Raw genomic sequence first — 57671 nt, 5'->3', positions numbered from 1 at the left:
TAAACTGGTAGGTATATCTCGAGCGCTCACCGATTTTTGTTACAGCTGCTATCTTTCAGACCTGGCGGTTACTAAAGCTTATCAAAAAGAAGGAATAGGCAAAAAGCTGATTGAACTAACTAAGGAAGCCATTGGCGATGAAACTATGCTTTTATTGCTTTCGGCCGCAACAGCTATGGAGTATTACCCTAAAGTGGGCATGGAAACTGTTCATAACGGCTTTATCATTCACAGGGTAAAATAAAATAAGGGCAGCAGGGATATAAATGTTGCCTCCTGCCCTCATTTATTTTTAGTTCCCCTCCAAATTATTACGGTATTGCTTTAGCGCTGTTAGGATTGATCGTACAATTTCGTTTTGTCCGCTGGCCGAGTTCAGATATGCTTCATCAGATGGATTATTGATAAACCCGGTTTCAACCAGTACGGCAGGCATACCACTTTGTGCTAACACCAAAACACCCTGTTCCTTTACACCCAAACTATGCCTTCCATTGGTTTTGCGGAACTGGTTATCAACCAAATCGCCAAACTGGATGCTTTGCTTGCGGTATTTTTGCTGAAACGCGTTAAGTACAATAGTATTTACCGCAGCGTCATCGCCATAGCCATTATATTTTTCTTTGTAATCCTTCTCTATAAATATCGAAGCATTTTCGCGCAAGGCTTCACGCTGCTCCTGGCTGCGGTGAAAGCCATAAACAAGCAGCAAGGTCCCCCTCGATGATCCTTTTCGCTGGGGCGATGAATTACAATGAATGGAAATGAACAGGTTGCCGTGATTGTCGTTAGCGATATCGGTACGTTTGTGCAACTCAATAAAAACATCGGTACTGCGGGTCATTACTACTTTAATGCCGCTCATTTCATCATTTATGGCATCCCTTAACTTTTTGGCGATACTTAATGAAACGTTTTTTTCCTTTGAATAAGCCCCGTGCGATCCTGGGTCTTTTCCTCCGTGCCCGGCATCGATAATAACCGTTTTAAACTTAAAATGATTAGGGACTGCTACGGACTGTTGCCCGAAACACCTGGCGGCGAAAAGCACGCATAGCAAAGAAAAAAGCGAAGTAATTATTTTATACTTTTTAGGAAAGGTAGCAGGCATGAACATATATGTATACAGCTTTATAAACATTCATTCTATAACAAATAATTATAGGTATGATATTGTTTTAACCGTATGGTTTAAAAAGCGCTTTGTTAAAGTGTGCAAATATAATACATGTTTGATTTACAGCACTATCTAAAAAATAATAGCTGTGCCAGGCAACGGAAGTTTAAACTATGTATTATGTATGTATATTTAATGAACTTAAATCGGGACGATCATGATGTTAAAAAAACTGTTGTTAGCTGTACTGGTATGCCAGGCATTTATGGCCTGCAGTCAGCAAAAAGGTATTATTTATGGCGATAATGCCGCTGCCGGTAAGTATTATGATGTTAGGGGGATAAAACTTTATACCGAAGTTTATGGTAAAGGCAAACCCCTGTTAATGATCCACGGTAATGGGGGCAGCATAAGCGCTTTTGAAAAGAACATACCCTATTTTGCTAAAAAGTACAAAGTTATAGCTGTTGACAGCCGGGCGCACGGTAAATCTGCCGATCCGCGCGATTCACTTACTTTTGAAATGATGGCCGACGATTTTGCCGCCCTGCTCGATGTAATGCATATCGATTCGGCTTATGTGATAGGATGGAGCGACGGCGGCATTAACGCGCTGGTGATGGCTATGCGCCATCCCAACAAAGTAATAAAACTGGCCTCTACAGGTGCCAACCTCTGGCCAGATTCTACAGCGCTGATCCCTTCGCTATGGAAGAACATGGAAAAGGAATATGCCAGCAAAAAGGATTATCATTTTATCACCGGCAAAGAAAAGAACGACAGGAAGGTGTTTATGCTTGATTATAAAGAACCCCATATTAAACTATCGGCATTGAAAACTATTAAATGCCCATCGCTTATTATTGCCGGCGACCATGACCTTATTGTAACAACACACACCGTTCAGATAGCCGAGAATATTCCGAACGCTTATTTATGGATCCTGCCCAATTCGGGCCATGGCACACTGGTTGAACATGCCGGTGATTTTAATAAAAAGGTTGACGATTTTTTTGAGCAGCCATTTCACCGGCGTTAAAGGGATATAAAAAGGGGGATAGTTGGTTATAAGATCTTAAAAAAAGATGGCCCGGTTATTACGCCGGGCTATCTCACATAATTACTTTAATTTAGTAAAATCTCAATTATTGTTAGGTAACAATTTTATTTGCCTTAGGTTTTATAAAATTTGCGTTACATAGGCTTTTGGTGCAAAAATACTATAATAATTACGGCCTGCTGCCGTTTTCACAATAACTCAACCGTAAGCTAACCTGCAGCTTTTACTGTTTAAGTAAAGTAATATGGAATCAAAAAACCAAAGGCTGCTTATCGACACGCTCTTAGCTATCTCATTTCTTTTAATAGTTTTACTTGCCGTAATTATGGTTTTTCAGCCCGGTGTTTATGCCAATTAATATTATCTTTATCGGCAAGTAAACGCAGATGAAAAACCATGCTTAAAACCGGCGAACATATTGAAGGTACACCTGCAGAACTGCAGGCCCTGCTTGACAACGATGCTGAAGCCCATGCGTTTTTTGCAAGCCTGTCCAAATCATACAAACAAGGTTATTGTGATTGGGTAGGTTCGGCTAAACAGGAGGCTACCCGTAAAGTAAGGGCCGATAAGGCATTGAGCATGCTCCGTAACAAACAAAAAACCTTAAAAACCTAAGTGTAAATCTCCCCGGAAATAGTTTGTTTTTCTTGTAAGTTCTACTAAAATGGTAGTATATTGTCATCCGATTTCAATAAAAACATGTTTAAACATTTATTTTATTTGAAGTCCGGATCATTTACATACTTTTGAGCCATAAATCAAAAACAAAAAAAAGAAATTAAAACAATGAAAAAGATTTTTATCCTGTTAGCAGCAGCATTCACCTACACGGCGGCATCAGCACAAACTACCTGGACTGTAGACAAAGCTCACTCAAACGTTAAATTTACAGTAACCCACTTAATGGTATCTGATGTTGATGGCATTTTTAAAAACTATGATGCAACCATCACTGCCGCTAAACCTGATTTCAGCGACGCTAAATTTCAGATCAGCATACAAACAGCCTCAGTAACTACAGATAATGATCAGCGCGATAAACACATCACAAGCCCTGATTTTTTTGATGTTGCTACTTACCCAACTATTACTTTTACCAGCACCGGTATCACCAAAACATCTGATAAGCACTACAAACTTACCGGTAACTTAACTTTACACGGTGTAACCAAACCGGCTTCATTTGATTTATGGTACCGTGGTACTATCCAAAACCCAATGAGCAAAGCTGATGATGCAGGTTTCCAGTTAACCGGCACCATCAAACGTTCTGATTTTAACTTCGGTTCAAAATTTGGCAACGCTATGGTAAGCGACGAAGTTGCTATTAAAGCAAATGGTGAGTTTGGCAAAGCCAAATAATTGCAAAAATATATTAACAGGAACGGCGCGGATAACCCGCGCCGTTTTCTTGTTTTATGATACAGGCAGTGGAAGATCTATGCTTGGGAATGCAGATACTGCATTTTTAATCCTTGTTTTTTTTGATAGCGGATTATTAAGGAGCAAATGCTAATTATTGAAATAAGGGCCGCGCTTGCTACAACATGTGTAAAGGGTACTTTAAACTCCGGATTGATAAGCGTTTCGGTTATGTCAGGAATGATGATTGCGATGAGGGGCAGGCAGGAGAATAGCCTCAGGAAACCAAGTTTTTTCATAAAAAGTGATAATGGTATTTAGCGCAACTAATGCGCTGCAAATATGCCACAATGATTCTTTTTATAAAATACCCGTTACACGGTATTTTTACAACCTGAATTGATAATTTGCTGATTAGCTGCTTAGCTTTGAAAGAAGCGCCGGTAAAAAGAGGGAGAAAAGAAAGTCCAATTAGGCTTTGCGGGAAAGCAGTTGCTTTAGGGTATTAAACCACAATTGATTTTTAGCTCCAAAAAGGGTATGGTCAACAATAAGATATAATGTAATAAGCTCTTCTTTTAGCCTGTAGCGTAATCTTAACGGTTGCCAGAATAAACCATTGTTCCGTACCATCGAACGTTTGTATAGCTCGTCAAAACCTAAATATAATTGCTCAAGGCTATCAAGGGGGATATGTTCATAACTATCACCGTCAAGTACAAGGCTTTTAGGGGTAAGTATAATTTCGCCGTTATAATGGTGTGGTGGCGGGGTAAATGCAAATAATGCTCCTCCGTCATTTGCCAACCCTAATGTGGCCAGGTCATAATCGTGACTCCACATTACCTTTCCAATTCTCAATATCTGCATGTTATAAACTTCGGTATTTTAAACGGCATTTACAACAGATTGTTATCATTGTAGTTTCATTTTGTTACAATAATGTTAATACCCCTCATGAGTTACATATCATCTGCTAAACAGTAAAATCCCTATCTTTGATTTACAGGAAATATTTTCCTTTTATTAAGTGATTGAATAATATCAATAATCAAGTTATTAGCTTAAAGCTTTGTGCATTCAGCTCTCAGCTTTTATATAAATAATATGGCTACAGAAGTTAAGTGCCCAAGTTGTGGTTTCGGTTTTCCGATAGAGGAGGTAATGGCCGAGGAGTATAAAAAAGAGCTCAGGGTTAAAATGATGGATTATACCCGTCAAAAAGAAGAAGAATACCGCAAAAAGGATGAGGAGTTTTTAAATAAGGAGCGCCAGCAGCAGGCAGCCTTTGAACAAAGGCTTAACAACGAAAAAAAGCAATTGCAGCAAACGCTTGAAGACAACCTGCGTAAAACCATAAGCCAGGATTTTGAGAACCAGCTTGTACTGCTCAAAAATTCAGCAGCTGAAACTGAGGAAAAACTAAAAATATCACGCCAGAAAGAGCTGGAATTTTTGCAGCGCGAGAAACAACTGCATCAAAAGGAAGAGGAAATGGAGCTTGCCGTACAGCGCAAGCTGCAGGAGCAGCGGAACGAACTTACCGATCAGATCCGCAAGCAGGAAGCTGAGCGTCACAGCATAAAAGATACCGAATACCAGCTAAAGGTAAAGGAGCTTGAAAAACAGCTTGACGACCAGAAGAAACTGGCTGATGAAATGAAGCGCAAAGCCGAGCAGGGTTCTATGCAGTTGCAGGGCGAAGCCCAGGAACTGATACTGGAAGAGTTATTACGCAATTATTTCCCGTTCGATATCATAAGCGAAGTAGGGAAGGGCGTACGCGGTGCCGACTGCGTACAAACTGTGCGTAACCAGTTTGGCCAGGAGTGCGGCCGCATTATTTATGAAAGCAAGCGTACCAATGCTTTTTCGGCAGACTGGATCGAGAAGCTTAAAAAAGACATGCGCAGCATGGGGGTTGATGTAGCCGTTATTGTAACCCAATGCTACCCAAAAGGCATGGATTGTTTTGGCGAGCGTGACGGGGTTTGGATTTGTAGTTTTGATGAGGTGAAGGCAGTATCCTACATTTTAAGGGATGGGGTGATGAAATTATCAAACCTGGCCAAATCACAGGATAATAAAGGTGATAAAATGCACCTGTTGTATGATTACCTTACCAGCAGCGAGTTTTCGGAGCAATGGAAGGCTATTCGTGAAGGATATATGAGCATGCGCCAATCCATTCAGCGCGAACGCGATGCTATGGAAAAGTTATGGAAAGCCCGCGAAAAGCAATTGGATAAAGTGCTGCTAAGTGCCGCTCACATCCGCGGCAGTATTGAAGGGATTGCGGGGAGTGATACTATTCAGCTTAACCTTACCGATGATGAGGATGCGTTGCTGTTGGAGTAATTAATGTAGTTTCAGCCGGTCCATATGCTATCGCGAACGTCGCCGCTTGTGGTTATCATGCTGTGTCATGCGGATTCCTTGCAAATTGATAACCTGAACCTCGGCTATAAGTGAAGGCCCTGGAATCAAATATTCTTAATTACCGAAGGATGATATTTTGTAAGTTTTTGCTGGCTTATTTTGGATAGTGTACTTGCATGGCAATTATTTTGATCGCCTCGTTAATATATCAATTTTGCGTTAATACAAAGGCATGAAGCAGGGCGATATTAACTAAATTGATTAATCATTCTTGTTGAAATGATTAATCAATTTAGTTTTATAGTAATCATATTATAAACAAAGAAATAGACAGCATCCATAACAAACCTGCCAATAAAAATAGCTTTTACTTAAATTAGCTGTTTACATACTGAACCTTGCCTGTACATCCAGATGAAAGTTAATTTTATTAACGGTTTAATTTTACGCTCGGCTGCTTTGTCGTACAGGCAAAAGCTTGATAAAAAAAGCTTGCTTACATTATGGAATAACAGGTTAATCAAGGAAAGTATTTACCTGGCAAGTAAATCGCTTTATAATGAACTGGATGCTTTTTTTGCAAACGGGCAGCAAACGAAAGCTAAAGAAGCTCAATTACTATCAAGTTTTTATAAATATATGGCCCGTATGGCAAACCGGGCTACGCCGTTTGGGCTGTTTGCGGGTTGTTCATCGGTTTACTGGGGGGCGGCAAATAAAGTAAAACTTACGACAAAGTTCAGGAGACATGCAGTGCCCGATGCTGTGGTGAGCTTTTCGCTTGCCAAACAAATTGAAAATGCCAACCAATTATCTGCAGGATATAAGCTAAATAATACCCTTTATAAAGTGGGGGACGATTTACGATTTATTACTTATCAAATTATTGATAACCAAAGGGTTTACCAGGTGAGCGCCATTGCCTGCAATGAGGTGCTTGATGACATAATTACCGTTGTTGGTGATAAAATATGGAATAAACAACAACTGCTCGAAAAATTCCCGGATTTTGAGCCTGATGATTTCATTGTGTTTATTAATGACCTTATTGAAGGGCAACTGCTAAAACCGGCATTTGAGCCGGCAATAGGGTGCGATTTTCCGGTCTTTTTGCAAAAGACTGATGATCCGGAATTAAGGGATACCATTAATGAATTGGTGGGTTTGCTTAATAAAATTAATAATGGAGATGTTGAAGGCTCAAACTGGTTTTCGTTATATACTGCTATTGAACAAATTACTAATCACATAACCGGCAGGGAGCTCAAAGACAAGGTACATGTAACCATGTTTAACGAACTGGAAAGCCGTGAGCTTGATCAATCATTGCAATGGAAAATAACTAAGGCGATTGTATTGCTTAATAATGTGAGTGCCGTGGCTCCCAATAAAAGGATTGAGCAGTTTAAAGGCAGGTTCAGGAAAAGGTATGAGGAGCAGAGCGTACCGCTGCTGGAGGCATTTGACACCGATACAGGAATCGAATACGGACAATGGTATGAGCATGAAACCCTTTTTACAGAAGGGCTGTATACCGGAAGCGAAGGGGGGCCTTCATGGGTGGATTATACAGAGATAGATTTTAAAATGCTCAACCTGTTAAACCGCGCCAAAATTGAAAAACAGTATAAAGTTGTTATGCCCGATAATTTTGCCAGGGAACGCAGCCCGGATCATTTGCCATTTTCCATGTCGGCGGTTTTTCAGCTTTTTGAAAACGATATGGTATACCTGGAGAGGGTTACCGGGCCCGGCGCTTTAAGCATGATAGCGCGGTTTGCAGTTGGGGATGCCGAAATTTATAAAACAGGTTTAGAGATAGCGGCAAAGGAGATCGCCAACTGTCCGGATGCCATGTTTGCCGAAGTGATCCATATGCCCGAAGAGCGGATCTTAAACGTCATGATGCACCCGCCTTTCTGGCCCCATGAACTGGCTTATATCGATGATGCCAAGGGAAGTTCAGTTTTGAGGCTTGACGATATCTACATAAAGCTTGAGCAGGGCGTTTTTAAATTGTTTTCAAAAAAACATCAGCGGGAAGTAGTTCCGCGCTTAAGCAGTGCTTATAATTATAACAGGTCGCAGCACCCCATTTACACCTTTTTGTGCGATATTCAGCATCAGCGGGGCAATGGCAGCTTAAGTTTTAACTGGGGTGCACTCTCTACAGATTTTGTGTTTTTTCCACGCGTTGAAACCAGCTTTGGCGTTATCCTGCACCGCGCCACCTGGAAGTTTACGCCCGCTATTTTGGGTGAACTTTGCAAGGCCGAAAAATTCATGGATAAATTCGGCGATTTGTTTAACAGCTTTAGGAATGAGTGGTTACTGCCCGATAAATTTTATATAATAAAGGGCGATAATGAATTACTGATTGATACTGAAAATGAGATTAGTATACAGGTACTTGCAAAGGAAATAGCAAGGCAGGACCCGGTTTTGATTTTATCTGAGTGTATTCACCTTCAGCATGAGGCTATTGTACGAGATGTGGATGGCGATCCTTACATGCACCAGTTTGTTGCACCCTTCCATTTCGACAGGCCTTTAAAGCCTCCATATTTTCAATATATCGAAAATACATTTCAGCGTAATTTTTTTCCCGGCAGCGAGTGGTTGTTTATCAAGCTATATCTCAGCAGTAACATCGCCAACGAGGTGCTGTTAAAATTGGATGAACTGTTAAATTATTCAGGTACTGTTAAAATAAAACAATGGTTTTTTATCCGGTACCATGACCCGGATAATCACATTCGGGTTAGGATTAATTTGCTTGATGAAGGTGATTTTCAGGATGTTTACCTGGCCGTGCGCAAGGTATTGTCGCCATTTTTGACAAGCGGGCAGCTTCATGTTGTACAGCTTGATACCTACGTGCGCGAACTGGAACGTTACGGGCAGCAAATTGAACAGGCTGAGGGCCTTTTTTGCATTGAAACTTCATTTTGCTGCAGCGTATTCGGGCTGCTTGAAAGCAACCGCTATGATACGGAAGACTGGCTCCTGATTTTTTGGCTGATCAAAGATTACCTAAACCTGATGAGCAATGACCTAAACGATCAACTGCAATTTGTTGAAAGGCAGCAGGCTTATTTTTTTGCCGAATTTGACGATAAGGCGGTTAAAATACAGATTGATCAATTATATAGAAAATATCATGGCAGCCTTAATAACCTGCTTTTAGCATATGATGACCTGCTTCGGCAAAAAAGAATGCAGGTAGAATTACTGCTGCAAAACTACTCTATTGATTGGAATGCGAAGTTTTTGAGCAGCGTGATCCACATGGCAGTTAACCGCTATTTTAGCAGCCGGCAGCGCCTGCATGAGTGCATCCTGTACGGGATGCTCTTAAAGTTCCTTAAATCGGAAAAAGCCCGTAAAGGGAAAGTATAGCTTACTTGAACATCTTATTATTGAGCAGTGCGAAAAAGCTGTCGCGGTAAGTAACCCCTATGGGGATCTTTTCTTTAATCTTATCAAAGATCACCATGTTGCCATCAATAGCTTTAATGCGTTTTAAAGCAATAATGTACGATTTATGGGTCCGCGCGAAATTTTCCTGGGGCAGGGTATCAACCAGGGTTTTCATGCTCACCAACGAGATATGCCGTTCATTTTCCGTAAAAACCGAACAGTAATTTTTAAGTCCTTCTATATAAATGATATCCTCAAAGTTGATGCGCACAATTTTACCGTGGTCGGTTTTCAGGTAAAATGAGTCGGGCTTTGGCTGCGTGTCAATTAACGGCGCTGGCTTATTAGATGAAAGCAGTATTAGCTTATCAAGGGCTTTTTGTGAAGCCTGTAAAAACCTGTCGAAAGCGAAGGGCTTAAGCAGGTAATCGAGCACATTGTTTTCAAATCCCGCCAGCGCAAATTCACTAAAGGCTGATGTTATGATGATCTCCGTGCTTTTAGGCAGCATTTTAATAAGGTCGATACCCGAAAGCTCAGGCATGTTTATATCAAGAAAAATGAGGTCGGTGGCTGATCCTTTTAAATATAATAGTGCTTCAATAGGATTGGTAAACGTTTCGGTAAGGTTAATGAAAGGCACTTTTGATATAAAATCGCTTAAAATATCAATGGCATAAGGCTCGTCCTCAACTATAATACAGTTAATTACTTTCATGATATTTTAAAGGCATGGTAAGTTTGCATTCATAGCTATTGTGCGTTTCATCCACCAATAGTTCATATCCGTCCCGGCCATATTCGTCCGTTAATCTTTCGCGAATATAATTTAATCCTATCCCGTTCGATTGTATTTTATTAACGCTGTTATTATTTTTATAATTAAGCGAATAAAAATGCAGCTTCCCATCTACAACGGTAATGCTCAACACAGCCTCCTTTGTGCTTTGATTGAAAATGCCGTGCTTAAACATGTTTTCGATGAGGGTAATTAAAACCAATGATACTACCTTATACGGAATAACACCGCTTTCGATACTTATCTTCATAAAAAAAGCTTTGCTGCGGTCTTCATGAATTTTTATGAAGTCTTTGATATAGGCAAGCTCACTTTCAAGGCTGCTAAACCCGTCCTCATTTTTGGTTAATGCATACCGCATAATGTTTGAAAGTGTGATGATTGATTGTCCTACTTCCGGGAGTTTCTTATAAGTTTCAGCATATAAAAAGCCGAGTGTATTAAATACAAAGTGCGGATTGATCTGTGATTTTATTACATTTAGTTCGGCCTGAAGGGCTTTCTTTTCAAGCTTTTGCTGTTGTTCAAGTATCTGAGCCTTTTCTATACTGTGTTGAGCCACTTCGCGTTCCCGTTGTATCAGTTCTCTTGCAAAGCCAAATGCAGCCCCCATTCCGCCAAAATATATTGTGCGCATAATAAGGCTGGAGATTTTATCAGGATCGGCCGAAACCTGAAACGACGTATGGTATATCAATGCATCAACCTCAAGCTTAAACAATACCGTTATAGCAATGATAGCCGTGGATACTACAAATAAAACAGGTGTCAGAAAAAAAACATTAGTGATCTTCTTGCTTATGGCCCTTAAAATTTTCCAGGTGTTATAAAATATAATAGCATTTACAATAAAAGCAAAAACAGTGCTTATGTCAATTTTTGAAAAATAGACAACGGCCTCTTCATATAATATATAAATAAGCCATCCAATCAGGTGTTGAAAGAATACCCTTATCCTGGATTTTGGCCGCTCTGCATTCGTTGTCATAAATTTTTTGTCCTGCTTTTAATGGGTTTGGTCGTCCCCAACGGCGCATTGGTACTAATTTTTTCCTCTCCTGCATCCGCTTAGCCACATTTATCCTATAACAACAGATAAATCATCATTCACACCCTTTAAAAAGCTTAAAAGTATGAAAAATTATAGCAAAGCATCTTTACCAAAGATCCAAATTAAACAAGTGCAAATTTTAAACCGGGCACTTACAAATAACATTGGAAAAAATGGTGGCACTGTAGATTTCTATATAACTATGACGGGTACTACAACAGAAAAAACCTCAAGTTCAACAGGGTTCTAAGGACGGACTCAGATCATATTAGGTACGTCTGTTTTATAATAAGAACCATCAGAGGTAACTACAATGAAAACAGCCAAATTATCCGAACAATATAAATTCTCATCGGGCCTGATGTTCAGGTTTCCTGCATTTGATTGCGTGGAAACAATTGATAAAGAAACCATCAGGGCATTCACAAAAGATGAATTGTTTATGCAGGCGCTTTGGCTTACCTCTAAAGATCTGTATGAAGCGATTTTGCATATAGATGATATTACAGATGCGAAAAAAATGGAGAAGCTTGAAATAACCTTGGCCAAATTTATTAACAGGAGCGCTACCGGCACCAATCCATCAGGATTATTTGCATGCTACGCTCCTGTTACCTGGGGGAATACGACCGATTTACAGCTTGGTAATGCTTACCAGCATGTAAGGCTTAATGTTGCCGCAGCGGTTAATTTGAACGGCCAGATTTTAAATAATCGCCTCATACGGACATCGTTAAGTTACAAGGTAAATAAAACAATGTATACCTTAAACGGGGCCTATCGTAAAATTGACCGTCAAACTGCAAACTGTGGTAAATACAAAGCATCGCCGGTAAAGATATCTGATGATCTGCAGGCGGTTATCAGGTTTTGTGAAAACGCCAGGACATACAATTCGATATGCTTATTTATAACGCAAACACTTGGCAAAACTCCGGAAAGTGCCGCAGCTTTTTTGGACCAATTGATTAAAAACCAGGTTTTGTGGAGTGAGCTTGAACCGTGTATTGAGAGCGGGGAATATCTTGACCAGGCTATTGGCATTTTTACCCGGCTGGCACACCAAAGTGCACAGGCACAAAACTATTTATCAAAACTGAAAACCGTTAAACAGGTGCTGACCGGCACCGATAATGTAATTACAAAAAATAATAAGGTTGCTATGATTTTGAAAGATTTGCCAGGTGATGCCTCACAGGGGACATTGCTGCAGGTTGATTATTTTAGGCAGGCAGATTCAGCTACGCTTAATAAAGCTTATGCTGATAAATTGCTCGATGCCATTGATCTGCTTAACCGGATCACACCCAGGCATCAAAGTAAAAACCTGGAAACGTTTATAAAACGCTTCCGCGACCGGTATCATGAGCGGGAGATTTTGCTAACAGAAGTGCTTGATCCTGAAAAAGGTATCGGCTATGCCATAAACTGTTATACAGAATCCTCCGGCTCTGCAACTGATGGTGAAAATCTGCAATATACCAGTGCCGTGAAGTGGCTTATCGGGCAAATTGTTAACAATCCCGGGCAGGAAATTATCCATTTGCAAAAGTCACAGTTTGAAAACGTTAAAGCTTACGACGGCGAGTTGCCCCCAAGTTTTTCGGTAATGTTCCGAATTTCGGGCCATGATGAGCCCTTGCTGTACCTTGAACATTGTGGATGGCCAGCCGGCACTGCTATGTTTGGCCGTTTGGCCAATGCCGAGCGAAATTTTGGCCAGGTCCTTGATGAAATAGCCGAAACGGAAGCCCGTATTTATGAGCCGGCTATAGTTGCCGAAATCGTACACACGCCTGATGACTACCTAGGGAGCTTTACCTCCGCACCATATCGGGATTACCAGTTTCAAACGCCGGTAAGCACTGGTGACCAGGAAGTTAATATAACAGATCTGCTTGTATCTGTTAAAGGAAATAATGTTGTGCTGCGTTCGGCCAAATTAGGCAAACGGATTATCCCCCGCTTAAATACAGCATATAATTACGGAATGACAGCGTTACCCGTGTACCGGTTCCTGGCCGATCTGCAATGCCAGGATTCAAAATACGAGCTTGGGTTTAATCTTGATATATTACCTAAACTTGGGGTAACCAAAACGCCAAGGGTAGTTTATGAGGGCGTAATATTAGCCTTAAAAACCTGGTACATCACCAATGCTGATTTACAGCAGCTGTTAAAAGAACTGGCTGTTGATTACAACGAAGCGTGGGCGAAGTTTGTTAGATACTGGGATCTGCCTGAGGCTTTCGTTTTTACAGATATTGATAGTGAATTGGTTGTACATATCAACAGCAGGCTTGAGGTTGCTGCATGGCTTTCGTCATGCAAGAAAAAGAATGAAATTATTTTAAAGGAATACATTGGCGAACGCGATAATATCATGCTTAAAAAGAAGGATGAAAAGCTTATCGGTAACCAGTTTGTGGCTGTTTTAAAACGGGGCGAAAAGATAGCCGGCAAGTATACCGGTATGGGGCCGCTTAGTACAAATGCAGCTAAACGCCAGTTTTTCCCGGGGGATGAATGGTTGTATGTAAAACTGTATTGCGGTATTGAAACTGCCGAACATGTGATAGGCAATGAGCTGATACAGCTAAGCAAAAAGCTTTACCATGAAGACTTGATTGATCAGTGGTTTTATGTACGTTATGCTGATCCTGAACCTCATATTCGTTTCAGGGTCCATCTGGCTTCTGTATTTGCATTGGGCAGGGTCATTCAAAATATTAACAATTGCTTTTCGGCCTTAATTAAATCAAAGCAGATCTGGAAGGTGCAGTTTGATACCTACGAGCGCGAACTGGAACGCTATGGGGAGGCGTCGATTGAACTTGTTGAACAGTTGTTTTTTAACGATAGCCTTGCCATAGCCAGCCTCATATCAAGAGCGGATGTGACCGAAAACTTTGAAGAGCTGAGGTGGCTCTGGGGACTGTTATCAATTGACAGGCTGTTGAATGATTTTGATTTTCAGATCGAACAAAAAAACGAGCTTATGGAGCTGCTTGTAGCCTCATCATATCCGGACGTTAATTATGATAACCTGCTTTCAAAGCAACTGACTTTTAAATACAGGCATTACCGCAACAAGATTGAGGGCCTTTTTGCCGAAGGTGCCGCGGTTGCAGGCAACGACCTGCTCAGGTACCGGAGTTTAAACAACAGACCGGCAGCTTTATTGCTCGCCGAGCTTATTTCATCCGGAACGGTACCGCAGGATTTGAACCTGCTTGTGATCAGCCTTATTCAAATGAGTATGAACCGCTTGTTTAAAACCAGACAGCAGGTTCGCGAACTGGGTGTGTACGATTTTCTGCTGCTTTATTATAAATCCGTTTTACAAAACAAAGAAACGGGTTACGATAATAAATACATTGCCGGGGCTGTAAATGAGTATATCGCAGGCAGGCCATATCTTCAATAATTAATAGCTAAGCGGCTCGAAATAATATTTTAACCTTCCCTACACAAATCTATTAAGTCTTCTGCTAACGCGGAAGGCTTTTTGTTTTATACAGATGTTTCGGTCATTATTTTCTTAATAAAAGTTTAACAGAAATTCCCGCGGCCTACCAATATTATAAATGTATTTTTAACCCCAAAATTGCCTGAACCCGGGAGGCAGCTTTTATATTATGGAAAGAAGATCAGCATTAAAAAATATAGGTGGCCTGCTTCTGGCACCTTCATTAGCACTTGGCAATACAACACCGGCTGCAAAGCCATCATTGCGAATAGCCCACATTACCGATGTGCACCTGAAGGATAAGTTTGATGCCCCTGCCAGGTTTACCAGGTGCCTCCACCACCTGCAGCAGCAAACGCCAAAGGTTGATATGGTATTAAATGGCGGCGATATTGTTTTTGATATGAACAAGGAAAACATCGGCACCATCAATGATCAATGGAAACTGGTGCAAAACATTATGAAAAATGAATGCGGTTTGCCCGTTCATTATTGTTTGGGCAACCACGATATCTGGTGGTACGAGGACGACAAGGGCCAGGCCATCTACGGAAAAAAATACGCGCTGGATAAACTACAGCTTGTAAGGCCTTATTACAGCATGGAAAAAAACGGCTGGAAGATCATTGTGCTGGACAGTGTGCACTTAGATATTGATAATACCTGGTATATAGGCAAGTTGGGCGATGAGCAGCTCAACTGGCTTAGCGATGAGCTGAAAGCTACAGATGCCGATATGCCGGTAATGGTCATGTCGCACATACCGATATTGACCGCTTTGCTTATGATAGAGGATGATATTGTAAACAAGTGGACAATGCTTGGCGGCGATATGCATACCGATACGGCTAAGATCATTAACCTGTTTTACCAGCACCCTAACGTAAAGTTATGTGTGAGCGGTCACCTGCACATGCGCGATAAGGTGGTTTATAACAATGTTACTTACCTGTGTAACGGCGCCGTTTCCGGTGCTTGGTGGGAGGGGAACCGCCGGGAAACAGCTCCCGGCTATGGCCTGATTGATCTGTATGCCGATGGTTCTTTTGAAGAAAAATACGTGAATTATTAAAGTATAAAAAAAGGGCAGGCTAAATCAAATAGCCTGCCCCATAGCATATATATGTTGGTTGTTTAGAGCTGGAGAATACTTTTAAACTTTTCGGCATAATCATTAAGCTGGGCAACTAATTGCCCGCTTAGTTCTTTTTGATTGCCGTTATGGGTGATGGCAACCATGTTGTTCAACAGCGACATGCTGATCTGTACATCGCGCGGACTTAACCTGCCTGTATCCTTTTGCAACTGATGGTAGTTATAATCAAGCTTATCGGTAAGGTAGTTGTTAACGCTTTTGATGAGTTTATTGCCCAGTTTGGCATAGTCCAGCTTATACGAGGTATCGGCCATTGTTATTTTACCTTGTGCCGTCATAAAGTTAGGGTTGATGTCAGGCATTACCTCTTCATATTTGTGTAGGGTATTAAGTGCCAGGTTACGATGGCCCTCTTTCAGTAATGTCGCCGACAGATCAGAAAAAGCAGACACCATTTGCGGAAAAAACATGGTTGTTGATTGCTGATCAAGGTATTTGGCTGTTTTGAAATTGCCGAACTTAAACTTATCCATCATGTTGCTGTACATCACCAGGCTGTTGATCTTTGAAAGCTGATCCCTTAACGATGAATCAGTTTTGAAAGGCAACAGGCGATAGGTAAAACCTTCCTGGTACAAATATGGCTGTAAGCCAACCATGCTTGTTTGCCCAATAGATGTAGTGAAACAAATTGGCCGTTTCCAGTCGTTATGGGCAAGTATATCTATCATGGCAAGGTTTTCTTTGGTTATATAATTAGGAGGGAATTTCCATTTCATCGTATCCGTAAGTAAGCCTTTTTGCTCGGGCGTGATCACCTTATTTTTCATTACATCATCAGCATTCACCGCCAGCTTGAAGTTTTTGGTAGGCAAATAATTTTCGGTGGTGCCATTGGTATATTCAACGTGCGTACGTTTATCATCCGAGGTGATAAAGTCAAATATATCTTTTACATCAACATAGCCCGGTATTTTGGCATCATTATACCTGATCACATCACGGGTACCCAGCTTGTATTTATCAAAGCTCATGGTAATGGGCAGCGCGTCGGCCTGGTTTATTTTGCGCTGCATTTGCCTTACCGACCAGTCGGCACTCAGCAGGCTCAGATTTACAATACGTACATCCGGCCTGATGTTTTCCACCTCCTGATCATACCACAGTGAGTAAGTATCATTATCGCCCAGGTCAAATAAAATAGCATTTTTAGGGCAGGACATGAGGTAATTGTAAGCCATATCATGCGCCGCCATTTTGGTTGAGCGGTCGTGGTTTTTCCATTCTTTACTTGCCAGCAAAACAGGGCCAACAATAGTACAAATAACCATAGCCCCAATGGTGGCAAACCGCGGACTGATCTTTTTAGGCACCATGTCAATCAGCGCTATCAATCCTAAACCAATCCAAATGGCAAAGGCATAAAATGAACCAACGTACGAGTAATCGCGCTCGCGGGGCTGTACCGATGGCTGGTTAACATACAGCACTATCGCCAACCCGGTGAAAAAGAATAACAGGGTTATTATCAGGGCATCTTTTTTCCTTTTTTTGAAATGATAAAGCATACCTAACAAACCAACCACTAAAGGCAGCGCATAAAGGGGCGTGTAGGTAACATCATTCAATACAAACTTTGGCGTATTGGAAGTATTGTTGAACAAACCTGATGTCCAGTTGCCGCCAATCCCATTCATATTGGTTTGGCCTTCCATATCATCGTCATTATAACGGCCAACAAAGTTCCACATAAAGTAGCGCCAATACATCTGGTACATTTGCCAGCTGAACATCCATCTTAAATTATCCGAAAAGGTAGGCATAGCGTTATCGCTCAACTGTAGCCAGTCGCGGTAAAACTGCACGTCCTGGGCGTAGGTAGTATTCTCCTCTGTCGACCACATGCGGGGCAGAATGCTGGTGTGGTCATAAACATAATTAGGCTTATTATAGGCTACCTCGTATTTGCTGTTTCCTTTACGATAAAGCGGTGTACCATCGGTAACATCCGTTATTTTGGCATCGAAGTAAGGGCCCTTAAGCAAGGGCGTTTCACCATATTGGGTACGGTTAAGATATTCATACATCGTAAAGGCATCGCTGGGGTGTGAGTTGTTAAGGTTAGTTCCTGCCGATGCCCTGATAGGGATATAAACAAAGGAACTGTAACCAAAATAAACAAACACAATGCAAAGCAGGCTTATATTTAAAAGATGTTTCTGCTTACGGATGCTGTACCGAATCCCGGCGATAAGCAAGCCGATGATCAGCAAGAAAAAGAACAATACGCCGCTGCCAAAACCAAGTCCAAGACTGTTTACAAAAAACAGATCGAACCGGGCGGCGAGGCCTATGGTATACCCCCTGATGCCAAACTGAACAAAGGCCAGGATCAGGATGCTTATAGCGAATGCCCAAAGTCCGCTTTTAACATTAATGTTTTTATGCCTGCGGAAATAATAAACCATTACCAAAGCTGGTATGGTTAGTAAATTAAGCAGGTGAATGCCGATAGAAAGGCCGATTACATAAGCTATAAAAACAAGCCACCTGTCGGCTCGCGGTTCATCGGCAACGGCATCCCATTTTAAAATAGCCCAAAATACTACTGCAGTACATAATGACGACCATGCAAAAACAATGGTTTCAACTGCCGAAAACCAAAAGGTGTCGGTAAAGGTAAATGCAAGGGCGCCGGTTAGCCCGGCACCCATTATTTGTAAGGTTTGGGTTGTATTAACAGTAGTATTTTTTATAGCAAGCAGTTTTTTGGCAAGAGCGGTTATGCTCCAGAATAGAAACATAATGGTAGCCCCGCTGGCCAATGCCGAACCCAGGTTGGTAAAGTAGGCAACTTTTGTCCTGTCGCCCATCGAAAGCAGCGAGAATGCCTTACCTATCATGGCAAAAAGAGGGTAGCCCGGTTGGTGCGATACCTGGAGTTTATAGGCACAGGAAATGAATTCGCCACAGTCCCAAAAACTTACAGAGGGTTCTAAAGTAAGGATGTAAGTTAAGGATGCAAGGGTAAAACAAAGCCAGCCCAAAAGGTTATTGATCTTGTTGTAGCTCATGATAAAGTGTAAAAGTTTTTTCAAATAGTTAATACCAAATTAGGGCTTAAAAATGGTAACGTATTGAAATTTAACACTTTTAACATTTGTTAACACTTGGAAGGTTGAAGTGTTAAATGGTTGTTAAAACAGATCTGAATGGGTTCCGGTTCGTACTAATTCTAAAAGATTGATCTGTTCATTCTCATCCCAGATCAGTAGTAGGTCGGGCTTTACATGGCATTCCCAATAGCCTTTGTAGCTACCACTTAACTTATGGGCTTTATGTTTTTTGTCGAGGCCCATATGACCTTTGTTGGCGAGTATGGTAATTACGTTCTGCAACAGCTGAAAATCGTTAAGCGAACGCTTTTTAAGTAATTTTAAATCTTTGAGGATTTGGTTGAGGTGACGATCTCGAACATGATCAAATTAGATACTTTTGAACAGTTCGTCTACCCTTTTGAATTTTTTGCCTTTGCCTGCTTTTAACTCGTCCATAGCGGCAATAGTTTCGGCATTAGGTGTTTTGTTCTCTTTTTTTACTTTAATAGTTACACCCAATTCTTTCAGGATATCCTTAACCAAACGTGTGTTATTATCAGGAACAATTATCTCGAGTGTTTGCATACACAAAAATAATCAATAATCTACTTAATTAATAGGCTTGTGCTGTTGTTTATCGCAGATGTTAAGCTGTTGTTTTATAGTTTTTTAATTGATGAAAGAAATGCTGACGCCATTAAAACAAACCCTTCCCCCAAATATGCGTTAAGCATAGGTGGTTTTATGCGGAAGCTAAACGATTTGTTTTATGAAGATTGAAAAGTTTTATGAACAGGTATACATTTGGGTGATCCGTTATGCACCCAGTTTTTTGATTGGGCTGGTGGTTTTATTCATCGGCCTTTGGCTCATTAACCTGCTGCTGAAATGGTGGCAGGCCCATATGCAAAAAAAGGAAATAGACCCAACCATAAAGCCGTTTTTGCAAAGTCTTGTAGGGGTGGTATTGCGTGTGTTGCTCATTTTAGGAGTTGTGCAGATCATGGGTGTGCCCATCACTTTGTTCACTGCACTCGTGGGTGCTTTTGGTGTAGCCGCTGGTTTAGCCCTTTCGGGTACATTACAAAATTTTGCAAGCGGTGTGCTGATACTGCTGCTCAAGCCCTTTGTTGTGGGCGATAATATCATAGCTCAAGGCCTTGAAGGAACGGTTATCGCTATCCAGATCTTTTATACCATTGTTAAAACCTTTGATAACCGGATAGTTATTATGCCTAACAGTAAGCTCTCAAATGAAGTGATTATTAACATCAGCAGGGAAGGCACCCGCAGGCTTGATATCGAGCTGAAGTTTACCAATAATATTGATTTTAATGAGGTGAAGTCGGTTATTAACTCTTCTATCGATAAATCAAAAAATATATTGGAAACTCCGGACAGGAGGATAGGTATTGCCGGTTTAGATCCTGATGGTTATCGTGTAGGAGTTAATGTTTGGGTTCATGCCCATGGTTTCCAGGATACCAAACTGGCCGTACAGGAAAATATTTTGCAGGACTTGAAAGCTTCCGGGGTTAAAATACCAGGTTTATAAAACATGTACGCATGGATAATTTAGAAAATAAGATCACGGTGATTGTTGAAACGCCTAAAGGCTGCGGCCATAAGTATGATTATGATGCCATCACCAATCAGTTCAGGCTTAAAAAACTACTGCCGGCCGGTATGGTTTTTCCTTTTGATTTTGGTTTTATCCCCGATACAGTTGGGGGCGACGGCGATCCGCTGGATGTGCTGATCATATCGGAGATCAGTACTTTTCCGGGCTGTGTGATAGATTGCCGGCTGATAGGAGCTTTTAAGGTAGAACAAGCCGGTCCGGATGGCAAACGCTACCGGAACGACAGGTTGCTGGCAGTGCCGGCAGTATCAAAAATTTTTACCGGTTTGCATGATGCCGCTCAACTTCCGCACAGCCTTACCGACCAGATAGAGGCTTTTTTTATAAACTACAACCGCCTCGAATCTAAAGAATTTAATTTGATGGAACGCCTTGGTGCAGAGGGAGCTATGGAACTTCTTAATAATGCAACTACTGGTAATGGATAGTGGGGGCTAATTTTATAAAACCCAATTACTGTTTGCTTGTAGTAACTATATAAACATTGTTGAATTTAAATATAGCTACTATGAAAGGTCAACAGCATTTTAAGAATAACACCGATGCACAGGGCAAACCAACTGCCGATCGTGCCTTTGCTAACCACAATGATGCCCAGAAGCAAAAAGGCATCAGTAATGCGGGCGGACAGCGATCCGATCAAACATCAAGCCGGGATAGCGCTCATCGCCCCGAGAAGAAAAAAGCGTAATGTTATTGTTTATAAAAGCGCTTTTGCTTACCAGGCAAAGGCGCTTTGTGCTTCTAAATTCTGAAGAGCTATTTACTACATTATAATGAAACTGCCATTGTTTTTTTGGCATCGGCTTCAGCCCGACTCATTTGTTTAATATGTTCACGATGGTTCATGCCCCATTCGCGCAATTCCGAAACAACCTTGCCAAGCGTATCAGCATATTCGGTACGTTCATAAATTACAGTTACCGGTGTGGTATCATAAACCGTCCGTTTAACAAAGCCATTTAGTTCAAGCTCCCTTAACTCTTTCGAAAGTATTTTAGGCGTGATGCTTTCCAGGTCGCGCTGAAGTTCCTTAAACCGTTTAGGGCCGGTCATCAGGCTTACCAGCATCGGCAGCTTCCATTTGCCGTTTACTACATAAAGCGTATCGCGTACTGCGGTTACAGAAGCTTTGCAGGTCTCTTTATTGTGAATGATTTGTTCGTTATTCATACTTGCTATCCTTAACGATACCGGTATCCTTTAGGATAGTAGTATCTTTTTAATAGCAAAGGTAGTTAAGTTTGCGACAAATAATTCATTAAATGAAAGCAACTAAAATTTTTTACTGGATACTAACCGCTATTGTAGCATTGATGATGGCTTTTTCATGCTATTCATACTTAGCTAAACCCGAAATGGCTGCAGCCTTTCATCATTTAGGCTTCCCTGATTATTTTAGGGTTGAACTGGCAATAGCAAAGCTTATCGGTGCAATACTACTATTGGTACCCGTATCTGCAAGGTTAAAAGAATGGACTTATGCGGGATTTACTTTTGTATTTGTTTCTGCGTTTATAGCACATACCGCATCCGGCGATCCGGTAGCAAACCGTGTGATGCCGTTGGTGTTTCTGGCGATTTTGGGAGGATCGTATTTGTTGTATTATAAAAAGCAACAGTAATGTGAGGGATGTTTCCACCACGCCATTGCGAGGAACGAAGCAATCCCCATGAAGTAGAGCGGCTATGCAAGTCTCCCTGTAGAGTCGGGGATTGCTTCGTTCTTTGCAGTGATGTTAGATACAATCCTACGGCACCAGCAATTTCTCAAACTCCGTACTATCGCCCTTAAACACATTAAAATCCACAACATGGTTAATGCCGTTAACATGGGCCTTATCCGAGTGTTGCCAAAACTTCCAGTTGGTTTTGTTGGATACAAGCAACTTGGGCTGGTAGTAATGTGCAATCCACAGGGTATAACCATCAAAATAACCTTCCAGGTAATCCTGATAAAATTTTAGGTTAGTATAGATGATGGGCTTAATCCCTGTACGGTTTTCAATGGTTTTGATAAAACTCTCCAGTTGCTCTCGCATCTTTTCAGGACTGGTACGATACAACCTTTCTATATCCACCACCATGGGTAGGTCGCCTTTTTCGGTTTTTACCGTTTGAAGGAAAAACTTAGCTTGCCATACACCACTTTTTTGCGGAAGAAAAAAATGATAAGCGCCGCACATGATGCCTGCCTTTGGCGCTTCGCGCCAGTTGCGCTGAAAATATGGGTCAACGCTTAACACACCTTCGGTAGCTTTGATAAATGCAAAGCTGATGTGGACATTGCCTTCGCGCATGGCTTTTACCTGTTTCCAGTTTATACGGCCCTGGTATGAGGACACATCAATGCCATATACGGTATAGCCATCGGGGATATGGATGGCAAAATCCTTGTACTTACGATAATGGGTATCCTCACCTGCATCCATGATCCATCGCCAGGTGGCGCTGCCAAATTTTAAAATATAGCCATAATAAAAAGGCGAAAGCAAGATAAGCAGCAAAGCGCCTATAGCCACCATCCACTGTGTGGAGAAATTGGCCTGCTGTTTTGCTTTAACTACCGGCTTTTTACGGGCAGGAGCTTTCTTTCTTACAGGTGTTTTCTTTTCAGGAGCAGGCACGGGGTAAAATTACGAAAACGAACCGTTGATTAAGGACGATTACGTTGATTGCGCTGATTTTTTTGATGATCAAAGCGGTCTCCGAACCTAATTATGTTAAGTACGCTAATCAAAATCAACACAATCAGCGAAATAAAAAAAATCAACGGTCAGGTTTGACATTGTGCTGATAAAACAATCCCTATATTTGTAAGGTAAACTTACAAGTTTAACTGATTAATTGTATGAGCGACGAAAAAGAGATTCAACTGGCTTCCGAATTGAGGTTTATCATAGGGAGGCTTAGTAAAAAGATTAGGAAGACTTCGGCTACTGCTGAAAAGCTTTCGCTTACCGAGCGGTCGACCATGGCGCTGATCTTTCAGCATGAAGAGATCCTGCCCAATGAGTTGGCAGCTATGGAGAAGATCACCACGCAATCCATGTCTCAGATCCTGAGTAACCTGCTTAACCTTGGGTTGATCAAAAGGCGCATTTCCGAGCTGGACAAGCGTAAGGTGATTATTTCACTATCGGAAGCTGGGATCAGCCTCATCTACAAATCCAGGAGTGAAAAGGATGAATGGCTTAACCGTGCGCTCGAAACTACCTGTACTGCCGAAGAGCAGGCAGTTTTAAAGAAAGCCCTTGCACCCCTGGCCAAACTTGTCGACTTTGATTAATTAATAAAAACTGACAGAAAGAGATAGATGAGTAAGATAAGTACATTCAACGCTTTTAAAAGCCGCAACTATCGCCTGTATTTTGCCGGGCAGTCAGTTTCGTTACTGGGCACCTGGATGCAGAAAACCGCTGTAAGCTGGGTGATCTATTCGCAAACGCACTCCAAGTTTATGTTGGGGCTAACCTTGTTTGCAAGTTTGTTCCCCTCGTTTCTTTTTTCGTTTTTGGGCGGTGTGGTTTCTGACAGGTATAACCGCTTTAAAGTATTGTTGTTTACGCAACTGGCTTCCATGGTACAAGCCATTTTGCTCACCGTGCTGGTGTTTTTTGGGTATTATTCGGTTTGGGCTATCATGGCTTTGACTGCTGTTTTAGGACTGATTAACGCATTTGATGTTCCGGCAAGACAATCGTTGGTATATGAAATGGTTGATGATAAATCCGACCTGCCTAATGCGCTTGCCCTTAACTCTTCCATGGTGAACCTGTCGCGGTTAATAGGGCCGGGGATAGCGGGCCTGATTATTGAAAAATTTGGCGATTCGGTTTGTTTTGGGGCCAATGCTCTGAGCTTTATTGCGGTAATTGGCTCATTGCTGATGATGCGTTTGCCCGAATTTATGCCCAAGCCCCACGGTAAAAACGTATTTGCCGATCTGAAGGACGGCTTCGAATATATCCGGAATACACCCACTATTATGTTTATGCTACTGATGCTTGCGTCGATAAGCCTGTTTGTACTACCATTCAGTACGCTGATACCGGTTTATGCTAAGGATATATTTAAAGGAACGGCGTCAACATTTGGGGTGATAGATAGTGTAATAGGGCTTGGCGCTTTTAGCGGCGGCATTTTCCTGGCCTCATTAAGTGCCAGTACCGATCTTAAAAAGATCCTTGCAGTTAATACAGTAATATTTGCGGTGGGGCTGATAGCATTCTCACATATGCGCAACTATCCCGTGGCGCTATTTTTCTCAGCTATTATCGGTTTCGGTATGATGTCGCAGGTTACCATTGGCAATACCATTATCCAAACTACTGCGACTCCCGAAATGCGAGGCCGGGTAATCAGTTATTATGCTATGTCTTTTTTTGGGATGCAGCCGCTTGGTGGACTGCTTATTGGCGCAGTTTCACAAAAGATAGGCGTGCCCGATACCGTTATGGCCGAAGGTATGATAGCACTGCTTTTAGGGGGTTTACATTTTGCTTTTTTAAGGCGCAGCAGGCTTAAAAAGAAAACTATGGAAGCCATGCAGCAGCCCGCCGAAGCAATTTCTTAACATTAAACAATCAACTACCATGATAACTACATTAGATCAAAATACAGCACTGGTGCTGATAGATTTGCAGAAATACATTGTACAGCTTACATGTGCCCACCCAATGGCCGGCATTTTGGAAAAGTCGGCTCAATTGGTTGAAGCCTTTCGCAAGGCCGGTAAGCCTATTGTCGTTGTTCATGTAGAACCAACCGGTGTGGCTTTTAAAACCAGGCGCGACAACAATAGAAACAGCATGACCGAACTCCCCGCCGATTGGAACGAAATTGCGCCTGAAATTGAGACCGGGCCAACAGATATTTTTATCACCAAAAAAACCTGGGGCGCTTTTTATAATACAGGTCTGCACGAAGAATTGCAAAAAAGGGGCGTCACGCAAATTGTACTGGCCGGCGTAGCCACCAGCATAGGTGTTGAAGCTACTGCCCGCTCGGCCAACGAGCATGCCTACAATATAGCCTTTGCCAGTGACGCCATGACCGATATGTTTCCCGAAGCGCATGCCCACAGCTTTAAATACATTTTCCCGAGAATAGGGCAGGTGGGTACTACCGCCGAGATTATTGAGAAGTTGGGATAGATGAGGGTTAAGTGTATAATAGGACACATCTTTGCTTTGTATCTACCCTTAGTTGAAGAACCCAGACTTACGAAGTTTCAAAAGTTTCGTAAGTCTTATTCTTCTGGTCATCCATTCTTTGTGGTTCTACTGTTTCGGCGAACAAACAATATCCATGTTATAGGCATTTATAGTTAAATTAGCAGTGTGGATATTGCTGCTAAACCGCCTATGAAAAAGATCTCCCCGCTTAAATTCCTGGTAGTTTTAATTCATTTGCAGGGATTGTTGATTTGTTTTGCGGGCGAAGCTTTTGCCCAGGCCGATTCGGCGAAAGTTACCGTGAATAGTCTTGCATTTATTCCCCCCGCTGTTCAGCGCTGGGACGACCGTGTCATGATCGATCTGCAAAATCAACGCACACCCGGCCAAACAGGTTTTTTCATATTCCTGAGCAAGAATGTTTTGTACGGCGATATCGGGATCCCGGCGGGCTTACTGGTAGGAGGTATTGCAAGCAATAATAAAGAAATGCGCCAAAACGCAGGTTATGTAGCCAGCAGCACGGCCATATCATATGGTTTTATGCTGCTGATCAAGCATCTGGTGAAAAGGCCGCGGCCATTTATTCAAAATATCAATATCACGCCGGTTTACCGAGCGGGCGGTACCTCGTTCCCCTCGGGGCATACTTCATCAAGCTTCGCTACGGCTACGGCTTTATCGGCGGCTTATCCTAAATGGTATGTGATAGCGCCATCTTTCTTTTGGGCGGGCGCCACCAGCTATTCAAGAATGTATCTCGGTGTTCATTATCCAACCGATGTGGCAGCCGGGCTAACAGTAGGGGCGGGAAGTGCGGCGGCTATGTCGTTTTTGAAAAAGTAGAGGTAATTTATCGCCTGAAAGTCTTTTAGTTATGATTTAATCGCTATCTTTAGTTATCAATTGTCAGATATATGATTGCCATACTTGATTTTTTAGCTGGATTATTACTCACCGACTGGAAGCGTATCCAGAGGCTTAAATGGAACCGCAACAGCTAAGTATACACTTAGCTTCCCGGCATTTTCCAACTATCTTCGGTTAAAACAGGATTAAACTCGATAGAGGTCGTGTTTGACACCAGTTTGTTTTTTCCGTCGGATGATTCGGTGGTAGCAGGATAGGTGATGCCATTGGCTTTTGTGAAATCTTTGTAGATAGAAATATTAGCAGGCGCTGAATTGATGGAGTAAGCATTTCCTTTCAGGCTATAATCACTACCAATCAGGTACAACAGTTTATTCTTACTTCTGTAAAAAGTGACGATATAATCATCGCCCGATGCGGATACTGTGCCTGTAAGGAAAGAGCTGGTTAGTTTTTTATGCAAGCCCAGGATCCCCTGGTACAGGCTTAAGGTTAGTTCGTCTTTTTCATCCTGCGTTAAAGGCTTTTTTGTGCCGTTCATCCATTGCCAGCCTTCGTTTCCGTCCAACTGTTTTACCAGTAGTAACTTCCCGTTCTGCCTTACTTCTGCACGGATCCTGTTATTAAGGATATCGGTTAAAGCGATAATTTGCATGTTACCTGTTACTGTGGCCGTTTCCCTAACAGTTGTTAACTTGTCTATGTTTTCGCCACCATAGTGTGCCCTGAGTTGGGTAAGCAGATTGGCTGGCGCAGGCAGGCCGGTTGTTGCAGGTTTACTTGTATTTGTCTTTGAACTAACGGTTGTTCCTTGTTTAATTGCAGGCTTTTCTTTGTCATCCTCGTTTCTGAAATAGAATTCACCATTCAACAAAATCAGGTCTTCTTCATTTGGCGGACTGTAAAAGAAGCTTTGTTTGGCAACAGTGCCATTACCAAATGTTAAAGTTATTTCTCCATCGCCCAATTTATAAGTTCCACTGGTTTTACCGTTTTTTTCAAATTTACCACCTATAGTACCGCCCACTGCATCACCCGTTACACCAACAACGCTCGACCGTTCTGTTGAAAAATTTCCTTTACCATCAAAATAAATTAAATCAGAAGAAAAAGCGCCCACCGCCGGCATTCCCGTACCTATTCCCCCACTGGTGGAAGCGCTTCTTTTTTCATACAGCCCGGCAGGGATAACAGTTACTTTTTTAACCTTATACAAGGTGTGTTTTATCCCTGCTGTACTTTCAAGGTGTCCATTAGCTGCCAGTTTATATTTTTTGCTTTCGTCGCCGTTTTTAAATGTGAGTTGTACAAGGTTGTTCTTAACTGTGTAAGAACCGCTGGATTTCGTTTTCCAGTCCGCCTGGCTCAATGCGTTATTGAAAGTGCCATCGCTCCGGAAACTGATCACGATATTGTTGATCTGCATGCCGTTAAAAGGCGTGTTGTATAACTCTGCACCAATGTATACGCCATTGAGCGTCGGTGATTGTGCGCACACTAAAGAGGTTTTTATAATAAACAGGCACAGGAAAAGGAGAAGGTTTTTCGTCATCGGGTAATAGCCCCGAAAAACTGTACCAAAGAACCTGTAGTAAAATTAATTTTCCGTTAAATCTTTAAAAGATATGATATTTTCTTCGGTGAGATAAATACGTATATGATATATTGATTGTATTCTTATAACAAAAAACAAGGGCGGCACCATTTGGTACAGTTGATGTATAGAAATTATGCCATCTGTCGTCCGGCGAATAAGATTAATAAAGTTGATCATTAAAAAAATTAACATTATTTAAATTAAAAAAGTAATATCTTGACCTCAACGGTCCGATGATTTTCCCGGGTAACGGACTGGTGATAACCTATATAAAATGAATACAAATATTGATCAAAACGGCTCAAGAAAGATAGGATTAGTGTTGTCTGGCGGGGGGGTAAGAGGGGTGGCTCATTTGGGGGTGATGCAGGCCCTAACCGATTATGGTATCAAATTCTCGCATATCTCGGGCACAAGTGCAGGCGCAATAGCTGCGGCTTTTTTTGCAGAAGGATATACCCCAAAAGAAATTTTACGCATCATCAAAGACAACAGCCTGCTTAAATTGCTGCGCCCGGCGTTTGGCAGCAACGGTTTGATCTCAATAACACATACCAGGGTATTGATTAATAAATATATTCCGCATAATTCCTTTCAAAGCCTCAAAACACGTGTTACCATTCCGGCCGTTGACATTGGAGAAGCAAAGCTGGTTTATTTTACCGAGGGCGAGTTGGATATAGCGATTTTGGCGTCATGCTGTTTGCCGGGCATTTTTAGGCCCATCATCATTAACGATCATATGTTTGTTGATGGCGGCATACTCAATAATTTTCCGGTTGAACCATTGGTGGGTAATTGTGACCTGATCATAGGTTCATGCTGTAACCATTTACCTGTTGTTTCAACAATTAAATCATTTGTGAACCTGGTTGACAGGGCGGCCATGATAACGATTAATTCGGGCCTCAATGCGCATAAAATGTTGTGCAATATAGTTATCGAGCCGCGTGGCTTGGGTGGTTATGGTATTTTTGATACCGATGCCGCCGAAGAAATTTATATGATAGGGTATGAAGAGGGTTTAAAAACCATCAACAGCAACGAAAAGTTAAAAGAGGTTATACAGGCTCTAAAAAGTAAAAAACCTATCTGAAAACGATACAGCACTGTAACGAAAGATTGACAAAGTAGTGGGCAAAAATCTGAAAACGGATTTGGTAATGTTTTAAAATAGATGGAAATTGCTCAAAACGTTGTACATCATAAAGTATTTATTGATGTTAATAATCTTTAAGATGTGTACAAATTTCTCTGTGTTATAGCACCTTAATCATACAAACTCAATAAACTATGAAAAAAGTAACGGGCCTTGGAGGCGTATTTTTTAAATGCGACGATCCGAAAGGTATGAACGAATGGTATGTCAAAAACCTTGGACTGCCTTCCGGCCAGTACGGAACAACGTTTGAGTGGCGGCATGCAGATGATCCGTCGAAAATAGGGTCCACCTCCTGGTGTACGTTCCCGCAGGATACCCAATATTTTAATCCGTCGGCCAAGCCGTTTATGATTAATTACCGGGTAGAAAATATCGTTGCGCTGGTAGATGAATTAAAAAAAGATGACGTAACCATTATTGACGAGATTGCTGAGTATGATTATGGCAAATTTGTTCATATTCTCGATCCGGAAGGGAACATTATTGAGCTTTGGGAGCCAGGCGATGAATCTGAACCGGATAGTGCTGCGGGATAAATTTAGTTCTAAGTCGAAAGTCTTGAGTTTTAAGTTAGGATTTATCCCTATCGACTTAGAAATCAAGATTTTCGACTTAAGACTTCTGACTAACGATCAGGGAAACTTAACCCCGTTATAATCTGATATATTCACCTGTGGTATTGATGAATTATATTTATCATTAATGGCTTTGATAAATTCATTGGCCACAATTGCATACCCGCGCGGTGTAAGGTGTACTCCATCCAATGAGAACAGACCGCCGCTGATGTAATTTGAGTTAACGCTTACACCGTCAACCACCATCCCGTTCAGTTTAATATTTTGCAGAAAGGTATATGCATCAAATACAGCCAGGCCTTTTGCCGCCGCTACAGATTTTATGGTGGTGTTATAAGAAGTTACATAATCCCCGGTAAGAGCAACTTCCTTTTCGTCAAGTACATATTGGTTATCTATCGGCGTATACGGCGTTAAACCGTAAGGCAGGTTACCAACAGGAGTTGCAACCGGCTGCCCGATCTTGCTTGTGGGGAAGGTAAGTACGATAAGATCGTTAGGCGTCGCTACGCGCGGCGCATAAGTACTGCCAGAAACCAGCGCGTTGATATACAATGCTTTTGCATTTGGATTGGCTTTTTGTACGCCAGCCAGTATTGCAGAAACGGTGATGGTATTAAAATAAGGTATTGAGGTTACATCCGGTACGGTTGCAACTACGCCTTTCTGTCCCTTGGCAGTGAGGGTGTTGATCAATACATTATACAGAGCAGCAAAAGTATTTTTGTCTGTCAGCACGTCGCCGGCCCCACCGGATGTGGCGTAACTTAAAGCGTCATTGTTCCCCAGCCAGTTTGAGAAGAAAGTGAATGGCTTCGACATTACAAAATTGAGATAAGTGGTGGAATTTGTTGGCGCGTTACCGGGCAACAGTCGTTCAAAATACCCGTTAAGGTTGCCATAAGGTGCGTAGGTGATATGCATCAGCTTAATGCCGGGCACACCGTAATTATTGATATCGCCGGTGTATTTGGTATATAAAGTCACGTTTCCGAAGCCGGGTACAGGCAATAAGCCGCGTACTGCCAGATTGGTAGTTACAGGAGTTGTAATCGGTGTGCCATCGGCATTAAAACCGGTAAGTGATAAATACCCGGACCCATTTGCCTGGGCCGTGCTGAATAGCGGCTGCGTAAATGTACCCCCGCCCACCGACTGCATTTGCTTGCCGATGATGCTGGGATAAGATACTTGCTGACCTGCAAGGTATAAGCCCCCATCGGCATAACCGGCAGTGAGCGAATTACCCAACGCAATGTATCGTGAAAAATCAACAGAACCTGCGGATGGTTTTGGCGTATGGATTTCGGGCTTGCAGGCACCTAATAACAGTAACCCTGCAACAATATAAATATGTAGTTTAAACGTTTTCATGAACTGATTTCTTTAAGGATTACCAATGATAGGCTAATGAGATACCTGGTATGTAAACATCGGTTTTAAATGTTCCCGATAATTGCGATTCGATATTGGTTTGCGTGCGCTTCATTAGGTGCTCGTACTCAAAGGAGATATCTATATCCAGGCGTTTGGCTACGGTATAACCTAAGCCCAGGGTACCATAAACCCGGTTGGCATCCGGCACTTCGGGAGTTACATAGCCATCCAAAACAGCGGTGCCGCCATAACCGCCGCCAAAACGCAGGGCCAGTTTATCGGTAGCCTTATATTGAGCGCCCCCGCGTAAGCTAAATGCCTGTTGGTAATTCCGGGCGGAGTGGGTGTCCTGTAATACAGCCGTATTGTTTTTATAATCAAACGATAGCGTTTTGTAACTATCCCAGTTAACCAGATTAACATCCAGGGCCAATATCCATTTGCTGCTGGGGTAAAAGCCGAAACCGATGGAGTTAGTGGCGGGCAGGGGTATGGTTGAACTAAAGGTATTGGGCTGAGGGAAACTGCTTTGCAGCGATGCAGGCACAGTAAAAATAGCGTTCCCTGCCGAAATTGTGGTATTTACCTGCGACCGGTGTGTGATCCCTATGGTAATACCTGCTTCCGTTTTGAAGTAAACGCCCGCGTTCCACCCGTAGCCTTTGCCGCCGCCTTTCAACCGGGCCTGTCCTGGGTCGCCGCTGCTGTTTGCAAGTGGGATGGCCCGCGTCAGATCAACGCTGCCATGGTTGTAAACAAAGCCTCCGCCGATACTCACCCAGTCGGCCAGTTTTATACTTAATGTTGGTTGAATATAAATAGCTTTCAGGTCGAGGCTTTCCAGTACATATTTGCCTTGCCAGGTATTGCCCCAGTCGGTTAAGCCGCCAAAAGGAGTATAAACGCCAAGCCCCAGTTTCCAGAAGGAAGATTTGGGCCCCCATACCGCATAAGCATGGAACGGGGTAGCAACTTTATTGGAAGTATGGTCCTGTATTGAGGTTCCGGCGGGGTTGAAAACAGATTTGAACAGTAAGGGGCTTATTCCTCCCTGTATGTAATTTTCGGGCAGCATGGCTACCGCGCCCGGGTTAAAAAATACGGAAGCGCCATCCTGTACGATACCCGTACCTGTATGGCCCATTCCTATTTGCTTTTGCCCCCCCAGGTTCACCTGGAAACCCTGGGAAAAAGCTAACAGCGGTGCTGCGGTGAGCACCAATAGTAGAATTTTTCTCATAAAAATATAATTGGTTCGTGACAGGAAATTGCTTGTAGGTTACAATTTGAAACTGTCAGGGATAAAATTAGTTTGGATTAAAAAGAAAAAAAGGGCTATAATGCGGAGATATTAGTCAAAAAGTCGGATAAAGCTTAATTTTAATACCAGATAAGAAAAGTTGCTTTACAATCGTCTTTAATAAATAAATAGTTAAAATTATATATCTAAACTATATGAATAATAAAGTTGGACAATTAAGCCTGTCGAAATTTGCAGATCTGTATGCAGACAAGCTGGCTGGTGCCGATTTTTTTGTTGTTGACGAAAAGCAATTATTGAGCCTGAGCGAATATCCTTATCGTTCGGACGGTTATATTATAGGCATTTGTACCCGGGGCACAGCCAAAGTAGAAGTAAACCTGCAGGTTTACGATGCCCGGCCGGATGCCATGCTTCTGGCAACCCCCTTTCATGTTTTGAGGATCTACGATAGCAGTGCCGATTTTTTATGCCGGTTTGTTGTTTTCAGCAAAGCTTTTTTAATCGAAAATAATGCTAATAGCCATTTCCTTGAATCATTCAGTTATTTCAACAGCGCGTCTATCCCGGTAATTTATCCCGGTAATGCCGATGCCAAAATGATACTGGAAATTTATTTATTGATCCAGTGCAAATTAGCGCGCGAAGGGCATCCTTATGATGTTGAAATATCCAGGAGCATATTAATGACGCTGCTTTACGAAATACAGGCCATTTACGAAAAGCAACACCTGATAATAAAAGGTAAACAAACCAGGAAACAGGAACTGAATGTACTTTTCCAGTCCCTCATTTTCCATCATTATAAAGAACATCGCAGCGTGCAATACTATGCCGACGCGCTGTATGTATCTCCCAAACATTTAACCGAAACCATTAAGGAAGTAACCGGGCGAACCGCGGGCGAATGGATAGACGACGCGGTAATATTGGAAGCCAAAGTATTACTGAGGAATCACGAGATCAGCATCGCCCGCGCCGCCGAGAGCATCCATTTCCCCGACCAATCATCGTTTGGCAAATATTTTAAGAAACATACCGGCATGTCGCCTTCTGACTATAGAGCGATATCTGCGCATTGATTGTTGTCGTTTAGACAAAAACATCTCATTGCAAATAACGATCAGGGGACCCGGAAAAATCGTGATAACGTATAAAATATTTTTTAGCGATGGTGCGAGGGGTTGCGTTAGGGATGGGAGCGGATACCGGCCTGTGGCTAAGGCCTGTGTAGTATGAGCGTACAGCCCGGGCCGCAGGCAACGCCATAAATAATGCCGATCCGGTCGTGTGTTTGATAATCAATGACTTAAAACGGCGCCATTATAGGCGGAGTGTGATAATACACAGAAGTGTACCCATCTCATGTAACATGCAAAGCCATCGCGCACAAAATAAACTAAGGGATAGGTTAATCTTTCTATCAATGACATTTTTTTCCTCTGAGCACTTCTGCTTTACCGTTATACCACATTTTTCAAACCTGATCATCCCCTCTTCTTTCCGACTTTTTGACTAATATCTCCGCATTGCTGCCCTTTCTTTGGCTTCATAATGCTTCTAATTTTACTCCTGATTATAAACCAATAAAACTTTATGAATGCTACAGAACCGATGAAAGCCATAAAAGGAGGGGAGTTTCTGATCAGGGAGACTTCCGCGGAAAGCGTTTTTATTCCTGAAGAATGGAATGAAGAGCAGTTGATGATCGCCGAAACATGTACCAATTTTTTGGCACAGCAGGTAACACCAAATTTGCAGCGCATTGACGAGCAGGAAGAGGGATTAATGCGTCATTTAATGGACGAAGCAGGTGCGCTTGGATTGTTAGGTATATCTGTACCGGAAGAGTATGGCGGTTTTGGTAAAGATTTCAAAACGGCCATGCTGGTTACAGAAAAGTTAGGTGCAGGCCATTCATTTTCGGTTGCTTTTTCGGCGCATACAGGTATAGGTACCCTGCCTATATTATACTACGGTAATGATGCCCAAAAGCAAAAGTACGTCCCCAAACTGGCCAGCGGCGAATGGAAGGGGGCTTATTGCCTTACTGAACCTGCTGCAGGTTCAGATGCCAATTCGGGTAAAACCAGAGCAAAACTTTCGGCCGATGGTAAGCATTATCTTATCACCGGTCAAAAAATGTGGATCACCAATGCTGGTTTTGCCGATGTGTTTACGGTTTTTGCCAAGATAGATGACGATGAAAACCTGAGCGCGTTTATTGTTGAAAAGGATTTTGAAGGTCTTTCGCTCAATACGGAAGAACACAAAATGGGGATTAAAGGGAGCTCAACGCGCCAGGTGTTTTTTAACGATTGCAAAGTGCCGGTTGAAAACCTCCTTTCCGAAAGGCAGAATGGTTTTAAGATAGCAGTCAACATCCTGAATCTCGGCCGCATCAAATTAGGCGGCGGCACCGTTGGGGCCAGTAAGGATGTGATCACCTCATCGGTACGTTACGCCAATGAACGGGAACAGTTCGGTCGCGCTATTTCCAAATATGGGGCGATAAGATATAAACTGGCCGAACAGGCTATCCGTACTTACGCGGCAGAATCGGCCGTGTACAGGGCCAGTCAGAATATGGAGGAGGCTACAGAAATGTTAATCGCTTCCGGCCTTGATGAAAACAAAGCTAAACTGAAAGGCACTGAGCAATTTGCCATCGAAGCGGCGATCCTTAAAGTTCATGCTTCGGAGGTTCTGGACTATGTAACCGATGAAGGTGTGCAGATCTATGGTGGTATGGGATATAGTGCCGAGGCACCGATGGACAGGTCGTACCGCGACTCGAGGATCAACCGGATTTTTGAGGGCACCAATGAAATTAACAGGTTATTAACCGTTGATATGACGCTGAAACGCGCCATGAAGGGTGAGCTTGACCTGATGGGACCGGCCCAGAAAGTAGCCGGTGAATTGATGAGCATCCCTGATTTTGGCGCAACCGAAGAAGATGGCCTGTTTACTAAAGAAAAGAAATACATAGCCAATTTTAAAAAAGCCATATTGATGGTAGCCGGTGCGGCTGTTCAAAAACTAATGATGCAATTGAGTAAAGAGCAGGAAGTATTGATGAACCTGGCGGATATGCTGATTGAGCTGTATGTAAGCGAATCGCTGCAATTGAGGGTAGAGAAATTGGTTGGCTTAAGAGGAGAAGAAGCGTGTAAGGAACAATTGGATATGATGCGGGTGTACATCAATGACGCGGCCGAACATATTGCAAAATCGGGTAAAGAAGCACTAAACTCATTTGCCGAAGGCGACGAAAGAAGGATGATGCTCATGGGACTAAAGCGCTTCACTAAAACCGAAGACATCAATACCACCCAGGCACGCAGAAATATCGCTGCAAAGCTCATTGCAGAAAATAAATATTGCTTTTAGTGCTTCACCACTTTTTTATTGTTGTGGGAACACATCATTTCAAACAAAAGAAAATGTCATTTCGAACCCTTGAAGGGCGGGAAATAACGGGGCAAGGGTGAGAAATCTTATATGAGATGTGCGGGTTAAAATAGGGCGTAGAAGATTTCTCCTCACCGGCTGGAGCACGCCCTTCAAGGGTTCGTTCGAAATGACATAATTTTTCCATTAATAATTAAGTCATTAAAGACGTGCACGAAGGGGAAAATCTCACGATCCCCGCGTTTATTTTTCCGAATAACATCAACCTAAAAAAACAAAATTCTGATAATGAAAATATTAGTGTGTATAAGCCAGGTGCCGGATACCAGCACCAAAATTGTATTAAAAAATAATAATACTTCTGTTAACAGCGATGGTGTTACTTATGTGATCAACCCGTATGATGAATGGTACGCGTTGATCAGGGCTATCGAATTAAAAGAAAGCGGTATCGCCACCGAAATTCATTTGATAACCGTAGGTAAGGCCGATGTTGAGCCCGTGATCAGGAAAGCATTAGCCCTGGGCGGCGACGAAGCTGTCCGTATTGATGCTGAGAGCCATGACCCTTATGAAACGGCTCATTATATAGCCGAATATGCCGCCGGGGTTGGTTATGACCTTATTTTATGCGGCAAAGAATCTATCGATTACAACAATGGCACTACAGGCGCCATGCTGGCCGAGTTGCTTGACCTCGATTACATTGGTTTTGCAACCGGGATTAGTATAGAGGCCAATACTGCTGTGATAAATCGTGAAATAGAAGGCGGTGAAGAAACAGATGCCTGTAATTTACCGCTGGTTATTTCCTGCCAGAAAGGTGTTGCCGAAGCCCGCATTCCCAATATGCGCGGCATCATGGCAGCACGTACGCGTCCGTTAAAGGTCATTACGCCTTCAGGAATAACTGCTGTAACCGAAATACTGTCATATGAATTGCCGCCTGCCAAGGCCGGTATCAAGCTGGTAAGTCCGGATGATATGGATGAACTGGTAGAGCTGTTGCACACAGAGGCTAAGGTTATATAATGTCAATTATTATTAAATGTAGAGACGCATAATTGCGTCTCCCGAATGCAAATTATGGCAATTGAAAAAGATAAGTAAAGCCGCTTGCCCTGCGGGAGACGCAATTATGCGTCTCTACCCGAAAAACTTAAATAGTTTTTAAACAGTTAACTTCTAACTAAAAAAACAAAGAAATGTCTGTAATAGTATTGGTAGAACATACCGGAGGAATTATAAAAAAACAAAGCTTTGAGGCTGTGCAGTATGCCGCGCAGATAGCTGGAAAAATGGGCACTACGCTAACTGCCGTTGCTTTAGGCAGTATTGCCGGAGCTGAAATGGAAAACCTTGGCCAGTACGGTGCTCAAAAAGTGCTGCACGTTGCCGATGGCCGGTTGGACGAGTTACACTCAAGGGCATATGCCAGCGCGTTAATAGCCGCGGCACAAAAGGAGAATAGTAAAGTAATTGTAACTCTTCATGATATCAGGGGCAGGGCGGTAGCGCCGCGGGTGGCTGTAAAATTAAAAGCAGGCCTGGTGGCCGGTGCGCTTTCGTATCCTGATACAGACAATGGGTTTGCGATTAAAAAGGCTGTGTTTTCGGGCAAGGCTTTAGCCTATGTAAATATTTTAAGCGACGTAAAGGTGATTATGCTGATGCCTAACACTTTCCCGGCGAAAAAGGAGGAGGGTAAGGCGATTGTTGAGCAACTGGATGTTAGCTTTAGCGAAAAGGATTTTGGCGTAAAAGTGAAATCGGTAAATAAAGTGACCGGTGAAGTCCCGCTCGCCGATGCCGAGCTGGTTGTTTCGGGAGGCAGGGGTTTAAAAGGCCCGGAAAACTGGGGCATACTGGAGGATCTGGCAAAAGAATTGGGTGCCGCCACAGCCTGCTCGCGCCCGGTAGCCGATTCGCACTGGCGGCCGCATCACGAACATGTGGGCCAAACAGGTGGCACTGTTCGTCCAAATCTGTATATCGCGGTGGGCATATCTGGTGCTATTCAGCACCTGGCGGGAGTAAACGGTTCAAAAACTATTGTTGTGATTAATAAGGATCCGGAAGCACCGTTTTTTAAAGCCGCCAATTATGGTGTTGTGGGTGATGCGTTGGAGATTTTGCCTCGACTAACAGCAGCTGTTAAAAAGTTCAAGGAACATCATCAATAAATAATCAAGGTTATGGAGTTTTTTTATGAAGGACAGGTGCTGTGGTCGCAGATAGATTCGAACCAGCACATGCGGCATTCTGCTTATGCTGATTTTGCGGCGCAGGCCCGGATAATTATGCTGGAAAACCTGGGCTTAAAGCTGCCAACACTTTATGAATACAAAATAGGGCCGGTATTATTCAGGGAAGAGATGATTTATCTCAGAGAAATAGGGATCAATGAGCAGATCGGAGTAACCTGTGAGCTTATCAAATCCCGGCCTGATGGTTCGCGCTGGGCAATCAGGCATGAACTGTACCGGGGCGACGGTGTTAAAGCTGCAATCGTAAATGCCGAAGGTTCATGGATAGATATGGAAAAGCGTAAGTTGGCCATATTGCCCTCCGAACTAAGCCAGATGTTTATGAAGGCGCCACGGAGCAGCGATTATGTAGAAGATGTGAACCCGGCCTGAATAATTTAATATAGCAATTAACCGAAACTAATAATCAGCTTTAAGCTTTATGCCTTCCGCTTTTAGCTTTTATATAATTTAACTATGACTGATCTAAATAGTGCTTTTGAAGAAGCAGTTAAACAAAGTAAACAATTGCCCTCAAAGCCAGATAATGAAACATTATTACGCCTGTATAGTTTATATAAACAAGCAACGGAAGGCGATATAAATACAGAAAACCCTCCGGGTATGTTTGATTTTGTAGCTAAAGCAAAATATGATGCCTGGCTAAAACAGAAGGGCACTACCGCCGATCATGCCATGCAGCAATATATCCAGCTTGTAACGCAGTTATCAAATAAAACCAGTTAACTTTAATTCCGAAATATTGACAAATGTTTCCGCCGTTTAGACCTTTATAAAGCGCCGCAGAAATAGATATTTGTTATTATAAACCATCCCGGTAACTATGCCGGGACTAAATTATTTAACCATTTTATAATTCTACTCTGTCTCTTTTTAGGTGGCTTCTGATACCCGTTTTGATATGGGGTAAATGCGACAGATGATCTAAAAACCGACTTGTTTTTAACGATAAAAAACACCTAAGGCAATGTCAGCATCAAAAAAACATTTCACCCGTTTTGTATTAATCCTGCTAACAATTGTGGCGGTAAGCATCAACGCAAAAGCGCAAACCGATAAAATTGAAGGTTTATGGTACAACGATGTAAAAACCGCCAAAATCCAGATCACTAAAGAAAGCAACGGTAAGTTTTATGGTAAGGTGGTATGGCTTAAGGAACCATTAAAAGATGGGAAGCCGAAAGTTGACGAAATGAATAGCGACGAAAAATTGCGTTCAAGGCCGAGGCTGGGATTACCCGTATTGGCCGATTTTGTAAAAGACGGCGATAACAAATACTCGGGCGGAACAATTTACGATCCTAATAACGGCAAAACATACTCCTGCAAAATGACCTATAAAGGTAAAACCCTGGATATCCGCGGATACATTGGTATTTCGCTTTTCGGGCGGACAACAACCTGGTCGCGGGCAGAGTAAACTAAAGATAAGAGTTTTAATAACACAAGCAGATACTAATGAATGCTAAACGAATTATAAAAAAGGTTGCAGTATTGGGGTCGGGAGTAATGGGCAGTCGTATAGCCTGCCACTTTGCAAATATCGGCGTACAGGTACTGTTGCTTGATATTGTACCCAAGGATGCCCCGGCAGATAAAAAAACGCGGAATAAAATTGTTAATGACGCGCTGGACTTCGCGTTAAAGTCAAACCCCTCGCCCATCTACCTTAAATCATTCGCAAAACGTATCATAACCGGCAATTTTGAAGATGATATGCCCAAAATTGCGGATTGCGACTGGGTGATAGAGGTAGTAGTTGAACGGCTGGATATAAAACAACATGTCTTTGAAACAGTAGAAAAATACCGGAAACCCGGCACGCTGATCACTTCCAATACATCCGGTATCCCGATACATTTAATGGCCGAAGGCAGGAGCGATGACTTTAAAAAATATTTCTGTGGAAGCCATTTCTTTAACCCTCCCCGGTATTTAAAATTACTGGAGATCATTCCCACAAAAGACACCTTAGCGGGCGTTGTTGATTTTTTGATGGACTATGGCGCAAAATATCTGGGGAAAACTACAGTATTAGCTAAAGATACGCCGGCATTTATCGGTAACCGCATCGGGGTTTTCAGCATCATGAGTGTGCTGCATTATGTGGAGCAAACCGGTATGACGGTTGAAGAGGTTGATAAACTGACAGGCCCTGTAATAGGTCATCCAAAATCGGCCACCTTCCGCACCAATGATGTGGTGGGTTTAGATACGATGGTACATGTTGCCAACGGTCTTTACAAAAACGCGCCCGATGATGAGGCAAGGGAACTATTTAAAATCCCTTCATTTGTTGAGGGAATGCTAAAAAATAACTGGCTGGGCAGTAAAACCGGCCAGGGTTTTTATAAGAAGGAAAAAGGCGAAGGTGGAAACCAGTTTTATGCGCTCGATCTGAGAACGCTTGAGTACAAGCCCTCTCAAAAAGTAAAATTCGCCTCGCTTGAAACTACAAAGGCGGTTGATAACTTAAAAGATAGGCTCAGGATCCTGGTTACAGCAAAAGACAAAGCCGGCGATTTTTACCGGGCTACCTTTTATCAGTTATTTGCCTATGCCAGTAACCGCATTCCCGAAATAGCCGACGAACTTTATAAAATAGACGCAGCCACGAATGCGGGCTTCGGCTGGGAACTGGGCCCGTTTGAAAAATGGGACGCGCTTGGTGTTGAGGATACGGTAAAAGCCATGGAAGCCGTGGGAAACAAACCGGCCCAATGGGTATATGACATGCTTGTGGCGGGTGCAAAAAGCTTTTATAAAATAGAAGATGGCAAACGCCTGTATTATGATATTCCGTCGAAAAGCTACCAGGTGATTCCTGGTACCGAAGGCCTGATTTTGCTCAGTAATATCCGGGAAACAAATACGGTGTGGAAAAATAGCGGTACTACCATTACAGATATCGGTGATGGTATTTTGAACCTGGAATTTCATACCAAAATGAATACAATAGGCGGCGAGGTGATTGAAGGCATCAATAAAGCCATCACCCTTGCCGAGGCAAGCTATAAAGGTCTGGTTATATCAAACGAGGGCGCAAACTTTAGCGCAGGGGCCAATGTGGGTATGATATTTATGATGGCCGTTGAGCAGGAGTTTGACGAGCTCAATATGGTGATCAAGGCTTTCCAGAACACGATGATGAGGATCCGTTATTCAGCGATCCCGGTGGTCATAGCACCTCATCAAATGGCCCTGGGTGGTGGCTGCGAAATGTGCCTGCATGCCGATAAGGTAGTGACACATGCCGAGCTATACATGGGTTTGGTTGAGTTTGGTGTTGGCTTGATTCCCGGAGGCGGGGGCACAAAGGAATTTGCCCTGCGCCTGTCAGACGAACTCCAGGAAGGCGATATAGAACTCAATAATTTCCGCGACCGTTTTTTAACCATTGGTCAGGCAAGAGTATCCACTTCGGCTTATGAGGCTTTTGAATTTGGCTATCTTAAGAAGGGCAGGGACATAGTGGTAGTATCGCGCGACAGGCTACTTGCCGAAGCTAAACAGCAATGCCTGCAGATGGCGAACGAAGGGTACATACAGCCTATTCCACGCGAAGATATCAGGGTACTGGGCAAACAGGCTCTTGGTTTGGGTTATGTAGGGGCCAATACCATGTACAGCGGTAATTACATCAGCGAGCACGATGTAAAAATTTCGCAGAAACTGGCTTATGTGCTTTCGGGCGGTGATCTGTCCCAGCCTTCAATGGTTAGCGAGGAATATTTGCTGGGGTTGGAGCGTGAAGCCTTTGTTTCGCTTTGTACCGAAAAGAAAACGCTTGAACGCATTCAATCCATTTTAACCGGTGGAAAAGTGTTAAGGAACTAATTTTTTAAGTATAAAATCTCAATAAAATGAACGCATATATAGTGGCAGCCAGCCGCAGCGCTGTTGGAAAAGCTACCCGGGGCGGGTTTAGGTTTACCCGTCCGGATACGCTTGCGGCGGATGTGATCAGGCATCTGCTGGCATCAGTGCCGAATGTTGATAAAGAACAGATTGATGATGTAATTGTAGGCAATGCTACACCCGAAGCCGAACAGGGATTGAATGTTGCGAGGCTGATTTCATTAATGGCGCTTGATACCGATAAAGTACCCGGCATGACGGTGAACCGCTATTGCTCATCGGGGCTGGAAACAATTGCCATAGCATCAGCAAAAATACACAGCGGTATTGCCGATTGTATTATTGCGGGCGGTGTGGAAAGTATGAGCCTGATCCCGATGGGGGGCTGGCGCATTGTACCTAATGCCGATATTGCCCTTGCCCATCCTGATTATTACTGGGGCATGGGCCTTACCGCCGAAGCTGTTGCTAAAGAATATCATATTGGCCGCGAAGAGCAGGACCAGTTTGCTTATAACTCCCACCAAAAAGCCATCAATGCTATTAAAGAAGGCAAGTTTAAAGATGAAATAGCGCCGGTAAATATTGTGGAAACCTATGTAGATGAGAGCGGCAAAAAAGCGAAAAGGGAATTTAAGATAGATACAGATGAAGGTCCGCGCAGCGATACCTCAATTGACGCCCTGGCTAAGCTTAAACCGGTATTCGATGCAAAGGGAGTGGTTACCGCCGGTAATTCGTCGCAAACCAGTGATGGGGCTGCGTTTGTGATGGTGGTTAGCGAACGTTTTATGAAACAGAACAACCTTAAACCTATTGCCCGGCTGGTTAATTACGCCGTTGCAGGCGTGCCGCCGCGCATTATGGGGATAGGTCCGCTTGTTGCCATTCCTAAAGTGTTGAAAATGGCAGGGATGAAACAGCAGGATATCGATTTGATAGAATTGAATGAAGCTTTTGCTTCACAATCACTGGCCATAATAAAAGAGCTGGAGCTTAATCCCGACATTGTAAATGTAAACGGCGGTGCTATATCGCTTGGTCACCCGCTTGGTTGTACCGGCGCCAAACTTTCTGTTCAGCTTTTTAACGAATTGAAACGGCGGGAGAAAAAGTATGGCATGGTTACCATGTGTGTAGGCACCGGGCAGGGTGCGGCGGGTGTATTTGAACTATTATAGGAATTTACCTTTATCTAAACCATTGCAAGCATGGAAAAGGCGACAAGATTGTTTGATTGCATGATTACCCAGGCTAAGGAGCCTAAGGTGGATCTTTTGAATGCGAAGGAGAATGGTTCCTGGAGGTCATACAGCACCCAAGAAGTGCATGCCATGATCAACCAGCTATCCGCGGCCCTGTTGGCCCTGGGAGTTTCAGGCGGTGACGGCACTACCGAAGGCCGTGATAAAATAGGTTTGATAAGCAACGGCAGGCCTGAGTGGATCATAACCGATCTGGCAGTACAGCAAACGGGTGCCATATTGGTCCCGCTATACCCTAATACAGGGACTAAAGAAATTGAGCAGATCCTGAACGAGGCCGGAGTTAAATATGTATTTGTAAGCAGTAAAGATTTATGCGATAAGGTTAAGGAAGTTCATTTAAATATCCCCTCGTTAAAAGGCATATTTACTTTCGATAACATCGACGGCTGTGATTATTGGGGCACATTGCTTAAGCCATTGCCAGAAGGTTATCAGCAAAAAATACAGCAGATAAATGATCAGATCACCGAAGATGATGTGGCAACCATCATTTATACTTCGGGCACTACGGGCCGGCCAAAAGGGGTAATGCTTACGCATAAAAACATCATGACCAACGCCTCGGCATCCGGCGACATTCTTAGCCGGATCCCCGTTACAGAAAAACGTGCTTTGAGCTTTTTGCCCCTGAACCACATTTTTGAAAAGATGTGTACCTATGTTTATCTGTACTACGGTTTTTCTATTTATTACGCCGAAAGTATGGACACCATAGGCGCAAATATGAAAGAGGTAAAGCCTTCACTTTTTACCGCCGTGCCGCGCTTGCTCGAAAAAGTGTTTGAGAAAATTATGGTGCAGGGGCAGAAACTAACCGGGATCAAAAGGAAGATCTTTTTCTGGTCGGTAAAACTGGCCGAAGCTTATGAAATTAATAATACCAGCCTACCGTATAAGATCAAACTGGCCATAGCCGATAAATTGGTTTACAGCAAATGGCGTGCTGCTATAGGCGGAAATATAAAAGCCATCGTAGTCGGCAGTTCGGCCTGCCCCATTAAGCTGGAAAGAATTTTTACCGCTGCCAATATTGTGATTATGGAAGGTTATGGGCTTACCGAAACATCGCCTGTAATTGCTGTTAACTGTTATGAAAAAAGCGGGAGGAAATTTGGCACCGTAGGTCGTTTGCTTAGCGGTGTACAGGTGAAGATAGCCGCCGATGGTGAGATCCTTTGTAAAGGTCCGAATGTGATGTTAGGCTATTATAAAAACCCTGAACTAACGGCAGAGGTACTGGAAGACGGCTGGTTCCATACCGGGGATATAGGCGAACTGGACAACGATTCGTTCCTGAAAATAACAGATCGTAAAAAAGAGATCTTTAAAACTTCTGGCGGTAAATACGTGGCCCCGCTACCCATCGAAAATAAGATGAAGGAAAATTATTTTATTGAGCAGATGATGGTTGTTGGTGCGGAAAAGAAATTTGTCGCGGCGCTCATTGTACCATCTTACACCCATTTAAAACCCTGGTGTAAGGAAAATGACATCACTTTTTCATCCAATAGTGAATTAGTTAAAAATGCGAAGGTTATTGAGCTTTATCAATCCATTATCAATAACTATAATCCCGAATTTAACCATGTTGAACAGGTGAAGAAGATAACCTTGCTCCCCAATGAATGGTCGATAGATAGCGGTGAGCTTACCCCAACAGGTAAAATGAAACGGAAAGTGATCACCGAAAAATACAAAACCGAGATAGATAAAATGTATCCCTGCGAAGTAAGTGAGGACCCAACCCTTGTAAATTAACCGATGAATACATTTCAAACAACAATACAGGGTCGATTGGTAGTGATTTCGCTTGACAGGGGGCGGTCGAATGCCATCAGTCATGAAATGGTTAAAGAATTGGCGGCCTGTATCAAAACATTGGAGCAAGATGACAACGTGGGCGGGATTATCTTAACCGGTAAGGAAGGCTTTTTCTCGTCGGGGATCGACCTGATTGAGGCTTATGATTATGATGAAGCGCAAAGCCGCCAATTTTGGGTGGATTTTTTGGCGTTACAAAATACTTTAGCCGCTTTCAGGAAACCTTTGGTAGCTGCTATTAGTGGTCACAGCCCGGCTGGCGGCTGTATATTAGCCATTTGCTGCGATTTTCGGGTGATGGTAGAAGGAGCATTTATCATCGGCTTAAATGAAGTTCCGGTTGGTATTATTGTGCCTGATAGTGTTTTTAATTTATATGCATTTTGGCTTGGTCAGCGTAAAGCTTATCAGTATTTAATAGAAGGTAAGCTGCTTAAGGTAAACGAAGCACTGGAAGCCGGGCTGATTGATGAAGTTGTTTCACCAGATAAGTTAATGAACGCTGCAATAGAAAAAGTAACAGCTTTTATGAAATTGAACCCTGTTACCTGGACGGAAAGTAAATTGAATTTGCGAAAAGAGTTGATAGGGAAACTAAAGGCCGACCAAACCGATACGCTTGATAAGATGCTGAAGCAATGGTGGGCGCCCGAAACCAGGCAAGGCCTGCAGATGATGATCCAGAATTTAAAATCAAAGAATACAGCTGTTAAATAATTGACGATGACTGATCCGACGATTCCAAATAGTTCCGTAAATCCAAACGCCGCAACTGCCGGTGGAATGTTAAGAGATAATGCTTTAAAAGGAAAAACCATCATTGTAACCGGCGGCGGAACAGGTTTAGGTAAGGCCATGGGGACTTACTTTTTGCATTTGGGCGCTAACCTGGTAATTACCAGTCGCAAATTGGAGGTGCTGCAACAAACTGCAGCCGAAATGGAAGCCGAAACCGGGCGTAAAGTATTGCCAATAGCCTGCGACGTGCGGAAGTACGACCAGGTTGAAGCAATGCTGCAGCAAGCTATTGAAACATTTGGGCAGGTTGATGCACTATTGAATAACGCGGCCGGTAATTTTATTTCGCCTACGGAGCGTTTATCGGCAAACGCTTTTTCGGCTATCATTGATATTGTTTTAAAAGGTTCGGCCAATTGTTCGCTGGCTTTGGGCAAATATTGGATCAGGGAAAAAATGCCCGGAAACATCCTGAATATCATAACCACTTATGCTTTTACAGGTTCGGCTTATGTTGTGCCCTCGGCCTGTGCAAAAGGCGGTGTGCTGGCCATGACCAGGTCCTTAGCCGTTGAGTGGGGCAGACATGGCATCCGTGCCAATGCAATTGCGCCGGGCCCATTTCCCACCAAAGGCGCATGGGAAAGATTATTGCCCGGAGATATGGCCCAAAAGTTTGATTTCAAAAACAGGGTGCCGCTTAAACGTGTAGGCGAACACCAGGAGCTGGCTAACCTAGCCGCTTTTTTGGTGTCCGATTATTCAGGATACATTAATGGCGAGGTGATTACCATCGATGGGGGAGAATGGCTGCAGGGTGCCGGTCAGTTCAGCGGGCTCGAAATGATACCGGATGAAATGTGGGATGATATTGAGAAAGCTACACGGTCGGCGTAGGGGAAATTATTATTGGGATGGCTAAATAAAAAAGCCCTTAGCGAACCGCTAAGAGCTTTTAAGATACCGTTTTCTTATAAGGGCTGGAGAACCTCAATCTAAACAAGTTTTAATTCCTTAATGCGTTGAAAATGCTTTTTATTTAGTGTTACAATCGGCCGCTCATTTACGATGCAGGTTGCTGCAATAAAAATGCCCCTGAATCTATTAATTGATTGGTTGATTTTAACTGATGGTAAATTTGAGCTGCTTTCGCAGCTACTTCTGCTGTAAAAGGTAAAACAGAAATATCTTCGGTTAATATTTCACATCCTCTTCTTTTTCTGCCTTGGTAGCGCCCATGTACAATTCGTATAGTGAAACTGCATAAATGTATAATTCAGTGTTATCACTAATTTTATACAAGGAGTAGCTAATTTGTCTTTGGCACGAAGATATTCTATAAAAATTCCCATATCAATTACCATTCTGACGGAGTGAAACTTTCAAATGCATTTTTGCTTTCGTCAAAAGCATTCAGGTTCCAACCTTGTTTTTTATTGAGATTTTTCTTGTTATTATTTAAGTTATTTAATTGTTATACAGGTATTTGTGTCTGTTTGTTATGAGATTTTTTGCGGATGCCGGCCGCGATTGTGTATTTGGGATTACTAACTTTCTAATTTCACAACATACCAATTTGCGCTTTGCCAATACCTGGCGGCCATCAAAATCTCACTTTATGAAAACAGAAAACCGGGCACATTCCCCGCCTTAATGGCACTCATTTTCGTCGTGGCCGGAGGCTTTATTTTCACGGCCAAATTAACCTCAAAAATCAATCTATAATTTCTTTTTATGTACAAGAAACTTTTACTCAGGCTAAGCGCCATAGTGCTCTGTTGCATTTTTACCGGGACGGCGTTGGCACAAAACAGAACTATATCCGGTACTGTTACGGATGCTGCCGACGGTTCGCCTTTACCAGGTGTAAGTATTGTGGTAACCGGGATGTCGGTAGGTACTACATCTAATGCTAAGGGCGTTTATACGCTTAGCGTTCCCGCATCTGCTAAAACGATCTCTTTTTCATATATCGGCTACACGTCCAAACAAATGCCGTTAACTGCCGATGCCACATTAAACGTAGCGCTTTCCGCGGCAAATAATTCATTGCAGGAGGTGGTTGTTGTAAGCGTTGGCTATGGCACGCTTGATAAACGTGAAGTATCGAGCGCTATTACACACGTTTCCTCAAAAGATCTGCTTCCGGTGGCCTCAAACAGCCCCCTAATGTCGTTACAGGGAAAGGTTGCAGGACTTAGTATTACCAATACTTCCGGTGCAGATCCCAATTCATCGCCCAGTGTTCAGTTGCGGGGCGTTTCATCGCGTAACGCAGGTTTAGGGCCGCTGTATGTGGTGAATGGTGTACCCGGCGGCAACATTGATAATATCAACCAAAATGATATTGAAAGCATCGATGTGCTTAAAGGCGGTGCCGCATCGGCTATTTACGGTACACGCGGAAGCAACGGCGTTATCATCATCACCACAAAAAAAGGCTCATCGCAGGCGCGTACGTTTTATGAAGGTTATGCCAGTTTTGACTATTTAACTAATCAACTGCAAAACCTTACACCCGAACAGTTTATTGCCGACAGGGTAAAAAATAGCCAGGGACAGGATTACGGCGCTAAAACAAACTGGATGGATGCGGTTACCAATTCGCCGGCATTTGCTCAAAAACATACGGTTCAATTGTCAGGTGGTTCTGGTAAAACGAATTACTTCGCATCGGCCGACTACCGCAATGCGGATGGAATTGACTTGCGGGCGCATAAAAAGGAATATGGCGCGAGGATCAACGTAAACCATACATCAGACAATGGCGTTTTCGTGGCTTCCTTAAATATCGCACCGAGGTATATGAATACCAAAAACTCTGATCAGGGTAATTTCAACAACGCGCTCACTTTAAACCCGACTTATCCAATTTACGATAACGCGGGAAGGTACAACTATATCAATACCGGCTTTTTCTCCAATAATCCGGTTGAGAACGCTAATGTGATCAAATCTGAAGCGCAAATCAAAGAAATGGATCTTAACGGATCGTTAAGGGTAAATATTCTTAAAAACCTGAGCACAACGGTAACAATATCTGAAATCAGTAAATCGACCAGGAGCTTCAATTTTACCCCTTCAACATTATCATCAATTTTGCACGCGGGCAAAATAACCCAAACCAATTTCGCATCGCAGCGGCAGGAAGAGAATGACCAGAAAAACGTGGAATGGACAGGAAATTATTCGCTTGATCTCGGTCGACATCACCTCAAAGCCTTAGGCGGTTATTCATATACCCTTTACAACTATAATACCTTTTACGCCCAGAATTATGATTTTCCATTCGATTCATACCTGTGGAACAATCTTGGCTCGGGTTTATACAACGGTGGTGCCGCCGGGCAGGGCCAATCTGCCGTAAGTTCAACGCAGAATGGCTCAACATTGATCTCATTCTTCGGTCGTTTGAATTATGATTTTAACAATCGTTATATTCTTACGGCAAGCTTGCGCAGGGAAGGATCGTCCAAATTTGGTATAAAAAACAAATGGGGTAATTTTCCTGCAGCTTCGGCTGCCTGGCGTGTATCCGAAGAAAGTTTCATGAAAGGCGCGCTGCCATGGGTAAACGATCTTAAACTACGTGCAGATTACGGGGTTACAGGTAACCAGGATTTCGATAGTTATCTTTCATTGCTGTTATATGGTGGTGCGGGCTATTTTCCGTACAACGGCCAAACTTACCAGGTTTATGGCCCTACATCAAACGTAAACCCCGATTTAAAATGGGAGAAATCGATCAACTTTAACGCTGGTATTGATTTTTCTATCCTGGATAACCGCATCTCTGGTTCACTTGATTATTACATCCGCAAAAACAAGGATTTGCTTGGTTATTATAACGTGCCCTTGCCGCCAAACTCCCAATCGCAAACCTTCGCCAACGTAGGTACTATGAAAAACTATGGCCTGGAATTGGCTTTAAATGGCAGCGTAATCAGGCAGCCTGATTTCAGTTATAACATAACCGCGGCGTTGGCTTATAACCGTAACAAGTTCATTTCCTTCTCTAACGATGTTTACAAAGGCGCGCCATTTGTTGAATTGGCCGGTTTGCCTGCTCCGGGATCGCCGGGTAATATACAGCGTATCCAGGAAGGACGTAGCATTGGCGAGTTTTATACGCTGCGCTCGGCAGGGGTGAATAAGGATGGGGCTTTGCAGGTTTATAAAAAAGATGGCACCATAGTTCAGGCCAACCAGGCATCATCAGATGATAAACAATTTGTAGGGAACGGTTTACCAAAGTTTATCGGTTCCATTGGCAATACTTTCAGGTACAAAAGGTTTGATCTGGGGATATTTCTGCGCGGCACATTTGGTTATAAAATATTCAATACCGCTGCCTTCTACATAGGTACACCATCAAGCCAAAGCGATGCTAACGTGCTGAGATCGGCCTATGATAGTAAAAGTAAATACTCGTTGTTAACTAATTCGGCAACAACAGCTATCGCTTCAGATTATTTCCTGGAGAACGGCTCGTTTGTAAAAATAGATAACGTGGCTTTAGGTTATACCCAGCCGTTTAAAACCAAATACCTTAAATCAATACGTATTTACGCCACCGGCAGAAACCTGCACACCTTTACAAGCTTTACCGGCGGCGATCCTGACCTGGTACAGGTTAACGGACTTACCCCGGGCGTGAACACCTCGCTGAATTATTATCCGGCTACACTTCAACTAATCCTTGGCCTGCAGGCAACCTTTTAAAATTGAAAAGACATGAAAAAATATAAAGTATATATCAGCGGTATTTTACTGTCGGCCATGCTGACTGCCAGCTGTACAAAACTCGATGAGCACGTGTATGATAAGGTAGATGCCGCGAGTTTTCTGAGCAGAAGGGATGATGTGATCAGGGATTTTTTACGCCCATTTGAACACGCGTATTGGAGTATCCAGGGCAACGATGTTTATGCTGCAGGCGAAGATTGTACCGATGAAATGGCTACCTACAACCGCCAGGGCGATTGGCAGGATGGTGGCTACTATCAACGTATGCATTACCATACCTGGACTATTACAGATGGCTTTACAAGTGGTGCATGGACAAACTTTTACCAGGGCATTGTGCTGGCAACTAACTCGCTTACCGATATGGAAGGCATCAAAGACCCGGCAAAACTCAGTGTTACCGATGCAGAATTAACCGATTTTAAATCAGAACTGCATACCTTACGGGCTTGGTTTTATTTACGGGCATTTGATTTTTATCGCAATATTGAAATTGTTACCGATGTAAAAACAGCTACACACGGTAACCCGCAATCTACCCCACAAGAAATGTTTAATTACATCGAATCGGAATTGAAAGGCGCTATCGATGGATTGCCCACCCGGCAACAGCTTGGGGCAGCAGGTATAGGGCGCTGGACCAAAGCTGGTGCTGCATCATTGCTGGCCCGACTTTATCTCAACGCCAAAGTTTATACCGGTACCGATAAATATGCCGAATGCGAAGCCGTTTGCCGTGACATCATTAGCGGTAAATATGGCGCTTATCAACTTGATACGCGATGGGATGCCCCTTTCGATTATACCAACACCTCATTAAACTCAGAAGTGATCTACGGTTTTCCAGGCTCACTGGCGCGTACACACTGGCAGTACGATGGCGGGATGTTTTTTTGGGGAATGACTTACGACGCAGCTCCGCTATACTGCGGATTTACAGATTTCGGGCAGGCTAACCCGCGCTATGCATTACAACCCGGGCACGATATAGATAGCGTTGAGTACGCTTTCCAGTTGGGCAAACCTTTTGTTAAATTTCATAAATACCCCGATGACCTGCGGTTAAAGAAATATAAAAACCTGGGCAACAGTACTCGCGAGGGTATGTTTTTATATGGCTATCTGCCTTATACGCATTTGGTAAACGGTGTAAGCCGCACCGATACCGTTAAAGGCAATAAAGGCCCTTATCCACTTTACATCCGCGACCAGGTGGGAATGTTCCTCGGCACAAAACCGGGAACCAAAATTGCAGATAAGGAGTCGGATATGAATCATGCCGACCATAACTCAGGCATTTTCATGGTGAAATATCCTATTTATCCAACACCAGATCCTAACAGGATCACTTCAGCTTACGCAGAGATTAGGTTGTCAGAAATTTATTATACCCTGGCCGAGTGCCGTTATAGGGCGGGTGATAAAGCCAGTGCCGCCAATTATCTGAACCAGGTAAGGCGACGCAACTATCCTGATGGGTCTTCAAGCCTTTATAAACCGGATGGTAGCCAGCTCACCGACCAGGAAATGCTTGACGAGTGGGGCCGGGAATTTCTTGGTGAAAACCGGAGACGTACCGACCTGATCCGTTGGGGAGTGTTCAACACCGGTACCTGGTGGGATAAGAAACCTGATGGAGACAAGCATACCGAGATATTTCCTATCGGGCGGGATATTATGAACGTTAACCCGCAATTCAAACAAAACCCCGGCTATTGAGCGGTTGGTTTAACCCACAGCCACCGGGTATTTCAGGATCCGGTGGCTGTTTGCTTTGGCACCTTAGGTCAATAACGATGCACCGACAGGTTGCAGATCATCTATAAATTTGATCTCCATTATTTTTCGCTCAAAATCCTCGGCAGGTACCATTGCCTTCACTTTTACCCGGTTTTTGTAGGTGTACACCGTGCTTACGCTATAATCAAGTATTTGGGCAATAGTTTCTAATTCGCTTACCCCCAGGCGCATCAAAGCAAAGATCCGGAGGGTGGCATTCAACATTTCACCGCTTTTAGGCCAGATCTGGTCTTCGGTTTTTAACAGGGCATTGAAAGATGTTATAAAATTGGGGAAGAGCGTTAAAAACATGGTATCCAGAGTGTCATACAATTGATCTTTTTCTTTGTCTACCTGTACTTTGTCAAGCACCGCGTTGGCTTCATTGTATTTGCCAAGCTTAATGTTGTGCTGCGTACGGCGTTTAACTTTATCAAGTGTTTCGATATAAGATGAACAGGTTTTAAAAAACAAGCCAATAAATTCTTCTTTAATTCTTGATGATTCCCAGAGCTTGCCGTTAATGCTTTTTAGGTCGCTGTTAATTTCCTTAATTACACGCTCGTTATTTTTAATGCGTTCAATCTGCTTCCGGTAAATCACCAGTAAAAAGAAAAGTACTACAGCAACAATCAAAAATATCAGGAAGCCTATCAGTAATTTATCCCTTTCGTGTTGTTTCTGGTCGATAACCTTACCGGCAACAAGTGGTAATATGGATTCTATCTGCACCTCCCGGCTCCGGGCTCCGTAAAACTTTGCATTTTTTACAGCATGCTGCATCATAATATATGCGTCTTCGGTTTTGCTCCGCTTAAACAGTTCCTGCCCCAGCAGAAATATCGCCAGTGTTTCTTTGGTTGACGATCGAATATCGTTTATCGCGGCAAGTGCCAGGAACAAGATCCGGTTATCGCCGGTGTAGGCAAAACTGAGCCTGGTGGCAACCATAGCCACTTTGTGTTCGGGCAAGTCCTTACTAATGATAAAGTTATAGTAAAAATCGGGGGTTAGTTTTTTGTCCCTGATCGAGTCGGGTTGAAATGCCATGTTGATGGTTTTTTCAAACTCATTTGATGGCGTTGCGACCTCGGCATTTTTAAAATCTTCGTCAGATCGCTGGCGATAGATCTTCGAGAAATAAGCGTCATCATCATAATCACTAATCCCCGCGTTTAGCCTTGCGCGGAGGTTAAAATAATCTGCTTTCAACGAATCGGATAAGCCATGAATGTTAATGGCCTCAACAGCATCAAAAGCCTCTTTATAAAAACCGGAGTTAAGCAACGTGCTGCCGAGCTGTACCTGGCTCCTGATTAGTTTGTTGGTATTGTTAAACTTTTCTGAAAGGGCGATCATCCTCCTCGCGTACATAAATGCCGAATCAAACTTAAAGGAATGGTATTCATCAAAAATCTGGCTGCAAAGGGCGTATTGGGCATTAAAGTTCTTTTTGTCGCTGAGGTTAAGCTGATTGCGTAGCTGTTTTATGCGGTCTTCTTTTTTAAGATCGTATGAGTTCTCTTTTTCGAGTTCAGATTTCAGAACAGCTAATATTTTATCAGATCTCAGTTCCTGCGAATAGCAGCGAACTACCAGTGATAATGAGATAATAACAAGCAGTAAATTTTTCTTCATTTTCAACTATATAAATTTGAATGATTTCGGCAGATGTTGTGTTTGCATGATAATATACTAAGGCGGCAAAAACCAATTTTGAAAACAAAAGAGGGATGCTTTGTGCAAACGGGGATAAAATTACATCTAAAATTTACAAGCTCTGTTTTAAAGAAAGGGATATTCGCTCGAAAAACGCGGTTTTTTAAGCTATGCATTGGCTGGTTGCGCGGTTTTTATGAGATTTTTTTCATGCGGATTCTGTTTAAATGGCTGAATATCAAATTGTTAATTAAATATATTGCTGGATTTTTTGACCTGTAGAAACAACTTGTTGCTCACGGTGCTGCCTTCATGTTTTACTTTGATCCTGTAATGTTCAGGATTAAAATCATCAACTAAAACTTTATATGACAACATCTATCAGGTATTATCTGATTCTCTTTTTTCTGCTGATCTTTTCTTGGGGCAATGCAAAAAATATCCCTATCCGGCAATCGGGCCTCATCGGCAAATCCATTGTCGAATTTGTTCCTGAAGGTTTCAATCAATCTAAAGTTCCATCTCTGATGCTCCAAAGGGTACCTTCCATTAAAAAAGCTGTTCCGGCAGGATGGCGTATTTTTCCTGAGTTTAATTTGAATGACGGGAAGGCAAGCGCTGTTGTTCATTTGGAGGGCGACATTAGCCTATATGGCGGTGGAGAAGTCACTGGCCCGCTATTAAGGAACGGCCAAACTATAAAACTTTGGAATACCGATAACGGTGCTTATGGCACAGATAATGGAAAACGCCTTTATCAAACCCATCCCTGGGTAATGGGTGTACGGAAAGACGGCACCGCGTTCGGAATTCTTTTTGATAGCTATTGGAAAGCGGAACTGAAAACGGATTCGAAAGAAATAACCTACAATACCGAAGGCCCGTTATTTCGTGTCTTTGTGATCGATCGTCAATCACCGCAAGAGGTGGTTAAGGGGCTGGCCGAAATGACCGGCACTATAGAAATGCCGCCAAGGTGGGCTTTAGGTTATCAGCAGTGCCGTTTTTCATACGTTTCAGAGCAGCGTGTGAGGGAAATAGCCAACACCTTCAGGGAAAAGCAAATACCTTGCGATGCCATTTGGATGGATATTGATTACATGGAAGGTTTCCGTGTTTTTACCTTCAATAAAAATAATTTTCCAAACCCCAAGCAACTGAACGATGATCTGCATGCCAAAGGTTTTCATTCTGTTTTTATGATAGATCCAGGTGTTAAGGCTGATAGCGCATATGCGGTTTATCAATCCGGATCAGCCAACGATATTTGGGTTAAAGACGCTGGCGGCAGGGAATATCACGGCAAAGTTTGGCCGGGCGATTGTGCTTTCCCTGATTTTACCATGCCTGCAGCGCGTAGCTGGTGGGCGGATTTGTATCATCAATTTATGGCTACCGGGGTTGATGGTGTATGGAACGATATGAACGAGCCGGCAGTAAATGACGAGGCTTTACCGAAAGAGCAGAGATTAGGTACCATGCCTTATAATAACCAACACAGGGGTGGAGATGCACTCCCTGCCGGGCCGCATTTGTTATACCATAATGCTTATGGGCGGTTGATGGTTCAGGCTACCCGGCAGGGCGTGATGGAGGCCAATCCAAATAAGCGGCCGTTTATTTTAACAAGAGCCAATTTGCTGGGTGGCCAGCGCTTCGCCGCAACCTGGACGGGAGATAATTTAGCCGACGAGCGGTTTATGAAGTTATCGGTACCGATGTCAATTACCCTTGGTTTGTCGGGTCAGCCTTTCAGCGGGCCCGATATTGGTGGCTTTTTGGGTAATACCAGTCCTGATCTGTGGGCCAAATGGCTCGGCTTCGGTGTGTTTTTGCCGTTTGCCCGGGGGCACGCCTGCGCGGGTACTAACAACAAAGAGCCATGGGCATTTGGCGATGCCGTTGAAACAACTTCGAAGATCGCAATTAGTCGTCGGTATCGCTTATTGCCATTGTTTTATACGCTGTTTTACAATGCCCACAAAACCGGCTTGCCGGTAATGCAACCATCCTTTTTTGCCGATCCGAAAGATTTAAGTTTAAGAAGTGAAGAGCAGTCATTTTTATTAGGCAACAACCTTCTGGTAGTTCCATCTTTTGCTAAAGATATCAAACTGCCTGCCGGAAAATGGGAGAAGGTAACGCTTGTTGATGGCGAAGAATCAGATCCTTATCAGGCTAAATTATTGCTGAAAAGCGGTGCTATTATTCCTGCCGGAAACGTTATCCAAAATACAGGCGAGAAATCGTTGAACACTTTAACGCTATATATTAATCCAGATGCAAAAGGCAACGCTACGGGCGAACTTTACTGGGATAGGGGCGAAGGTTGGGAATTTAAGAAAAAGCAGTACAGCAAAATCAAATTCAAGGCAACAAAAAGCGGCCACGAAATCATGTTGCGTGTGGTTGCCCGGGAGGGCAATTATCCCATTAATAAGGAGGTTGCCCAATTAAAAGTTGTCGTTCTTAAAGATGGCAAAGAATATTTTGGAGCAGGTAATTTGAAAAAGGGCGTTTCTGTGCAAATGTAAACGTTTTTGGTTACTGCAACCCGGGTAGTTCAAGTTGCGGAACAACCGGCAATTCTGGCAGCTGCAAAAAACGGGTCAGCTATTATCTGCCAAACGTGTAATTATTAAAATGATAGCAGATAACAGGTAAGTTGTCAATTAAAAGATTTCCTGAATTCCAGCGGCGAAAGATTCGTCCTGGTCTTAAATAGCTTACTGAACGACTGTGAATGCTCAAAACCTAAGGCATAGGCCACCTCGCTGACCGACAGGTTGGTGGTGGACAATTTTTCCTTCGCTTTTTCAATGAGATGGTCATGAATGTGCTGCTGGGCGCTTTGCCCGGTCAGTGATCGCAGCATGTCACTCAGGTAGTTAGGCGAAAGGTTCAGTTTTTCGGCCAGGTAAGCAACTGTAGGGATGCCGCGGCTCAACGTCAGTTCATTATTGAAATACGCGTCCAGTGTTTCCTCCAACCGTTGCAGGATATCGGTGCTGGCCGCTTTGCGCGTCAGGAACTGCCGCTTATAAAAACGGTTGGCATAACTGAGCAGCAGTTCAATCTGGGAGATCATCACCTCCTGGCTGAAGTCGTCGATCCGGCCGTCGAGTTCCTTTTCCATAAAGCTAAAGATAGCCAGGACCGTGTTTTTTTCTTCTTCCGAGAGATGCAGTGTTTCGTTGGTGCTGTAGGAAAAGAAGCCATATTGCTTGATCTTTTTGGCCAGTGGGTACCCCAAAAAGAAATCCGGGTGGATGATGAGGGTGTACTCTGAGCATACCGTCCCCTCCAGGTCGTTACCGCCGATGATCTGCCCCGGCGCGGCGAATAGCAAACCGCCGTTATCAAAATCATAATAACCCTGGCCATATTTCAACTTACCGCCCAGCCTGGGCTTGTAGGCGATCTTGTAATAGGCCAGCACATGCCGGGTGGGCAATTTGCCTTCCAATACCGTGTGTGCGCCGTTAATCAGGCTGATCAGTGGGTGTTTAGGCTGCGGCAAGCCGAACATCCGGTGCGCCTCGGTCAGCGACTCCAGTTTCAAGGGCGGGTTCTCATCCTTTTTCATCATAGCTAAGTTAAGGA

General features: G+C 43.1%; 47 protein-coding genes (1 of these 47 only partly in view). 33 read left to right on the top strand and 14 right to left on the bottom strand.

What is annotated here, in order from left to right; translation table 11 throughout:
* Positions 1 to 244, top strand: partial view of a GNAT family N-acetyltransferase gene (locus ACEN82_RS16790; RefSeq protein ID WP_413322414.1) — the 3' portion only. The gene continues 155 nt to the left of window position 1, outside the view; 244 of the gene's 399 nt are visible here — the last part of the coding sequence; the start codon falls outside the window, past its left edge; its stop codon occupies positions 242 to 244.
* Between the two features lie 48 nt (positions 245 to 292).
* On the opposite strand, the gene ACEN82_RS16785 is transcribed toward ACEN82_RS16790, so the two are convergent.
* The gene (locus ACEN82_RS16785) at positions 293 to 1111 is read right to left on the bottom strand and encodes an N-acetylmuramoyl-L-alanine amidase family protein (protein ID WP_413322415.1); all 819 of its coding nucleotides are present in this window, start codon (positions 1109 to 1111) and stop codon (positions 293 to 295) included.
* A gap of 223 nt (positions 1112 to 1334) precedes the next feature.
* On the opposite strand from ACEN82_RS16785, the gene ACEN82_RS16780 reads away from it, so the two are divergent.
* The 3 genes from ACEN82_RS16780 to ACEN82_RS16770 all read left to right on the top strand — a co-directional run bounded on the left by ACEN82_RS16780 (position 1335) and on the right by ACEN82_RS16770 (position 3542).
* Positions 1335 to 2156: an alpha/beta fold hydrolase gene (locus ACEN82_RS16780; protein WP_413322416.1), complete on the top strand. Its 822-nt coding sequence runs from the start codon at positions 1335 to 1337 to the stop codon at positions 2154 to 2156.
* Positions 2157 to 2573: 417 nt separating this feature from the next.
* Complete coding sequence (locus ACEN82_RS16775) at positions 2574 to 2795, top strand: YdeI/OmpD-associated family protein (protein WP_413322417.1); 222 nt, start codon at positions 2574 to 2576, stop codon at positions 2793 to 2795.
* 171 nt (positions 2796 to 2966) lie between these two features.
* Positions 2967 to 3542, top strand: a complete 576-nt coding sequence (locus ACEN82_RS16770) for a YceI family protein (RefSeq protein WP_090523809.1) — start codon at positions 2967 to 2969, stop codon at positions 3540 to 3542.
* A gap of 471 nt (positions 3543 to 4013) precedes the next feature.
* Here ACEN82_RS16770 and ACEN82_RS16765 read toward each other — a convergent pair whose 3' ends face one another.
* Positions 4014 to 4412 (bottom strand): hypothetical protein, encoded by a 399-nt coding sequence (locus tag ACEN82_RS16765; RefSeq protein ID WP_129568859.1) that lies wholly within the window; start codon positions 4410 to 4412, stop codon positions 4014 to 4016.
* 237 nt (positions 4413 to 4649) lie between these two features.
* Here ACEN82_RS16765 and ACEN82_RS16760 point away from each other — a divergent pair, with 237 nt between their 5' ends.
* Both ACEN82_RS16760 and ACEN82_RS16755 read left to right on the top strand, forming a co-directional pair.
* Positions 4650 to 5900 (top strand): DUF2130 domain-containing protein, encoded by a 1251-nt coding sequence (locus tag ACEN82_RS16760; protein WP_175489883.1) that lies wholly within the window; start codon positions 4650 to 4652, stop codon positions 5898 to 5900.
* Positions 5901 to 6335: 435 nt separating this feature from the next.
* The gene (locus ACEN82_RS16755) at positions 6336 to 9320 is read left to right on the top strand and encodes a lantibiotic dehydratase (protein ID WP_413322418.1); all 2985 of its coding nucleotides are present in this window, start codon (positions 6336 to 6338) and stop codon (positions 9318 to 9320) included.
* A 1-nt stretch (position 9321) separates the two neighbouring features.
* On the opposite strand, the gene ACEN82_RS16750 is transcribed toward ACEN82_RS16755, so the two are convergent.
* Together ACEN82_RS16750 and ACEN82_RS16745 are read right to left on the bottom strand one after the other, a co-directional pair.
* Positions 9322 to 10059 (bottom strand): LytR/AlgR family response regulator transcription factor, encoded by a 738-nt coding sequence (locus ACEN82_RS16750; protein ID WP_413322419.1) that lies wholly within the window; start codon positions 10057 to 10059, stop codon positions 9322 to 9324.
* Positions 10046 to 11128 carry a sensor histidine kinase gene (locus tag ACEN82_RS16745; RefSeq protein WP_413322420.1) on the bottom strand — a complete coding sequence of 361 codons (1083 nt, stop codon included), beginning with the start codon at positions 11126 to 11128 and terminating at the stop codon, positions 10046 to 10048. Before ACEN82_RS16745 ends, ACEN82_RS16750 begins: the two co-directional genes overlap by 14 nt.
* Before the next feature lie 376 nt (positions 11129 to 11504).
* Here ACEN82_RS16745 and ACEN82_RS16740 point away from each other — a divergent pair, with 376 nt between their 5' ends.
* Both ACEN82_RS16740 and ACEN82_RS16735 read left to right on the top strand, forming a co-directional pair.
* Positions 11505 to 14618, top strand: coding sequence for a lantibiotic dehydratase (locus ACEN82_RS16740; RefSeq protein ID WP_413322421.1), 3114 nt, complete (start codon positions 11505 to 11507; stop codon positions 14616 to 14618).
* Between the two features lie 211 nt (positions 14619 to 14829).
* Entirely contained in the window at positions 14830 to 15732 is a 903-nt protein-coding gene (locus ACEN82_RS16735) for a metallophosphoesterase family protein (protein WP_413322422.1), read from the top strand.
* 62 nt (positions 15733 to 15794) lie between these two features.
* On the opposite strand, the gene ACEN82_RS16730 is transcribed toward ACEN82_RS16735, so the two are convergent.
* From ACEN82_RS16730 to ACEN82_RS16720, 3 genes are all read right to left on the bottom strand, one after another.
* The gene (locus tag ACEN82_RS16730; protein WP_413322423.1) at positions 15795 to 18854 is read right to left on the bottom strand and encodes a glycosyltransferase family 117 protein; all 3060 of its coding nucleotides are present in this window, start codon (positions 18852 to 18854) and stop codon (positions 15795 to 15797) included.
* A gap of 99 nt (positions 18855 to 18953) precedes the next feature.
* Positions 18954 to 19208, bottom strand: coding sequence for a type II toxin-antitoxin system YafQ family toxin (locus tag ACEN82_RS16725; RefSeq protein WP_413322433.1), 255 nt, complete (start codon positions 19206 to 19208; stop codon positions 18954 to 18956).
* A 33-nt stretch (positions 19209 to 19241) separates the two neighbouring features.
* Positions 19242 to 19439, bottom strand: a complete 198-nt coding sequence (locus ACEN82_RS16720; RefSeq protein ID WP_413322424.1) for a hypothetical protein — start codon at positions 19437 to 19439, stop codon at positions 19242 to 19244.
* A gap of 184 nt (positions 19440 to 19623) precedes the next feature.
* Between ACEN82_RS16720 and ACEN82_RS16715 the strand changes: the two genes are divergently transcribed.
* The 3 genes from ACEN82_RS16715 to ACEN82_RS16705 all read left to right on the top strand — a co-directional run bounded on the left by ACEN82_RS16715 (position 19624) and on the right by ACEN82_RS16705 (position 21187).
* Positions 19624 to 20409 (top strand): mechanosensitive ion channel family protein, encoded by a 786-nt coding sequence (locus tag ACEN82_RS16715; protein WP_090523837.1) that lies wholly within the window; start codon positions 19624 to 19626, stop codon positions 20407 to 20409.
* A gap of 11 nt (positions 20410 to 20420) precedes the next feature.
* On the top strand, positions 20421 to 20924 hold the full coding sequence (locus ACEN82_RS16710; protein ID WP_413322425.1) for an inorganic diphosphatase: 504 nt from the start codon (positions 20421 to 20423) through the stop codon (positions 20922 to 20924).
* 80 nt (positions 20925 to 21004) lie between these two features.
* A complete protein-coding gene (locus tag ACEN82_RS16705) occupies positions 21005 to 21187 on the top strand; it encodes a hypothetical protein (RefSeq protein WP_354481372.1) in 183 nt (60 codons plus the stop codon).
* A gap of 80 nt (positions 21188 to 21267) precedes the next feature.
* Here the strand turns inward: ACEN82_RS16705 and ACEN82_RS16700 are convergent, their stop codons facing one another.
* The gene (locus ACEN82_RS16700) at positions 21268 to 21669 is read right to left on the bottom strand and encodes a winged helix-turn-helix transcriptional regulator (RefSeq protein ID WP_090523849.1); all 402 of its coding nucleotides are present in this window, start codon (positions 21667 to 21669) and stop codon (positions 21268 to 21270) included.
* 92 nt (positions 21670 to 21761) lie between these two features.
* Between ACEN82_RS16700 and ACEN82_RS16695 the strand changes: the two genes are divergently transcribed.
* Positions 21762 to 22121, top strand: coding sequence for a DoxX family protein (locus ACEN82_RS16695; RefSeq protein ID WP_413322426.1), 360 nt, complete (start codon positions 21762 to 21764; stop codon positions 22119 to 22121).
* A gap of 126 nt (positions 22122 to 22247) precedes the next feature.
* Here the strand turns inward: ACEN82_RS16695 and ACEN82_RS16690 are convergent, their stop codons facing one another.
* Positions 22248 to 23123, bottom strand: coding sequence for a glycoside hydrolase family 25 protein (locus ACEN82_RS16690; RefSeq protein WP_413322427.1), 876 nt, complete (start codon positions 23121 to 23123; stop codon positions 22248 to 22250).
* Between the two features lie 224 nt (positions 23124 to 23347).
* Between ACEN82_RS16690 and ACEN82_RS16685 the strand changes: the two genes are divergently transcribed.
* The 4 genes from ACEN82_RS16685 to ACEN82_RS16670 all read left to right on the top strand — a co-directional run bounded on the left by ACEN82_RS16685 (position 23348) and on the right by ACEN82_RS16670 (position 26519).
* Positions 23348 to 23785: a MarR family winged helix-turn-helix transcriptional regulator gene (locus ACEN82_RS16685; protein WP_413322428.1), complete on the top strand. Its 438-nt coding sequence runs from the start codon at positions 23348 to 23350 to the stop codon at positions 23783 to 23785.
* A gap of 27 nt (positions 23786 to 23812) precedes the next feature.
* Entirely contained in the window at positions 23813 to 25072 is a 1260-nt protein-coding gene (locus ACEN82_RS16680; protein WP_413322429.1) for an MFS transporter, read from the top strand.
* Between the two features lie 19 nt (positions 25073 to 25091).
* On the top strand, positions 25092 to 25652 hold the full coding sequence (locus ACEN82_RS16675) for an isochorismatase family protein (protein WP_413322430.1): 561 nt from the start codon (positions 25092 to 25094) through the stop codon (positions 25650 to 25652).
* A 210-nt stretch (positions 25653 to 25862) separates the two neighbouring features.
* Positions 25863 to 26519: a phosphatase PAP2 family protein gene (locus ACEN82_RS16670; RefSeq protein WP_413322431.1), complete on the top strand. Its 657-nt coding sequence runs from the start codon at positions 25863 to 25865 to the stop codon at positions 26517 to 26519.
* 166 nt (positions 26520 to 26685) lie between these two features.
* On the opposite strand, the gene ACEN82_RS16665 is transcribed toward ACEN82_RS16670, so the two are convergent.
* Complete coding sequence (locus ACEN82_RS16665; protein ID WP_413322432.1) at positions 26686 to 28041, bottom strand: hypothetical protein; 1356 nt, start codon at positions 28039 to 28041, stop codon at positions 26686 to 26688.
* A gap of 373 nt (positions 28042 to 28414) precedes the next feature.
* Between ACEN82_RS16665 and ACEN82_RS16660 the strand changes: the two genes are divergently transcribed.
* Positions 28415 to 29236 (top strand): patatin-like phospholipase family protein, encoded by an 822-nt coding sequence (locus ACEN82_RS16660; protein WP_495643986.1) that lies wholly within the window; start codon positions 28415 to 28417, stop codon positions 29234 to 29236.
* 197 nt (positions 29237 to 29433) lie between these two features.
* Positions 29434 to 29838 (top strand): VOC family protein, encoded by a 405-nt coding sequence (locus tag ACEN82_RS16655; RefSeq protein ID WP_413322272.1) that lies wholly within the window; start codon positions 29434 to 29436, stop codon positions 29836 to 29838.
* A gap of 96 nt (positions 29839 to 29934) precedes the next feature.
* Here ACEN82_RS16655 and ACEN82_RS16650 read toward each other — a convergent pair whose 3' ends face one another.
* Both ACEN82_RS16650 and ACEN82_RS16645 read right to left on the bottom strand, forming a co-directional pair.
* On the bottom strand, positions 29935 to 31254 hold the full coding sequence (locus ACEN82_RS16650; protein WP_413322271.1) for an SGNH/GDSL hydrolase family protein: 1320 nt from the start codon (positions 31252 to 31254) through the stop codon (positions 29935 to 29937).
* 19 nt (positions 31255 to 31273) lie between these two features.
* The gene (locus tag ACEN82_RS16645) at positions 31274 to 32497 is read right to left on the bottom strand and encodes an OmpP1/FadL family transporter (RefSeq protein ID WP_413322270.1); all 1224 of its coding nucleotides are present in this window, start codon (positions 32495 to 32497) and stop codon (positions 31274 to 31276) included.
* 215 nt (positions 32498 to 32712) lie between these two features.
* Between ACEN82_RS16645 and ACEN82_RS16640 the strand changes: the two genes are divergently transcribed.
* The 14 genes from ACEN82_RS16640 (at position 32713) to ACEN82_RS16575 (ending at position 52349) form a co-directional block, all read left to right on the top strand.
* The gene (locus ACEN82_RS16640) at positions 32713 to 33600 is read left to right on the top strand and encodes a helix-turn-helix domain-containing protein (RefSeq protein ID WP_413322269.1); all 888 of its coding nucleotides are present in this window, start codon (positions 32713 to 32715) and stop codon (positions 33598 to 33600) included.
* 514 nt (positions 33601 to 34114) lie between these two features.
* The gene (locus tag ACEN82_RS16635; protein WP_413322268.1) at positions 34115 to 35911 is read left to right on the top strand and encodes an acyl-CoA dehydrogenase FadE; all 1797 of its coding nucleotides are present in this window, start codon (positions 34115 to 34117) and stop codon (positions 35909 to 35911) included.
* Between the two features lie 309 nt (positions 35912 to 36220).
* Positions 36221 to 36964 (top strand): electron transfer flavoprotein subunit beta/FixA family protein, encoded by a 744-nt coding sequence (locus ACEN82_RS16630; protein WP_413322267.1) that lies wholly within the window; start codon positions 36221 to 36223, stop codon positions 36962 to 36964.
* A gap of 173 nt (positions 36965 to 37137) precedes the next feature.
* Positions 37138 to 38115 carry an electron transfer flavoprotein subunit alpha/FixB family protein gene (locus ACEN82_RS16625; RefSeq protein ID WP_413322266.1) on the top strand — a complete coding sequence of 326 codons (978 nt, stop codon included), beginning with the start codon at positions 37138 to 37140 and terminating at the stop codon, positions 38113 to 38115.
* 12 nt (positions 38116 to 38127) lie between these two features.
* Positions 38128 to 38571, top strand: coding sequence for an acyl-CoA thioesterase (locus tag ACEN82_RS16620; RefSeq protein WP_413322265.1), 444 nt, complete (start codon positions 38128 to 38130; stop codon positions 38569 to 38571).
* A gap of 84 nt (positions 38572 to 38655) precedes the next feature.
* A complete protein-coding gene (locus ACEN82_RS16615; RefSeq protein WP_413322264.1) occupies positions 38656 to 38925 on the top strand; it encodes an acyl-CoA-binding protein in 270 nt (89 codons plus the stop codon).
* Positions 38926 to 39166: 241 nt separating this feature from the next.
* Positions 39167 to 39619: a DUF2147 domain-containing protein gene (locus ACEN82_RS16610; protein WP_129568879.1), complete on the top strand. Its 453-nt coding sequence runs from the start codon at positions 39167 to 39169 to the stop codon at positions 39617 to 39619.
* 38 nt (positions 39620 to 39657) lie between these two features.
* The gene (locus ACEN82_RS16605; protein ID WP_413322263.1) at positions 39658 to 42036 is read left to right on the top strand and encodes a 3-hydroxyacyl-CoA dehydrogenase/enoyl-CoA hydratase family protein; all 2379 of its coding nucleotides are present in this window, start codon (positions 39658 to 39660) and stop codon (positions 42034 to 42036) included.
* Positions 42037 to 42062: 26 nt separating this feature from the next.
* A complete protein-coding gene (locus tag ACEN82_RS16600) occupies positions 42063 to 43238 on the top strand; it encodes an acetyl-CoA C-acyltransferase (RefSeq protein ID WP_373614385.1) in 1176 nt (391 codons plus the stop codon).
* Positions 43239 to 43268: 30 nt separating this feature from the next.
* On the top strand, positions 43269 to 45083 hold the full coding sequence (locus ACEN82_RS16595) for an AMP-dependent synthetase/ligase (protein ID WP_413322262.1): 1815 nt from the start codon (positions 43269 to 43271) through the stop codon (positions 45081 to 45083).
* A gap of 3 nt (positions 45084 to 45086) precedes the next feature.
* The gene (locus ACEN82_RS16590) at positions 45087 to 45863 is read left to right on the top strand and encodes an enoyl-CoA hydratase/isomerase family protein (protein WP_413322261.1); all 777 of its coding nucleotides are present in this window, start codon (positions 45087 to 45089) and stop codon (positions 45861 to 45863) included.
* A gap of 6 nt (positions 45864 to 45869) precedes the next feature.
* Positions 45870 to 46781 (top strand): SDR family oxidoreductase, encoded by a 912-nt coding sequence (locus tag ACEN82_RS16585; RefSeq protein WP_413322260.1) that lies wholly within the window; start codon positions 45870 to 45872, stop codon positions 46779 to 46781.
* 837 nt (positions 46782 to 47618) lie between these two features.
* Positions 47619 to 50606 carry a SusC/RagA family TonB-linked outer membrane protein gene (locus tag ACEN82_RS16580; protein ID WP_413322259.1) on the top strand — a complete coding sequence of 996 codons (2988 nt, stop codon included), beginning with the start codon at positions 47619 to 47621 and terminating at the stop codon, positions 50604 to 50606.
* A 12-nt stretch (positions 50607 to 50618) separates the two neighbouring features.
* On the top strand, positions 50619 to 52349 hold the full coding sequence (locus tag ACEN82_RS16575) for a RagB/SusD family nutrient uptake outer membrane protein (protein ID WP_413322258.1): 1731 nt from the start codon (positions 50619 to 50621) through the stop codon (positions 52347 to 52349).
* Positions 52350 to 52412: 63 nt separating this feature from the next.
* Here the strand turns inward: ACEN82_RS16575 and susR are convergent, their stop codons facing one another.
* Positions 52413 to 54047, bottom strand: coding sequence for a SusR family glycan utilization regulator (gene susR, locus ACEN82_RS16570; protein WP_413322257.1), 1635 nt, complete (start codon positions 54045 to 54047; stop codon positions 52413 to 52415).
* 389 nt (positions 54048 to 54436) lie between these two features.
* Between susR and ACEN82_RS16565 the strand changes: the two genes are divergently transcribed.
* Positions 54437 to 56602, top strand: coding sequence for a TIM-barrel domain-containing protein (locus ACEN82_RS16565; RefSeq protein ID WP_413322256.1), 2166 nt, complete (start codon positions 54437 to 54439; stop codon positions 56600 to 56602).
* 134 nt (positions 56603 to 56736) lie between these two features.
* Here ACEN82_RS16565 and ACEN82_RS16560 read toward each other — a convergent pair whose 3' ends face one another.
* Positions 56737 to 57654, bottom strand: coding sequence for a helix-turn-helix domain-containing protein (locus tag ACEN82_RS16560; RefSeq protein WP_413322275.1), 918 nt, complete (start codon positions 57652 to 57654; stop codon positions 56737 to 56739).
* Positions 57655 to 57671: the final 17 nt, after the last annotated feature.

This window comes from Mucilaginibacter sp. Mucisp73, assembly GCF_059491465.1.
This window is presented reverse-complemented; position numbering and strand designations above follow the sequence as displayed.

Excerpts from the sequence above, each read along its gene's own strand:
- ACEN82_RS16785 (WP_413322415.1), bottom strand. The coding sequence starts at position 1,111 with ATGCCTGCTACCTTTCCTAAAAAGTATAAAATAATTACTTCGCTTTTT.
- ACEN82_RS16780 (WP_413322416.1), top strand. The coding sequence starts at position 1,335 with ATGATGTTAAAAAAACTGTTGTTAGCTGTACTGGTATGCCAGGCATTT.
- ACEN82_RS16775 (WP_413322417.1), top strand. The coding sequence starts at position 2,574 with ATGCTTAAAACCGGCGAACATATTGAAGGTACACCTGCAGAACTGCAG.
- ACEN82_RS16770 (WP_090523809.1), top strand. The coding sequence starts at position 2,967 with ATGAAAAAGATTTTTATCCTGTTAGCAGCAGCATTCACCTACACGGCG.
- ACEN82_RS16765 (WP_129568859.1), bottom strand. The coding sequence starts at position 4,412 with ATGCAGATATTGAGAATTGGAAAGGTAATGTGGAGTCACGATTATGAC.
- ACEN82_RS16760 (WP_175489883.1), top strand. The coding sequence starts at position 4,650 with ATGGCTACAGAAGTTAAGTGCCCAAGTTGTGGTTTCGGTTTTCCGATA.
- ACEN82_RS16755 (WP_413322418.1), top strand. The coding sequence starts at position 6,336 with ATGAAAGTTAATTTTATTAACGGTTTAATTTTACGCTCGGCTGCTTTG.
- ACEN82_RS16750 (WP_413322419.1), bottom strand. The coding sequence starts at position 10,059 with ATGAAAGTAATTAACTGTATTATAGTTGAGGACGAGCCTTATGCCATT.
- ACEN82_RS16745 (WP_413322420.1), bottom strand. The coding sequence starts at position 11,128 with ATGACAACGAATGCAGAGCGGCCAAAATCCAGGATAAGGGTATTCTTT.
- ACEN82_RS16740 (WP_413322421.1), top strand. The coding sequence starts at position 11,505 with ATGAAAACAGCCAAATTATCCGAACAATATAAATTCTCATCGGGCCTG.
- ACEN82_RS16735 (WP_413322422.1), top strand. The coding sequence starts at position 14,830 with ATGGAAAGAAGATCAGCATTAAAAAATATAGGTGGCCTGCTTCTGGCA.
- ACEN82_RS16720 (WP_413322424.1), bottom strand. The coding sequence starts at position 19,439 with ATGCAAACACTCGAGATAATTGTTCCTGATAATAACACACGTTTGGTT.
- ACEN82_RS16715 (WP_090523837.1), top strand. The coding sequence starts at position 19,624 with ATGAAGATTGAAAAGTTTTATGAACAGGTATACATTTGGGTGATCCGT.
- ACEN82_RS16710 (WP_413322425.1), top strand. The coding sequence starts at position 20,421 with ATGGATAATTTAGAAAATAAGATCACGGTGATTGTTGAAACGCCTAAA.
- ACEN82_RS16705 (WP_354481372.1), top strand. The coding sequence starts at position 21,005 with ATGAAAGGTCAACAGCATTTTAAGAATAACACCGATGCACAGGGCAAA.
- ACEN82_RS16700 (WP_090523849.1), bottom strand. The coding sequence starts at position 21,669 with ATGAATAACGAACAAATCATTCACAATAAAGAGACCTGCAAAGCTTCT.
- ACEN82_RS16695 (WP_413322426.1), top strand. The coding sequence starts at position 21,762 with ATGAAAGCAACTAAAATTTTTTACTGGATACTAACCGCTATTGTAGCA.
- ACEN82_RS16685 (WP_413322428.1), top strand. The coding sequence starts at position 23,348 with ATGAGCGACGAAAAAGAGATTCAACTGGCTTCCGAATTGAGGTTTATC.
- ACEN82_RS16680 (WP_413322429.1), top strand. The coding sequence starts at position 23,813 with ATGAGTAAGATAAGTACATTCAACGCTTTTAAAAGCCGCAACTATCGC.
- ACEN82_RS16675 (WP_413322430.1), top strand. The coding sequence starts at position 25,092 with ATGATAACTACATTAGATCAAAATACAGCACTGGTGCTGATAGATTTG.
- ACEN82_RS16670 (WP_413322431.1), top strand. The coding sequence starts at position 25,863 with ATGAAAAAGATCTCCCCGCTTAAATTCCTGGTAGTTTTAATTCATTTG.
- ACEN82_RS16660 (WP_495643986.1), top strand. The coding sequence starts at position 28,415 with ATGAATACAAATATTGATCAAAACGGCTCAAGAAAGATAGGATTAGTG.
- ACEN82_RS16655 (WP_413322272.1), top strand. The coding sequence starts at position 29,434 with ATGAAAAAAGTAACGGGCCTTGGAGGCGTATTTTTTAAATGCGACGAT.
- ACEN82_RS16650 (WP_413322271.1), bottom strand. The coding sequence starts at position 31,254 with ATGAAAACGTTTAAACTACATATTTATATTGTTGCAGGGTTACTGTTA.
- ACEN82_RS16645 (WP_413322270.1), bottom strand. The coding sequence starts at position 32,497 with ATGAGAAAAATTCTACTATTGGTGCTCACCGCAGCACCGCTGTTAGCT.
- ACEN82_RS16640 (WP_413322269.1), top strand. The coding sequence starts at position 32,713 with ATGAATAATAAAGTTGGACAATTAAGCCTGTCGAAATTTGCAGATCTG.
- ACEN82_RS16635 (WP_413322268.1), top strand. The coding sequence starts at position 34,115 with ATGAATGCTACAGAACCGATGAAAGCCATAAAAGGAGGGGAGTTTCTG.
- ACEN82_RS16630 (WP_413322267.1), top strand. The coding sequence starts at position 36,221 with ATGAAAATATTAGTGTGTATAAGCCAGGTGCCGGATACCAGCACCAAA.
- ACEN82_RS16625 (WP_413322266.1), top strand. The coding sequence starts at position 37,138 with ATGTCTGTAATAGTATTGGTAGAACATACCGGAGGAATTATAAAAAAA.
- ACEN82_RS16620 (WP_413322265.1), top strand. The coding sequence starts at position 38,128 with ATGGAGTTTTTTTATGAAGGACAGGTGCTGTGGTCGCAGATAGATTCG.
- ACEN82_RS16615 (WP_413322264.1), top strand. The coding sequence starts at position 38,656 with ATGACTGATCTAAATAGTGCTTTTGAAGAAGCAGTTAAACAAAGTAAA.
- ACEN82_RS16610 (WP_129568879.1), top strand. The coding sequence starts at position 39,167 with ATGTCAGCATCAAAAAAACATTTCACCCGTTTTGTATTAATCCTGCTA.
- ACEN82_RS16605 (WP_413322263.1), top strand. The coding sequence starts at position 39,658 with ATGAATGCTAAACGAATTATAAAAAAGGTTGCAGTATTGGGGTCGGGA.
- ACEN82_RS16600 (WP_373614385.1), top strand. The coding sequence starts at position 42,063 with ATGAACGCATATATAGTGGCAGCCAGCCGCAGCGCTGTTGGAAAAGCT.
- ACEN82_RS16595 (WP_413322262.1), top strand. The coding sequence starts at position 43,269 with ATGGAAAAGGCGACAAGATTGTTTGATTGCATGATTACCCAGGCTAAG.
- ACEN82_RS16590 (WP_413322261.1), top strand. The coding sequence starts at position 45,087 with ATGAATACATTTCAAACAACAATACAGGGTCGATTGGTAGTGATTTCG.
- ACEN82_RS16585 (WP_413322260.1), top strand. The coding sequence starts at position 45,870 with ATGACTGATCCGACGATTCCAAATAGTTCCGTAAATCCAAACGCCGCA.
- ACEN82_RS16580 (WP_413322259.1), top strand. The coding sequence starts at position 47,619 with ATGTACAAGAAACTTTTACTCAGGCTAAGCGCCATAGTGCTCTGTTGC.
- ACEN82_RS16575 (WP_413322258.1), top strand. The coding sequence starts at position 50,619 with ATGAAAAAATATAAAGTATATATCAGCGGTATTTTACTGTCGGCCATG.
- susR (WP_413322257.1), bottom strand. The coding sequence starts at position 54,047 with ATGAAGAAAAATTTACTGCTTGTTATTATCTCATTATCACTGGTAGTT.
- ACEN82_RS16565 (WP_413322256.1), top strand. The coding sequence starts at position 54,437 with ATGACAACATCTATCAGGTATTATCTGATTCTCTTTTTTCTGCTGATC.
- ACEN82_RS16560 (WP_413322275.1), bottom strand. The coding sequence starts at position 57,654 with ATGAAAAAGGATGAGAACCCGCCCTTGAAACTGGAGTCGCTGACCGAG.